Raw genomic sequence first — 46,156 nt, 5'->3', positions numbered from 1 at the left:
CCGCCTGTACCACCGCGTGGACCGGGCGGTGGGCCCGCGGGCGGTTGGGCGCCGGCGCAAGCGCAGGCGCGGCCCCCCGCGGGCGCGGGCGGCCCCGGCCCGTCGGGGCCCGGAGCCGGGCGGGGGCCGGAACGGGCGGGGGGTCCGGCTGCCCGCCCCGTACGGCCGGCCGGCATGGCCCCCGGTCGCCGGGTCAAGGACGGGGAATGCGGGGAGCGGGCCGGCCGGCCGGGGCCGCGGCCACGCCCGGACGCGGGCGCTCGCCGCCCCGCCGGTTCGGACCCGGGCGCTCGGCGCCCCGCCGGCCCGGACCGGCGACGGCGGTCTTCTCCTCCGCGCCCTCCCCGGCCACGGCGGCCTTCTCCGCGTCCGCATCCGCATCCGCGCCCGCATCCGCGCCCGCATCCGCCTCGCCCTCGCGCTCGTCGCGCTCGGCGGCGGGCGGCCGGGAGGCACCGCCCGTCGTGCCCCAGTCGTCCTCGGCGTCCTCGCCGGAGAGCAGGACGGACTCCTCCTCGTCGAGTTCCGCGAAGACCCGGTCCGGCCGGCCGGCGGACGGCGGGACCGGGGGGAGCACCGGCGGCAGGTCCGGGAGGACCCGGGCAACGGCCCGGCTGAGCGCGTTGCCCTCCAGCACGAGGGGCGTGCCCAGCAGCGCGATCCGGCCGTGCCGGTCGGTCGTCAGGGTGCGCCGCTGGCCCCGGCCGGTGCCCCGCAGGACGATCTGCGGACCGGGCGCGGACTCCGGCGGGCCGGTCAGCTCGGGCGGCAGCGGGTCGGGCAGCTCCGCCGCGACCAGCACCGGGGCGATGCCGTGCCGCGTCGGCATCTCGCGAGCGGTCCGGTAGGCGGTGCGGATCTCGGTCCCGGCGTACTGGTGGTGCACCCCCTCGGCGACGACGACCAGTCCGGCGGGCAGGCGCGCGGCGAGCTGGGCGGCGATCGCCTGGTGCAGGGCGGGCACGCACCTCGGGTCGCCCTGCACGGTCAGGATCCTCCGGCCGGCGGCCACGTCGAGGAAGGCGCAGGACCCGTCCCGCGCGCCGACGGCCACCAGGACCGGGTGCGGCAGGTCCGGCACCGGGACCACCGCGGGCAGGTCGGGGCGGGCGGCGGTCCAGTGGTTCGGCGGATCGCCGGGGGCGGTCCACCAGCAGGTCCCGGGGACGGCCTCGTCGGCCTGGGGAAGGTCCCGGCCGGCCAGCAGCACGGTGACGGTCTCGTCGTCCACCAGCACCGCGTACGGGATCCCGCCGAACGGCGCGGCGGCCTCCCGGGCGGCGGCGACGGCCCGCTCGGCGTCCCGCCAGGTGGTCTGCCGCCGCAGTCCCCGCACCAGCAGCGACCGGGTCCGCCGGTACCGTGCCCAGGAACGCACCGGTGCGGCGAAGGCGTGGGCGGAGATGGCCAGTTCTCGTCGTACCCGGCGGGCCGCGGCGCCCCAGCCGCCCTGCCGCATGGCCAGGTGGCGCAGGACCAGGAAGACGATCAGCGCCAGGGCCAGCAGCCCGAGCACCCGGAAGATGGTGTCCCGGTGGCGGTCGATCATCTCGAAGGGGTCGGCGTTTCTCATGCCGCGGGTATCTCCCGTCGCAGGGCTGACAGGGCGTAGTGCACTCGGGACTTGACCGTGCCGTTCGGTATGCCGAGGGCGCGCGCCGCCTCGGGTCCGGACTCCCCGCACAGGTAGATCCGGACGATCACGGCCCGGTGGTCGGGCGTCAGGCGGGACAGCGCGGCGGTCACCACCATGCGGTCGGCGGCGAGGTCGGCCGGGTCGCGGCCGTCCGACGCCTCCTCCAGCAGATGAGGGGGGATCATGCCGATGGGCTGGACACGGTTGCGGTGGTGCACGTCGATGGTGAGGTTACGGGCCACCGTGTGGAGCCACGCGGCCAGGTGGCCGTCGTCGGCGTCCAGCCGGGTGTCGGCGTCCGCGGCCTTGCGGGAGGCGAGCCAGGCCCGCAGCATCGTTTCCTGGACGACGTCCTCCGCGCGGTGTGTGTCTCCGGATGTCAGACGGTTCACGTAACGCAGGAGCCGGAGGCGGTACCGCTCGGCGACCGGCACCTCGGAGGCCGAGGGCGGTCGCGAGGCGGGCGTCCCACGGACGGTGGTCATGTGCGTCTTCTCCAACGGTTTCCGCGGAAACCTTTGCTCAAGGGGACGGGAGGGGAACCGACCGCTGTCCGCGCCGACCGGCCGTCCGTAGCTCACTCACAGAAGTCTTTGCAGGATAACGCCGTGGTAAGCGGTGTCCTGGGCAAGGGACACCGGAGATCAGCACGGTACAAGTCAATGGCTCATGCATACAAACAGATGAGTGAACGGCCGGTTAACACCGGTGCTTTGCCGGCCGGCCGCGGTGAACCACGGTCCCCCGAGGGGGACATGGCTGCGGGAGAGCAGACAACGGCCTTGCCCGGGGAGCCCCCGGGGAGCCCCCGGGGAGCCCTTGTGCCCACCGCCGCCGCACGCCGCCGCCCGGGCCGCAGCGACCACCTCGATGCGGGGCGGATGCGGGGCGGATGCGGCGAGAAATACGGGTCGGAATGCGGGTCGGATGCGGGTCGGCTCCTCCTGCGGGATGATCGGTGGTGAAGGGCTTTTCTGGCAGACTTCATGCCTATGGGTGACGCGACCGCGAGGACTCGGGAGCGCCTGGAGGACGGCGTTCCGCACCCCGTCCCCGAGCGGACGGGGCGGCGCCTCCTGCGTCGCCCGCGCACCCCTCGCCGGCCCCGCCTGTGGTTCGAGATCCTGCTCATCGGGCTCAGCTACTGGACGTACTCACTCGTTCGCAACGCAGTGCCGGAACAGCGTTCGCAGGCGCTGCGCAACGCCGACTGGATCTGGCGCGTCGAGCAGCAACTGGGCCTCGCCGTCGAGGAGTCGGTCAATCACGCGGTGAACTCGGTGACCTGGCTCGTCGTCGGCATGAACTACTACTACGCCACGTTGCACTTCGTGGTGACTCTCGGGGTACTGGTGTGGCTGTACCGCCGTCATCCCGGCCGCTACGCGGCGACCCGGCTGGTCCTCTTCGCGACCACGGGCGTCGCGCTGGCCGGTTACTACCTGTATCCGCTCGCCCCGCCCCGCCTGATGAACGGCGGCAGCTTCATCGACACCGTGATGGTCCACGAGACCTGGGGATCGATGGCGTCCGGCGACCTGAAGAACATGTCCAACCAGTACGCGGCGATGCCGTCGATGCACATCGGGTGGTCGGTGTGGTGCGGGCTGACGGTCTTCGCGCTGGCCTCGGTGCCGTGGGTGCGGGTGCTGGGGCTGGTGTACCCGGCGCTGACGCTGGTGGTCATCGTGGCGACGGCGAACCACTTCTGGCTGGACGCGGTGGGCGGCCTGCTGTGCCTGGCGTTCGGGTACGGGGTGGCCGTGGTGTGGTACGGGCGGATGCCGTACGCACTGCCGCGGGCGGTGCCGGGGGCCGGGCGGCGGAGGCTGTGGGTGCCGGGGCGGGCCTGACGTTGCTGCGGGCGGTCGTGCGGCGAGCAGCGCGCCCACCCCCGGCCCGCCCCTGGCTACGTGCGGTGGCGATGTGCAATGGCGATGTGCAGTGGCTACGTGTGGTGGCTACGTGTAGAAAAGGTCCTCCACCACCGCCCGCGCCCGCCGGGCCGTACGCCGGTACTCGTCCAGCATGTCCCCCGCGTGCCCCGGCCCGTGCCCCAGGTAGCGCCCCACCGCCGCCAGCTCCCGCATGTCGGTCGGGAAGGTGTCCCCGGCCCGTCCGCGGACCAGCATCACCGCGTTGCGCACCCGGCTCGCCAGGACCCACGCCTCGTCGAGGGTGGACGCGTGCTCCTCCGAGACGAACCCGGCGTCCCGCGCGGCGGCCAGCGCCTCCCGCGTCCTGGTGGTCCGCAGCCCCGCCTCCCCGTGGCCGTGCCGCAGCTGGAGCAGTTGCACGGTCCACTCCACGTCGGAGAGCCCGCCCGGCCCCAGTTTGGCGTGCAGCTTGGGATCGGCCCCGCGCGGCAGCCGCTCGGACTCCATCCGGGCCTTCAGCCGCCGGATCTCCCGGGCGTCGTCCTCCTTCAGCCCGGCCGCCGGGTACCGCAGCGGGTCGATCAGCTCGGTGAACCGCCGCCCCAGCTCCGCGTCCCCGGCCACGAACTCGGCCCGCAGCAGCGCGTGCCGCTCCCACACCAGGGACCAGCGCCGGTAGTACGCCTCGTACGACTTCAGGGTGCGCACCAGCGGCCCGGACTTGCCCTCGGGCCGCAGGTCGGCGTCGATCAGCAGCGGCGGGTCGGCGCTCGGCACCTGGAGCAGGCGGCGCAGTTCGGCGACGACCTTGTTCGCGGCGTCCCCCGCCTCCCGCTCGCCGACCCCGTCCCGGGGCTCGTGCACGAAGAGCACGTCCGCGTCCGAGCCGTAGCCCAGCTCGTGCCCGCCGAAGCGGCCCATGCCGATGATCGCGAACCGGGTCGGCAGGGTGTCGCCCCACCCCTCCCGCACGACCGCCCGCAGCGTCCCCGCCAGGGTCGCCGCCGTCAGGTCGGACACCGCGCCGCCGACCAGGTCCACCAGGGCGCCCTGGTCGGCCTCGGCGGGCTGCGCCTCGGTGCCGTAGGAGCCGACGATGTCGGCGGCGGCCGTGCGGAACAGCTCCCGGCGCCTGACCCCGCGCGCCGCGGTGACCGCCTGCACGGCGCCGTCGGCGCGGCGGACCGCGGCGAGCACCTCCTGCTCCAGCTGGGGGCGTCCGCGCGGCGCCAGTCCCCCGGCGGCGCCGTCGCCGAGCAGCGCGACGGCCTCGGGCGCCCGCATCAGCAGGTCGGGGGCGAGCCGCCCGGCGGACAGGACGCGGGCGAGGTTCTCGGCGGCGGCGCCCTCGTCCCGCAGCAGCCTGAGGTACCAGGGCGTCTTGCCGAGCGCGTCGGAGACCTTGCGGAAGTTGAGCAGTCCGGCGTCCGGGTCGGCCGAGTCGGCGAACCAGCCGAGCAGCACGGGCAGCAGGGTGCGCTGGATGGCGGCCTTGCGGGTGACCCCGGACGCCAGCGCCTCCAGGTGCCTGAGGGCGGCGGCCGGGTCGGCGTACCCGAGGGCGACCATGCGCTCGCGCGCGGCCTCGGCGCTGAGCCGGGCCTCCCCGGGCGCGAGCTGGGCGACGGCGTCGAGCAGCGGCCGGTAGAACAGCTTCTCGTGCAGCCGGCGCACGACGGAGGAGTGCCGCCGCCAGGCGCGCAGCAGCCCGTCGACCGGGTCGGTGCGCAGGCCGAGGGAACGGCCGAGGCGGCGCAGGTCGGCCTGGTCCTCGGGCACGAGGTGGGTGCGGCGCAGCCGGTGCAGCTGGATGCGGTGCTCCATGGAGCGCAGGAAGCGGTACGCCTCGTCGAGCTGGGCCGCGTCGGTCCGGCCGACGTAGCCGCCCGCGGCGAGCGCCTCCAGCGCGTCCAGGGTCGTGCCGCTGTGCAGTGAGGTGTCGGAGCGCCCGTGCACGAGCTGGAGCAGCTGCACGGCGAACTCCACGTCCCGGAGGCCGCCAGGACCCAGCTTGAGCTGCCGGTCGACCTCGGCTGCGGGGATGGTCTCCACCACGCGGCGGCGCATCTTCTGCACGTCGGGCACGAAGTTCTCGCGGTCGGCGGCCTGCCACACCAGCGGCTGCAGGGCGGCGACGTACTCGGCGCCGAGGCCGGGGTCGCCGGCCACCGGGCGGGCCTTGAGCAGCGCCTGGAACTCCCAGGTCTTGGCCCAGCGCTGGTAGTAGGCGACGTGGCTGCTGAGGGTGCGCACCAGCGGGCCGTTGCGGCCCTCGGGGCGGAGGTTGGCGTCGACGGGCCAGATCGAGCCCTCGACGGTGGTCTCGGAGCAGATCCGCATCATGTGCGAGGCCAGCGCGGTCGCGGCGCGCAGCGCCCTGGTCTCGTCGGCGTCCGCGTCGCCGTCCGTGCCCGCCGCGGGCTCGCCCACGAAGATCACGTCGACGTCGGAGACGTAGTTCAGCTCGTGTCCGCCGCACTTGCCCATCGCGATCACGGCCAGCCGGCACCGCGCGGCGTCCTCGGGCGCGGCGGCCTCGGCGAGGGCCAGGGCGGCGCGCAGGGTGGCGGTGGCGAGGTCGGCCAGCTCGGCGGCGGTCTCGGCGACGTCGATGGTGCCGCACACGTCGCGGGCGGCGATGGACAGCAGGCAGCGCCGGTAGGCGACGCGCAGGGACACCGGGTCGGTGGCCCCGGCGAGGCCCTGCTCGAACTCCTCGACGCCGCGGTGCAGGTCGCGTGGTTCGTACGTGACGAGGGCCTGCCAGTCGCCGGCGTGCCGGGCGAGGTGGTCGGCGAGCGCCTCGGAGGCGCCGAGCACACCGAGGAGACGGTCGCGCAGCGGCTTGGCCGCTATCAGGGTGTCCAGCAGCTCCTGGCGGGCGGTGGGGCCGGGCTGCGCCTCCAGGAGCCGGACCAGGCCGTGCAGGGCGAGGTCGGGGTCGGCGGTGGCGCCGAGCGCCTCGAGGAGGACGGGGTCGGCCCGGACCTCGGCCAGCTCCGCGCCGTCCAGCAGCCGCTCGGCGGCCGAGGGATCGGTGAAGCCGTGCCGCAGCAGTCGCGTGAAGGTACTGCTTCTGCGTCCCGGCGCCGTCATCTCGGCCTCCTGTCGGGCCTCGGGGATCAAGGGGTACGGCCCGAGCGTAGCCGGGCAGCCGCGCGACGGCGCCGGGACCGGCCGCGCTTTCCGGCGACCCTCCGGTGGAAACCGGTCCCGGTCCCCGGCGGACTCTCCGGTGAAACCGGTCCCGGTCCCCGGCGGACTCTCCGGTGAAACCGGTCCCGGTCCCCGGCGGACCCTCCGGTGGAAACCGGTCCCGGTCCCCGGCGGACCCTCCGGTGAAACCGGTCCCGGTCCCCGGCGGACCCTCCGGTGAAACCGGTCCCGGTCCCCGGCGGACTCTCCGGTGGACCGCCCCGGGACTCGTACGATATCTTGTACCAGCCCAGGAAGGGAGGCTCCGGTATGTCCATCACCGCCAGCGAAGCCCGTCAGAACCTGTTCCCGCTGATAGAGCAGGTCAACGAGGACCATGCCCCGGTACACATCACCTCCCGCAAGGGGAACGCCGTACTCATGTCCGAGGAGGACTTCACGGCGTGGACGGAGACGGTGCATCTCCTGCGCTCACCGAAGAACGCCCGCCGCCTGCTCGACTCCATCGCGGAGGCCGAGGCGGGCGAGGCACGGCACCGCGAGCTGATCGACCCGGACGCGGAGCGGGCGTGAGGATCACTTTCACGTCCCACGGCTGGGAGGACTACGTCCACTGGGCCGAGAGCGACCGGAAGGTGACCAAGCGGATCAACAGACTGATCACCGACATCACCCGTGACCCGTTCAAGGGCATCGGCAAGCCGGAGCCGCTCAAGGGCGACCTGTCGGGCTACTGGTCACGGCGCATCGACGACACGCACCGACTCGTGTACAAGCCCGCCGACGGCGTCCTGGTCATCGTGCAGGCCCGCTACCACTACTGAATCACTGATGACAGCCCGCATCGTGCTCACAACGTGCCCCACCAAGGACGTCGAAGGAGCCACGCCATGGACTTCACCCTCGAAGTGATCCCGCTCCCGGTCACCGACATCGACCGCGCCCGGGACTTCTACCGCGACAAGGTCGGCTTCCACGTCGACATCGACCAGGAGGTCATGCCGGGCATGCGCATCGTCCAGCTGACGCCTCCGGGCTCCGGCTGTTCGATCGCCCTCGGCGACACCATCTGGGACATGGCCCAGGTCGAGACCCGGCCGGGCCCGGGCTCGTACCAGGCGCTCCAGCTGTGCGTCGCCGACATCAAGGCGGCCCACGCGGAGCTGACCGCGCGCGGCCTGGAGGTGTCGGAACCGGTGCAGTACGCGCCGGACGACGGCGCCACCTTCATGTACTTCAAGGACCCGGACGGCAACGGCTGGGCGATCCAGGAGTACCGGCGCCGGGAGGCGGAGCCGCTGCACAAGGTCCTGGCGGACCTCAAGGGCGGGGACGACTGACCGGTCTCTCCCCCGCCGCCCCGGCCGGGCCGCCCCTGCCCGTCCCTTCGGCCGGCCCCCGCCGGTCCCCTCAGCCGGTCTCCCGCCAGCGGTTGGTGACCGGCAGGCGGCGGTCCTTGCCGAAGCCCTTGGCCGAGATCTTGGTGCCCGGCGGGTACTGCCGCCGCTTGTACTCCGCGGTGTCCACCATCCGCAGGGTCCTCGTCACCAGCTCCCGGTCGTAGCCGGCGGCCACGATCTCGTCCGCGCCGCGGTCCCGGTCGACGTACAGGGCGAGGATCGCGTCGAGGACCGGGTAGTCCGGCAGCGAGTCCGTGTCGACCTGGCCCGGCCGCAGCTCCGCGCTCGGCGGCTTGGTGATCGAGTTCTCGGGGATCGGCGGGGTCTCCCCCCGGGCCGCCGCCGCCCGGTTGCGCCACTCGGCGAGACGGAAGACGGACGTCTTGTACACGTCCTTGATGGGCCCGTACGCGCCCACCGAGTCGCCGTACAGCGTCGAGTAACCCACCGCCAGCTCCGACTTGTTGCCGGGGGCGAGGACGAGGTGGCCCTCCTGGTTGGAGAGCGCCATCAGCAGCGTGCCGCGCAGCCGGGACTGCAGGTTCTCCTCGGCCAGTCCGGTCAGGCCCAGCGCCCCCATGTACGCGTCGAACATCGGCTCGATCGGCACGGTGCGGTAGTTGAGGCCGGTGCGCCGGGCCAGCTCGGCCGCGTCGTCCCTGGAGTGCTCGGAGGAGTACCGGGACGGCATCGAGACGCCGTGCACGTGCTGTGCGCCGACCGCGTCGCAGGCGATGGCCGCGACCAGCGCGGAGTCGATGCCGCCGGACAGTCCGACCAGCACCGAGCGGAAGCCGTTCTTCGTGACGTACGCGCGCAGCCCGACGACGAGAGCCGAGTAGACCTCCTCGTCGTCGTCCAGCGGCTCGGCGTGCCCACCGGACAGCGCGGGCCCGTCCCCGGACACCGTCTCCCCGGACACCGGCCGGCCGGGCATCGGCCGCTCGGGCACCGGCCGCTCCGGCACCGGCTGCTCGGACAGCACCACCCGGTCGATGCGCAGCCCGTCGTCCACCACGCCCGTCGGTGCCCCGGCCTCCGCGGCCGCCGGCAGGTCGAGGTCGAGCACCACGCAGCCCTCGGAGAACTGCGGCGCCCGCGCCAGGACCGCCCCGTCCCGGTCGACGACGATCGAGTCGCCGTCGAAGACCAGCTCGTCCTGCCCGCCGGTCATCGCGAGGTAGGCGGTGGTGCACCCGGCCTCCTGGGCGCGCTTGCGGACCAGTTCGAGCCGGGTGTCGTCCTTGTCGCGCTCGTACGGGGAGGCGTTGACGGAGAGCAGCAGCCCGGCCCGCGCCGAGCGCGCCGCCGGCACCCGGCCGCCGTCCTGCCAGAGGTCCTCGCAGACGGCCAGCGCCACGTCCACGCCGCGCACCCGTACGACGGGCATGGTGTCGCCGGGCACGAAGTAGCGGAACTCGTCGAAGACGCCGTAGTTCGGCAGGTGGTGCTTGGCGAAGCTCAGCGCCACCTCGCCGCCGTGCAGCACGGCCACCGCGTTCTGCGGGGCGCCGGCCGGCTGGCCGTACCTCGGCCGGGCGTCCGCCGAGCGGTCGAGGTAGCCGACGACCACCGGCAGCCCGCCCAGGCCCTCGTCCGCGAGGCGCGCGGCGAGGGAGCGCAGGGCGGCGCGGGAGGCCTCCACGAAGGACGACCGGAGGGCCAGGTCCTCGACGGGGTACCCGGTGAGCATCATCTCGGGGAACGCCACCAGGTGGGCCCCCTGCCCGGCCGAGTGCCGGGTCCAGCGGAGGACCGCCTCCGCGTTGCCGGCGAGGTCGCCGACGGTGGAGTCGATCTGGTTCAGGGCGAGTCGTAGGCGTGGCACACGGCCAGTGTAATCGTCAGAACGACGCAATGGGGTGACGCGCCGGTTTCGGCCTCGTGTCCACGGCCTCACGGGCTCCGGCCCGCCAAGGCCCCGCCCGGGCCCGGCCCGTCCTCAACTCCGCGGCTCGGCACCCCGCGCGGCCAGCAGGTCCGCCATCAGCCGGATCTCCGACTCCTGCGACTCCACCATCCCCCGGGCCAGCCGCTTCTCCACCCCCACCGAGCACTTCTCGACGCACCCCTCGGCCATGTGGACGCCGCCCTTGTGGTGCTCGGTCATCAGCTGGAGGTAGTAGACCTCGGCCTGCTCGCCGTCGAGCGTGCCGAGCCTGTCCATCTCGGCGTCGGTGGCCATCCCGGGCATCAGCGAGCCCTCGCCCGCGGAGGGCGCGCCGCCCATGCCCATCCAGGTCATCGGCGGGTCGGACGACACCTTCGGCAGCTCCCACAGGTCGAGCCAGCCGATCATCATGCCGCGCTGGTTGGCCTGGGTCTGCGCGATGTCGTACGCGAGGCGCCGGACCTCCTCGTCGTCGGTGCGGTCGCGCACGACGTACGACATCTCCACGGCCTGCTGGTGGTGGACCGACATGTCGCGCGCGAACCCCGCGTCGGCGGAGTCGGCGGACGGCACCCGGTCCGAGCCGCCCTCGTCCCCGGCGACCGCGTAGGTGATCGCGCCGGCCGCGACGAGCACCGCGGCGGCGCCCGACGCGATCCAGCCGGCCCGTTTCGGGGTCACTGGGAGAGCCCGTTGGTGCACGCGGCCCCCGGCTCGGGGGTCTGCTCGCCCTGGACGAACTTCTCGAAGAACGTGTTCACGTCGGGGTCGTCGGCGCCCGTCACCGTGCGCTGGTGCCCCCAGGCGGTCAGCACGATCGGGTCCTTCTGCTTGTCGTCGGGGCTCATCAGCGAGTACGGCGTCTGCTTGACCTTGGCGGCCAGCTTCTCGACGTCGGCCTTCGGCGCCTTGTCGGTGTACGTCACCCAGACCGCCCCGTGCTCCAGGGAGTGCACGGCGTGCTCGTTCTCCAGGGGCTTGGTGTAGACGTCGCCGTTGCAGTTCATCCAGACCTGGTTGTGGTCGCCGCCGACGGGGGGCTCGACGGGGTAGGACACCTTCTTGGTGACGTGGTTGCGGCCGAGGTCGCCGTCCCAGGTCCGCACCCCGTCCTCGCCGGTGACGAACTTGCCGGAGGCCTTGCCCTCGGCGGCCGCCTCGTCGGAGGAGTCGTCGGACTGCGACCGCACGAGGACGACGCCGCCGGCCACGAGGCCGACGACGACCACGGTGCTGAGCGCGATCGTGAGGATCCGGTTCCGGCGGCCGCGGGCCTCCTCGGCACGCCGCATCTCGGCTATGCGGGCCTGTCGCGCCGTGTTGCTGCTCTTCTTGGCGGAACCCATGGGGTGTTGCCCTTCTGGGAAAACTGCTGGGAACGGACGGAAAGAACAGGGTCGATGGGTCAGCTGATCGTAATGGCGCAGGGCGGCTCGTTCGTAGGGAGGTCACAGGATCCGCCCCGGGAAGACCGTGGGACGGGCGCGGTGCCGGATCGGTGCCGGATCCAGGAATGGCCCGATCGAACAGGTGGCCTCTACGCTGCGGTCACGGGGCAAGCCGGCCGGCCGAGGCCCGCAACGCGTACGAAACGGTCCTGTGGTGTGATGCTCAGGTGCCCGACCGCCTCCCGCCGTACCGGAGACAGGCGGCCTGACCAGCGAGGATGGGGAAGCGGAAGATGGACAAGCAGCAGGAGTTCGTGATCCGGACGCTGGAGGAGCGCGACATCCGGTTCGTACGCCTGTGGTTCACGGACGTGCTGGGCTTCCTGAAGTCCGTCGCCGTGGCCCCGGCCGAGCTGGAGCAGGCCTTCGACGAGGGCATCGGCTTCGACGGCTCGGCGATCGAGGGCTTCGCCCGGGTCTACGAGTCCGACATGATCGCCAAGCCGGACCCGTCGACGTTCCAGGTCCTGCCGTGGCGCGCGGAGGCCCCCGGTACGGCCCGCATGTTCTGCGACATCCTGATGCCCGACGGCTCGCCGTCCTTCGCGGACCCGCGCTACGTCCTCAAGCGCGCCCTGGCCCGCACCTCCGACCTGGGCTTCACCTTCTACACCCACCCGGAGATCGAGTTCTTCCTGCTGAAGGACAAGCCCGTCGACGGTACGGTCCCCACCCCCGCCGACAACTCCGGCTACTTCGACCACACCCCGCAGAACATCGGCATGGACTTCCGCCGCCAGGCGATCACCATGCTGGAGTCGATGGGCATCTCGGTGGAGTTCTCCCACCACGAGGGCGCGCCGGGCCAGCAGGAGATCGACCTGCGCTACGCGGACGCGCTGTCCACGGCCGACAACATCATGACGTTCCGCCTGGTCATGAAGCAGGTGGCCCTCGAACAGGGCCTCCAGGCCACCTTCATGCCGAAGCCGTTCTCGGAGTACCCGGGCTCGGGCATGCACTCCCACCTCTCCCTCTTCGAGGGCGACCGCAACGCGTTCTACGAGTCCGGCGCCGAGTACCAGCTCTCGAAGGTCGGCCGCTCCTTCATCGCGGGCCTGCTGCGCCACGCGGCGGAGATCTCGGCGGTCACCAACCAGTGGGTGAACAGCTACAAGCGCATCTGGGGCGGCACCGAGCGCACGGCCGGCGCGGGCGGCGAGGCCCCGTCGTACATCTGCTGGGGCCACAACAACCGCTCGGCGCTGGTCCGCGTCCCCATGTACAAGCCCGGCAAGACCGGCTCGGCCCGCGTCGAGGTCCGCTCCATCGACTCCGGCGCCAACCCGTACCTGACCTACGCCGTCCTCCTCGCCGCCGGCCTCAAGGGCATCGAGGAGGGCTACGAACTCCCGCCGGGCGCCGAGGACGACGTCTGGGCCCTCTCCGACGCGGAACGCCGCGCCCTGGGCATCGAGCCCCTTCCGCAGAACCTCGGCGAGGCCCTCGGCCTGATGGAACGCAGCGACCTGGTCGCCGAGACCCTGGGCGAGCACGTCTTCGACTTCTTCCTGCGCAACAAACGCCAGGAGTGGGAGGAGTACCGCTCCCAGGTGACGGCGTTCGAGCTGCGCAGGTCGCTGCCGGTGCTGTAGGGCGGGCGGAGTACGGGGCGTCAGTTCGGGCTCGGTGGCGCGCTCATCGCCGCCGTCAGGAACGTGACCGCCCATCGCCGGGCCGCCGCCCCGCCCGCTGCCGGGGGCGCGCAGCCCGGGGTGGGCTGCTGGTGGACCTCGAGGCGGTCGACGGCCGTCACGGCCAGCATTCCCCGCATCCGGAACCGCAGTTCCTCCGGGGAAAGGCCCGGCAGTGCGCGTGTGAAGGCCGCGAGGTAGCGCTCGCCGACCGTGTCCGCACCCGGGCCGCTCCAGCTGCGCGCCTCCTCGGCCGGGTCGCTGAGGATCGTCACGATCAGCCGGGACGTCCGGGCGCCGCCGGCGTCTTCGGCCGACATCTCGTCGAACAGCGGCCCCGCGAACGCCTCCACCAGTTCGCCCACCGACGGTTCGGCGGTCCGTGCGAGCAGCGTGTCGAGCCCTGCGCGCTGGGCGGCGTCGATGGGCTCGATCACGCGGCGGGCGACCGCGGCCATCAGCTCCGCCTTCGACCCGAAGTGGTAGCCGACGGCGGCCAGGTTCGCTCCGGCCAGTTTGGTGATCGCGCGGACCGAGGTGCCGCGGTATCCGTGCTCGGCGAAGAGCTGCTCGGCCGCGTCGAGGAGCTGGGTACGGGTGTCTGGGATCGCCACACGGGGGACTCTACCCATGCCGCGAATTAAACGAACGTATGATTCAATCGAACGTATGAAAGAGGAGAAAGGGGCTCCCATGAAGCTGCTCGTGTACGGCGCCGGGGTGTGCGGCAGCCTGTTCGCGGCCCGCATGCACGAGGCCGGCCACGATGTCTCGCTCCTCGCCCGGGGCGGGCGACTGGCCGCGCTGCGCCGGCACGGGGTGCAGCTCGTCGAGGGGGACGGCACGGCCGTCAGACGGGTACCGGTACCGGTGATCGAGCACCCGGACAGCGCGTACGACCTGATCACCGTCTTCGTCCGCACCCACCAGGTGGACGCGGTGCAGGAAGCACTCGCCGACGTCCGCGGTGACGTGCTGTTCCAGCTCAACTGGGCAGCCGGCCCGGAGCCGCTGGGCGCGGTGATCGGACCCGAACGGGTGCTGCTCGGCTTTCCCATGGCGGGCGGCACGATGGACGGCGACGCGGTCCGCCACCGCAGGAGCGGCTTCCTCACCCGCCGGGTCCCGATGCCGGTCGGCGAGCCCGACGGCCGCACCACCCCGCGGCTGGAACGGATCGTGGAGACGTTCCGTACCGCCGGGATCAACGCCAGGGCCGAGCCGCGGATGGACGCCTGGCTCAGGACGCACGCCGCGTTCGAGGTGCCGCTCGGGCAGGCGGTGCACGCGGCGGGCGGCCCGGTGGCGCTGGCCGGCGACCCGGACGCGGTCCGCGGCATGCTCCACCTCATGCGGGAGAACCTCGCGGCACTGGAGACGCCGCCGGTGCCCCGCGCGTTCGCCGCGTTGCGGACTCTGCCGCAGGGACTCCTCGTGGCCGCGCTCCGGCGCTTCCTGAAGAGCCCGACGGCCGTGCACAGCGGACTCAACGACCGCTCACCTGCCGCGGTGGCCGAACTCGAACGGCTGGCAGAGCAGTTGCGCGCCCGCTCGTGAGTCCCTGAGCAGGCGTCGAGCACCCGGAACATCCCTCGGACCCGCACACCGTTCACTCCGCGGTCTCGCGGACCGGGGACGGAGAGGGCGGATCGGACCTGCCGTCCGGACCGGGGCGGGCAGGGGACCGTACGGTGGGCGGAACGCGTGAAGAGGCAACCCCTTTCCGTGACCGCACTCGCACACACGTGAACGCGGCCGTGCCGCCGGTGCGGCCGTCGACCGCGCTTTCCTGGCCGGCTGTTCACCCGCATGTTTTGATCGGCACACGACATGCCGAAGGAACGGTTCCGGAGTCCCCCAGCTCCGGGTGCCGGGGTGTGTCCACCGCTCCCCATCCCTCTGATCACGAAGGTGAGACCTGCCATGAACCTCGTCCCCCGGGTCGAAACGGCCGAGATCCCCGACACGGACCTGGACCAGCTGTCCGGCGGCAACGCCGGCGCCGCGGCGTCCGTCATCGCGACCGGCGGCACCGCCGCCGCGGGCCTGTACGCCGAGGCCGGTCCCCTCGGCTTCTCGGCCGGTCTCGACGCCTCGCTGGCGTTCGACGGCGTCGCCGCGAACGGCAACGCGCGTACCACCAGCGTCTGATCCGCCGGTCGGGGCACGTGGACGGCGGCCGGGCGTAGGCACCGGGTCGGTGCCGTCCGCAGGCGCCCCCGCGCACGGAATCCCCGCAGCCTGGCCCTGTACGGGCCGGGGTGCGGGGATTTCCTGTCGCCGCGGGTGCGGTGCGGTCAACCGGGTCCGGAGCGGTTGCGGGCCTCGTCGGCGACGCTGCGGCCGGAGTCGCGGGCCTGTTCGGTGACCCTGCCGCCCTGGCCGCGTGCCTCGTCCTGGGTCGTGCGGGCGGCCTGGGCAGCGGTGCCCTTCACGTCCTCGGCCGCCTCCTGGGTGACTTCCTTGGCGCCTTCCTTCAGATGCTGCGCGGACTCGGTCGCGGCCTGCTTCACCGGTTCCAGGGCGTCGCTGTGCATCAGCTCGGCGGTCTTCTGCCGCTCGGTGCGGGAGGCGGGCACCACGGAGGCGGCCAGCATGCCGACCCCGAAGGCGACCAGGCCGGCCGCCAGGGGGTTGCCCTGGGTCTGGCTGCGGGCCATGCCGGGCGTCTGCTGGACGGCATGGCTGGTCTGTTCCGCCACGTCGCGCGCGGTACCGGCCGCGTGTCCGGCCGCGTGTCCGGCCGCGTCGCGGGCCGTGCCGACCGCCTGCCCGGTGCCCTCCTGGACGGAACCGGCCGCCGACTGGGCGGTGTCCCGTACGCCGTGCGCGGTGTCCCGCATGCCGTGCGCGGTGTCCCGCATGCCGTGTGCGGTGTCGTGCGCCGTGCCCATCACACGGTTGCGCATGCCGGACATCGTGCGGCGCATCCGTGCGCGGCGACGCCGCGCCATGCGCCGGGGGCTGGTCCGCTCGGTGAGCCGGCCCATGTCCGTGGCCAGCCTGTCGCGGGTCGCCTCGATCTCGGACCTCATTTGGTCGGGTGACGTGCCCATTGCGCGTTCTCCTTCATGGTCTCGACGGTGTGCTCCGGCTTCGGCGACACGGCCTTCATCCCCGCGCGGCCCTTCAGGTAGAGCAGGGCCCCGGCGATCCCCCAGATCGCGGCGACGACCAGCGCCGCCCAGCCGCCGTCGATGACGTTGGCCAGGCCGAGCATCGCGGCCAGGGACAGGAACAGCAGGACCATGTAGCCCGCGAAGCCTGCGCCGCCGAACATTCCGGCGGCCTTGCCCGCCCGGCTCGCCTCGTCCCTGACCTCGGCCTTGGCCAGCTCGACCTCCTGCCGGAACAGGGTCTGCAGGTCCGTGGTCACCGCGGACAGCAACTGGCCCGCGGACCGGTCCTGCTCCTCCTGGTGTGCTCCCGCGCCTCGGACGGGAGAGATCGTGGCCATCTCACACCCCCGGGCGTCCGCGGTTGGGGGCACCGTCGGAGGAGGGCCCGGCGGTCGGCGGTCCCGGCGGGGGTGTCATCGACGCCCCCTCGGCGGAGATCGCCGGAGGCCCGGTCCGCACGGTCTGCCCCTGTCCCGGCCCTCGTCCCGGCCCCACCGCGCCGCGGTCGGTGTCCACGCCGGTCGCACCGGTCGCACCGGCATCGGCACCGTCCGTCCCGGACGCCTTGGCCGCCTTCGCCAGGCGGCCGACGGCCAGTCCGGCCAGCAGGGCCCCACCCAGGAAGGCGCCGGGCCGCCGCCGGGCGAAGTGCTGCAGATCGCCCACGAGCCCTTCGACGCCCTGTTCCTCCAGGTAGTCGGCGGCCCGGCTGCCCGTGTCCGCCGCCTGCGCCACCAGGCCACGGGCCGGGGAGTCGTCCCGGGCGTGCGCCGCGAGACCCGAGAGGTCGCTCGCCCACTGGCGCAGTTGCCCGGCCGCGCGTTTGGTCTGCCCGTCGGCCTCGCCCATCGCGCGGCTCCGCAGGTCTCCCAGGGCCGAGCCCGCCTGCTGCCTCGCCTCCCCCGCCACGCCGCGAGCCTGTTCCGCGGCCGTTCCCGCCACCTGGCTCGCGGCCTGTCTGGCCTGGTCGGCCGTGGCCGACGTCTCCGCCCTGGCCTTTTGTCTGGTCGCCCCGGTTCCGGTCTGTACGGACTCACTCATCGGCGGTCTCCTCGTCAGACGTCCGCTGCGGTCCCGTGCACCGGTGGGGCGCACGTGACCGCCCGTCTCACTTCGGGTGGCCGCTCAGGGGCTTATGACACGTTTTGCCCGGTATTTATTCGGCCCCTTGGCTCAGAGCGACAGACTGGTCACCGAGGCGACATCCGCACCCTCCGTCGCAGGAGCGGACGGGGCGTCACTCCGACGGGGACGGGAGCCGCTCCGCGAGCAGGACGAAGTGGCCGTCGGTCGGGGCGGCGGAGGGCGGGCGGAGGAGCCAGCCGGTGTCGTGGAGGAGGCGGTGGGCGTCGGACGGGTGGAAGCGGCGGGAGAGGAAGCAGCGGATCTCGTGGCCCGCGGGGAGGCGGGCGCCGGGCAGGGAGACCGGGGCGGTGAGGCGTACCGTGCCGACCACCGCTTCGGCCCTCGTTTCCAGGCGCAGGGCGAGACTGTGCGGGGGCAGGCCCGCCGCGGTCAGGGGGCCGGTGATCATCTCGCGGACGGCCGGTGAGCCGTAGGCGGCGTCGTCCTGGTGGTCCGGCCGGGGCGGTCCGTAGAGGCCGAGGGCCAGGGTGTCGCCGGGGCGTGCGGCGTGGAAGAGGTTGCGGAGCACCTGGGCCGGGTCCTCGACGTTGCCCAGGGTGTTGCCGAAGAGGCAGACGAGGACGGGGCCCGGCTCCCGCCAGCTGTCCACGGGCGCGGGTGCCGTCGACTCCATGTCCCACGTGGCGAAGTGCTGCCCGACCGAGGTGTGGGGGCGGTTCCGTTCCCGGGCCGCCGCCAGGAGTTCGCGGCTGAGGTCCACGCCGAGGTAGCGCGCCGGGCCCCGGTGCTGCCGCGCGAACCAGGCCAGGAACTGGTGGGTGTGCACGCCGTTGCTGGAGCCGATGTCGCACACCTGGGCCGGGAGTCGGGCGCGGCCCAGTCCGCGGGTGAGGACGTCGGTCTCGTGGGCGCACCGGCCGTCGGCGTACTCGTCGGGGTACTGCTCGGCGAACCCGATGTGCAGGGCGGCGCCGCTTCCCGTGTACATGTAGCGGACCGGCAGGACGCCCCGGCGCAGCCAGGCGGCGACCGTCTCGTGCGGGTGCGCTCCCTCTCCCACCGTCCCCCGCCCTCCCCTCGTACCCGGCCCTCCCGTTGGTGTCAGGCGAGCCAGCGGCCGTCGGTCATCACCTGGCGGTCGGCGTGTTCGTTGAGTTCGCGCCAGCACTCGATGTCCCTCGGCTCCAGCCGGAAGAACCGGTAGCCCTTCGACTCGCGCGGGTCCCAGCCGCACTTGGCCGCGTAGGCCTCGGCCTGCCCGGCCGGGAGGTCGGCGTTCTCCACCAGTTCGCCGGTCGCGTCGATGAGCACTACGTCACGGGTGTGGCCCAGCACCAGGCGCGCCCGGCCGGACTCCACGATGTTCACGGCCGTCGGGTTGGTGCGGACCGTGGCGACGTACAGGACGGGGTCGCTCCACACGAAGGAGAGGGGCACCAGGGTGGGGGCGTCACCGGCGGCGGTGGCCACCCACAGGTCCTTGTCCTTCTCCAGCCGGGTCAGGGCGTCGGTCCTGCGCTGCGCGGTGGAACGGGCGGGCTCGGTCATGGGGCGGTCTCTCCCTCGGTGTCCAGCGGGGCGGCACCGACGGCTTCCGGGTCGGCGTCGACGTCGTACACGCACCGGAATCCGACCTCGCTGTGCCGGTCGGTGATCAGGTCGCGCCCACGGTAGTGCGTGGCCAGGCATGGCGGGGGCGAAGTCCAGGAGCCGCCGCGGAGCGCGTGAAAGGCATCTTTTCTGTTCATGAACTCCACCGGGCGCCGCCCCTTGAAGAACGGGTCCATGTCCTGGCGGGTGAAGTAGTTGGTGCGGGTCATCTCCCAGACGTTGCCGGACATCTGCAGCGCGCCGTACGGGCCGGCGCCCCCGGGAAGGCTGTCGGCCGGGAGCACGGGGGCCGGCGGGTGGCTGTCCGGGTCCGCGGTCACCAGTACGGCGTCCAGGTGCGCCAGGTCCGGGACGGGGCGGGAGAAGGCGCGCTCGACGTAGTGGACGCGGTCGGGTTCGAACGTGTCGCCCCAGGGATAGGTGCGGCCGTCCGTGCCGCGCGCCGCCCGCTCCCACTCGTCCTCGCTCGGCAGCCGGCCCCCGGCCCACCCGGCGAAGGCCCAGGCGTCGTACCAGTCGATCCCGACGACCGGCAGTTCCGGCCGGTTGAAGCGGGGGTCGTTCGCGTGGGCCGGCGCGTGACCCTTTCCCGGGGGCTGGTCCGGGTGGTCGAATTCCGGACTGTCACGGACGTCGTCCAGGAACGCGCTGTAGCGGGCGTTGGTGACCGCGGTCCGGTCGATCCGGAACGCCGGGAGGACGACCTCGCGGGGCGGATTGTCGGTGTCGTCCATTCCGTAGGCGTTCGGGGCGGGGGCGGCGCCGTGCCTGCCGGCGCCCTCGGGTACGAGTACGACGTCGTCGTTGTTGCGCGGACGGCGGCGGGCCGCGACGCTGTCCCGCCACGGCGCGAAGAACGCGTCCTCCAGTTCGCGCAGACGGTCCGGATCGCTGGTGCCGAAGATCCGGACGAGCGCCTGCTTGGCGAAGGCGGATCCGCATCCCACGGGTTTGCGCAGGGCGGCGGGACGGGTGAAGTTGCTGGGCCATCCGGAGATCTTGATGAGGTCCGGGACCGCCGCGTCCGTCCGGTGCCGGCCGGCCAGCCGGATGCCGGTGAACGCCACCCAGTCGACCGGGTCGTGTGTCGCGGCGGCCAGGGCGGCCGCGGTACCGGCCCGGGCGAGGAAGTGTTCCGCCAGGATGTGCAGGCAGGCGACCCGGACCGGCCACCGGTCGTCGCGCGAGGACAGGGCGATCAGCCGCTCGTGGATGCCGGGGTCGCGCCGCGCGGCACCGGCCCGCAGATCGGCGACGAGGCGGTCGGTCTCCTCGGGCCGCGCGGTCACGCCACTCGTGCCTGTCCGGCTACCACTTGTGCACGTCGGGCTCTGCGTCACGGCTGTTGAGGAATCGGTCCACCTCCGAGGGGTGGTCGGCGGGAACGCCCGCGTCGGGCCGGTCGGTTCGGCCGGTGTCCTCGTCGCGCACTGCCACGTGCCCCTCCCCGGGTTCCTGCCCGCCGATGTGCTTCACATTCTAGAAGAGTCGTCAACTCGCGTAAAGAAAGCGGCAGTTCACGTCGACGTGCACAACAGGACGTCCGTCACCGGTTCCACCGGGGTCATGGCCGTCCTTTCGGTGCGGACGGTCCAGCGGTAGAGGCCGGGTTCCGGGACGAACACCCGTGCCGTGTACAGCCCGTCGCCGCGTGGTTTCAGCGCGACGGGGGCGACCGGTTCGGCGTCGGGACGCTCGGGGTCCGTCACCGCCAGGGTCAGGACCAGGGCGTCGGAGCGCTCGACCGAGCGGACGGCGACCTGCCAGGGCTCCCCCGGCTCGACCAGCGACTCGGCCGTGACGGAGATGCCGTCCGCGGCGGCCTGCGGTCTCCTCGGGCGGGCGGTGAGGATGCCGGTCAGCTGCACCAGCGTCTCCGGCTGCTGCTGGAGGGCGGCGTGCCGGCCCGCGACGAAGAGGGCGCCCGCGTCGTCGGCGAACTCCGGCGGGACGGCCGAGCAGCGCGGCACCGTGCCGTCGCCGCCGTCGTCGTAACCGGTCGACGGCTGTCCCCGGACCTCGCTGCCGCCGTCGACCAGCGCCCACAGCTCGGTGGCCTGCCAGTGGCTCAGGAGCGCGTGGTAAACGGGCCGTTGGGATCCCCGCGCGGCGACGGCGTCGCCGATCGCCCGGTGGAAGGAGCGGCTGCGGTCGAAGGACTCGGCGGGCAGTCCCGGGACGTCCGACGGTTCCGTCACCGCCGCCAGCCGGTCCGGTGCCGTGCCCACGCAGGGGTAGACGGGCAGGAGTTCGGCCACCGACGGCAGCGAACGGGCCAGGTCGCCGAGGCCGAACCGCACCGGCCCGAGCCGGGAGAAGCCGTTGGCGAGGACGGTCAGCGCCTTCACCGAACCCAGGTACGGCGTACCGATGGTGACGACCCGGCGGACCAGCCCCCGCACGTCCAGGCACTCGGCGTAGTACCGGGCGACGAGGCCGCCCATCGAGTGGCCGACGAGGACGACCCGCGCCCCGGGGACGTCGCGGCGGCGGCGTTCCAGCAGGGGCTCCACGAAGCGGGCGAGCCGCCGGGCCGTGTACTCGTTGGACTGCCGCCAGTCGTAGGGGAAGGCGTGGATGTGGTCCCGGTCCCCGGGGAACCGCTTCCGCAGCCGCTTGAGCAGGTTGTCGTACCCGTCCACGGCGACGAGCCCGGGGAACATCCCGAGGGTGGGGAGCACTCCGGTGACGCGCGTGCCGTCGTCCCAGCCCCGCCCCGGCTGCCGGAAGACTCCCGGGTCGAGCGAGAGGTCCTGGGTGAGACGGTCGCCGAGCCGGTGGACGTTGCGGAAGATCTGGCGGTACCCCCAGGTCTGCCGCCCGTCCCGGGCCAGTGTGCTGCCCAGGATGCCGGGGATCACCACCACGAGGTCCCCGTGCGCGATGCCGGTCATGTGCCCCCTGTCCTCGCTCGGTCGGTGCTGATTCGGTGCCGCCCCCTGTGTCAGGGCGGGGCCAGCAGGTCCACGGCGCACACCCCGAGGTGGGTGGCCGCCAGCAGGGTCGAGTCGTGGACGGCGAGGCCGTAGCAGCCGGTCAGCGGGATCCGCAGGTGCCGGCCGTCGGTGAGGTCCCAGACCCGTACGGTGCCGTCGTTGCCCGCGGTGGCGGCCACCGGCCTGCCCCGCACCCGTCCCGCCGCCGCGGCGAGCACGGCGTCGGTGTGCCCCTCCAGCACGTCCAGCGGCAGTCCCTCGGTCAGGTCCCACGTCCGTACGGTGCCGTCGTCGCCGGCGCTGACGACGACGGGGCGGCCCTCGGCCTCCGCGACCGCGACCTCGCGCACCCACTGCTCGTGCCCGGCCAGCAGGTGGACCGGCTCGCCCCGGACCACGTCCCACACCCGTACGGTCCCGTCGGTGCCGCCCGTGACGGCGACCGGGCGGCCGCCGGCGACGGACGTGGCGACCGTGCGCACCCCGCCGGTGTGGCCGGTCAGCACGTGTCGCGCACGGCCGTCGGCGAGGTCCCACACCCGGACCGTGGCGTCGTTGCCCGCCGTCACCGCGTACGGGCGGCCGGCCGCCGTGCCGGTGGCGACGGCCAGCACGGAGCTGGAGTGGCCCGCCAGGACACGCAGGCAGGTGCCGTCCGCCACGTCCCACACCCGTACCTCGGCGTGCGCGCCGCTGGTGACGACGACCGGCCGCCCGTCGAGGACCGCCCACGCGGCCCTGCCGACCCAGCCGGAGTGCCCGCGCAGTACGGCGAGCGGGCTGCCGTCCGCCAGGTCCCACACGCGGGCGGTACGGTCCGTCCCGCCCGAGACGGCCACCGGGCGGCCGCCGGCCTCGCCCGCGGTCACGGTCAGCACCCACTGGCCGTGCACGGCCGGCGGGTCCGGCTCCTGCGCGCCGCGCAGGTCCCAGACCCGGACGGTCGCGTCGTCACCGGCGGTCAGCGCGACGGGCCAGTGGTCGACGGAGGAGACCGCCACGGACCGGACCTGGCCGGTGTGACCGTCCATCACCTGCGCGCATTCCCCGGTCCGCAGGTCCCAGATGCGCACCGTGCGGTCGGCGCCGCCGGTGAGGACGGCGTGCTCGACCGGCCCGCCGGGGTCGGGCGCGGCGACGGCCACGCAGCGCCCCCACCCGTTGTGCCCGTCGGCGGTCCGGAGCGGGGTGCCGTCCGCGGCGTCCCAGAACTGCACGTCCCAGTCGTCGCCGGTACTCACGACCACCGTCCGCCCCCCGGCCTCGGCGAGCCGGGCGGCCAGCACCCAGCCGCTGTGCCCCGTCAGCACGCGGAGCTGGGTGCCGTCGGAGGGGTCCCAGAGCCGTACCGTGCGGTCGGCACCGCCGGTCAGCAGCACGGTCCGGCCGCCGACCGTGCCCAGCGAGACGGTGCGTACGCCGCCGGTGTGCCCGTGCAGCACGCGTACGGCGTCCTCCGCGGCGGGAGCGCCGTCCGCGCTGTGGGCACCGTGGGCGTCGTGGGCGTCGTGGGCGTCGTGCCCCTCATCCGTGCCCGTATCCGTACCCACATTCGCATCGCGGGCGGCGAGGCGGTCGAGGTCCCAGACGCGGACGGTGCGGTCGGAACCGGCGCTGACTACCACGGGGCGGCCGTCGACCCGGCCGATGTCCACCGAGGCGACCCAGCCGGTGTGGCCGGTCAGGGTCCGCAGCAGCCGCCCGGTGGACAGGTCCCACAGGCGCAGGGTGCCGTCGTCGCCGCCGGACACGGCCACCGCCGCACCGTCCAGGTCTCCGGTGGCGACGGTCTGCACGGCACCGGTGTGGCCCTCCAGGATCCTCAGGGTGCTGCCGGAGGCGAGGTCCCAGACGCGGACGGTGCGGTCGGCTCCGCCGGTCACCGCGGCGGGCCTGCCGTCCACCTCGGCGGCGGCCACGGCCCGTACGCTGCCCCGGTGTCCCTCCAGCACCCTGTGGTAGGGCGTCGGCCGGTAGCGGGCCCAGCGCGGCCACCAGGGGGCGGCGCGGGGGGCGGTGAGGTCGACGCGCCGGCCGTTCTGGGACCCGGTGAGCGTCAGGACGGCCGCGCGTTCCGCGGTGGTCAGGCCGCGCAGCGCGTGCGCGCATCTCAGGTACAGGCGGGCGGCGTCGGGGAGTTCACGGTCCAGGCCGGTGCCCAGTGCGGCGGCCAGGCCGTCGGGTTCGGCGGCGACGAGGTAGCCGAGGTCGCTGCCCAGCTCCGGCAGCCGGTCGGCGGCCCGGGCGTGCGCGGCGAGGTGGTGGGCCGTGTACGGGTTGGCCCGGTCCCAACCGTCCAGCCGGGCCAGCGAACGCAGGCGTTCAACGATCGCCGCCTCGGCGTCGGTGTCCTCCTCCACCGCTCACCTCCCCGCGCAGGTAGTCGCCGATGGACTGGTGGTAGAGGCGGAACACCGCCTGCCCGTCCTCGGTGCCCTCGATCAGGTACCAGCCCGCCTCGCGGATGACCCGGGAGACGTCGGCGGCGCTGTAGGCGCGGCCCGAGCGGTCGGCGGCGAGCGCGCCCGCGAGTTCGGGCCAGATCTGCCGGCGCGGCAGACCCTTGCCCCGGGCGAAGGCCAGGGGGGTGAGGACCTCGCGGACCAGGGTGGGGTCGTCGAAGCGGGTCAGGTCCTCGGCGAAGACCCGGTGCAGACCGGCGTCGCCCACGTCCGCGGGCAGCCGCCGCTCCCAGCCGGGCTCGTCCACGACCGTCTCGCTCACGCCCTCCAGCACGCGCATCGCGAACCGCGCGTACAGGAACACCCGCCGGGCCTGCGCCGCGACCGCGCGGGCCGCCGCCCGGCGCCGCCGCGGGGTCGGCCAGCCGGTGACGCCCCGCCGGCCGAGGCGGTTCTCGACGTACCGCTCGATGTCCCGGTCGGTGTGGTCGTCGGTGCCGAGGTCGAGGACGGTCAGCGGGGCGCGGCGCGGCCGCAGCATGTCGATGAGCGGGCCCAGGTCGCGGGCGTCGGGATCGTGCCGCCCGTCCCGGTCCCGCCGGGTGCCGACGACGACCCGGCAGCCGGGCAGGCCCGCCAGGGCGCGCAGCACGTCCCGGGCGATGTAGACGTCGTCGTCCTGTTCGGCCTCGTCCAGCGCGTCGGCCAGGACGGTCACCGCGCGTCGCTCGTCGCTCAGCAGCGTGATCAGGTCGCGGGGCGGGCTGGTGGACCCGGACAGGTCGAGCCCGAGCTGGTCGCCGATGTCGCGGGCGACCTCCTCCGCACGGCGGTTCCTGAGGTGGACGACCGCGTCGAAGCTGCCCACGGGCGGCCGTGCCCGGTCGTCGTCGAGGAGTCCGAGGACCCGGCAGGCGGGTTGCGAGGCGTGGTCGGCGAGGACGGCCATGCGGCCCAGGAAGGCCGACTTGCCGCAGCCGGGCGGCCCGGTCACCACGAGTACGCCGTGGTCGTCGCCCGACAGCCACTCGGTCACCCGGCGCGTCAGCCGTTCCCGCCCGGTGAAGTACCAGCCGACGTCCCCGGCGTCAGCGCTCGCCGCCCTGCTGAGGAAGTGCTCACGGTCCGCGTCGGGCAGGTCGGCGAGCAGCGCGCCGAGCTCCACCGCCCGGTCGGCCGCGTGGGCGCGGTAGCGGGGGTTGGGGACGATCTTCATCCCGTCGCGTCCGGCGACGTACGCGCACTGGTCGTCGCTGAGCCTCAGCCGGAGTTCGTCGCGGAGTTCGAGCAGGGTGACGAACTCGTCGCCGTCGTTCCAGTGTCCGCCCCGCGAGCCCGCGCGCAGCGCTTCGAGCATGCCCTTGACGAACAGCCCGCTGTACGACCGCTCGTGGTGCAGTGACGGCACGAGGACGGCCAGGTCCATGCCGGGTCCGCCGTGGGCGGCGGCGGCGCGGTCGACGGCCTGCTGCACCTCGTGGGCGGCGAATCCGGCGTAGCAGGTGTCCAGGAGGATGAGGCCGGAGAGCGCGCCGCTGTTGAGGATCGCCTGCACCAGGTCCTCGACGCTTATGGCCTTGCTGCCGAAGTAGGGGGCGCGCTCGGGGCTGGAGGCGACGAGCACGTAGTGGCGGCCGTTGTGCAGTCTGCCGTGGCCCGCGAGGTAGAGGACGACCTTGGCCGCCCGCTTCTCGTCGCGGGCGGTGTCCACCCAGCGTTCCAGCGAGTCGGTGATGGCGCGGGCGGTGGCGTCGGAGAGCAGGCAGCACTCGACGAGCGGGTGGAAGCCCCAGTCGCTGAAGAAGGCTTCCAGGAGGCGCGCGTCGGACGGTGCGTCGGGGAGGTGCGGGTGCGGGCCGTCGGCGTAGTCGATGCCGACCGAGAAGACTGAACCACGCGTCCGTGTCGTCACGGTAGGCGATTATGTCAGTACGGTGGCGGCATGGAACCGGGGTTGCGGACATCCACGCGGGCGGACGCGTGCGGGGCCGTTCTCCCGGTGCTCGACGGGACGGGAGTGCCCTGAGATGGCGCTGAGCGAGTGGGAGATCCTGGACGGCCTGGCCGAGATCCTCAACGAGGAGACGGGGGTGCCGACCGCGTCGGTGGAGCTGGGCACGCGGTTCGCCGGGGACCTCGGGGCCGACGCGGCGACGATGCGGCTGATCGCCGCACACATCGAGCAGAAGTTCCGGGTGCCACGGCCCGACGCCGCGGCCTTCGTACGGGTGGGCGACGCGGTGGCCCACATCCAGGCGGCGCAGGGGTGACGGGCCGGGCGGGCACCTCGTGCGGGCCCCGCCCGTTCCTCCGGGCCCCGCCCGTCAACACCGGTTTCCGGACGGCCCGGTGGGCCGGACGGCACTGGTACGCCCGGCGACTCCGGCACACCGAACGGCACAGGCGGGCGGCTCCGGTACGCCGGACGGCACAGGCGGGCGGCTCCGGTACGCCGGACGGCACAAGCACACCGCACGGCACGGGCAGGCCAGGCGACTCCAGTTACGCCGGACGCGGCACAGGCACACCGCACGACTCCGGCGCGCCGCACGGCGCCCCCGCCCGCCCTCCGGTCACCGCCGCACGGTGACCTCGTCGTCCTGGGGCACGTGCCCCGCGACCACGCGCTCCCGGGTGTGCGCCACAGCGGTGCCGCCCCTGCGGCGGTCGACCGCGTACGCCGTGGCCGCGACCGCCAGGCCGAGGACCGCCAGGGCCGAGCCCGCCGTCGCCGGGGAGGTGGTGCCGAGGCCCGCCGCGAGGGTGAGGCCGCCGATCCAGGCGCCGCCGGCGTTGGCGAGGTTGAAGGCGGCCTGGTTGGCCGAGGAGGCGAGGGACGGGGCCGCGGCGGCCTTCTCCATCACCATCAGCTGGAGCGGGGAACCGGTGGCGAAGGCCGCCATGCCGAGCAGGGCCACGGACACGGCCGCGGTGACCGGTGTGCGCATCAGGAGCGGGAAGAGGGCCAGGACCACGACGAGGGACGCGAGTCCGCCGAAGAGGGTGCCGCGCAGGGAGTGGTCGGCCAGGCGCCCGCCCAGCAGGTTGCCCGCGGTGGCACCGACGCCGAACAGGGCGAGCAGCAGCGTCACACTGGTCCCGGCGAAGCCGGCGGCGTCCGTGAGCATCGGCGTGATGTAGCTGTACGCGGCGAACAGCGCGCCGAACCCGGCGACCGTCGTGCCGAGCGCCAGCCAGACCGGCAGGGAGCGCAGGGCGGCCAGTTCGCCGCGCAGGCCGGTGGCGGGGGCCGGGGCGCCGTCGCGCGGGATCAGGGCGGCAAGGGCCGCTATCGCCGCCACGCCGATCGCGCTCACGCCGAGGAAGGCGGCCCGCCAGCCGAGCTGCTGGCCGACGGCGGTGGCCGCGGGGACGCCCACGATGTTGGCGACCGTGAGGCCCAGGAACATCATGGAGACGGAGCGGGCCTTGCGTTCCGGCGCGACCATGCCGGTGGCGACGACCGCGCCGACACCGAAGAAGGCGCCGTGCGGCAGGCCGCTGACGAAGCGGGCGGCGAGCAGGGAGATCTCGCCGGGGGCGACGGCGGACAGGGCGTTGCCGGCCACGAAGAGCGCCATCAGCGCGATGAGCACGGCGCGGCGGGACATCCGCGTCGTCGCCGCCGCGAGCAGCGGGGCGCCGATCACGACGCCGAGCGCGTAGGCGGAGACGAGGTGGCCGGCGCCGGGGATGGAGATGCCCAGGTCGTCCGCGACGTCGGGCAGCAGGCCCATCATCACGAACTCGGTGGTGCCGATGCCGAAGGCGCCCACGGCAAGGGCGAGCAGGGCCAGGGGCATGAGGGGCGAGCCTTTCGAGAGCGGAGTGCGTACGGGAGGGGACGCGGGGACTGTATGTTCCCGTACGGAACAAAGGCTCTCAGGGCAGGTATTCCGCAGACGAATTCTAGGAAGCCGTTGTGTCCACCTTCACACGCGCCGCGATCGGCAGGTGATCGCTCCCGGTGGCCGGGAGGGTCCAGCTGGCCGTGGGGTCGAGACCGCTGACCAGGATCTGGTCGATGCGGGCCATCGGGAAGGAGGCCGGCCAGCTGAAGCCGAACCCGCCGCCCACGGCGCCCTGCGGGGAACGCATCTGGGAGGTGATCGCGGTGAGCGCGCGGTCGTTCATCGTGCCGTTGAGGTCACCGAGGAGGATCTTGCGCGGCAGCTTCTCGTGCTCGATGGCCGCGCCGAGCGCGGCGGCGCTCCGGTCGCGCTGCCGGGCGGTGAAGCCCGCCTCCAGCTTCACCCGTACGGAGGGCAGGTGGGCGACGTACACCGCGACCGGTCCGGACGGGGTGGTGACGGTGGCCCGCATCGCCCGCTTCCAGCCCATCCGGATGTCGACGGCCCTGACGTCACTGACCGGGTACTTGCTCCACAGCCCGACCGTGCCGACGACCTCGTGGTGGGGGTACTTCTCCTCCAGCGCCTTCTCGTACGTCGGTACGGCGGTCGACTTCAGTTCCTCCAGGGCCAGCACGTCCGCACCGGCGGCGGCCACCGCGCGGGCGGTGCCCGACGGGTCGGCGTTGTCGGCGTTGACGTTGTGCGTGGCCACGGTGAGGTCGCCGCCGGTGCCGGTCTTGTCGAAGAACAGGCCCCCGAAGAGGTTCATCCACACCGTCGCCGGCACCACCAGCGCGATCAGCGCCGTCGCCGACTTGCGGACCAGCGCGATCACCAGCAGGAGGGGGATCAGCAGACCGAACCACGGCAGGAAGGTCTCCGTGAGGCTGCCCAGGTTCCCTATGGCGTTCGGGATGTGCGCGTGGCCCGCCATGACCGCCGACAGGAGCAGGGCCACTACCGCGGTGACCAGGCCCCGGAGCCAGATCCGCCGGTCGCCGCGCCAGCCGCTGACGGCCCGGACGAACAGGCGCCGGATCAGGGACCGCATCCGGGACTCCCGGCGTTCGGGATCCGGGTCACCGCTGTCCGTATCCGTCATGTACGCCTGCTGCGCCATACCGTTGCCTCACAACCTGCTGTGCCACCGTCGCCCCCTGTGACTCAGCACCATAGGGGATGATCGGTCCCGATCCTGCCGCCTTCGGACGGCCGTACGCGCACGACGACGTACGGACCACCCGACGGAGTTCCGGGCGGAACCGCGAAGGTCGATTCCGTAACGGAACGATCATATTTCGCCCGAGATGTACGCCCCCTGGCTCCCCCTAGCCGACGGGCCGTCCGGAGTGCCACCATGGAAGGGATCCGGGGACGCCGTGAGGGCGCCTCGAGATGACATGAAGGAGCCGTTGCCATGACGCAGCTTTCGGCTGCCCAGACGCCGCAGCACACCCCCGGGGACGGGAGCAGGGCGCTGTACGGGGGCAGGATCAACCGTCGCATCACCGTACGGGACATCACCGCCGCCAAGGAGCGCGGCGAGAAGTGGCCCATGCTCACCGCATACGACGCGACGACCGCGTCCGTCTTCGACGAGGCCGGCATCCCGGTCATGCTCGTCGGCGACTCCGCGGGCAACTGCCACCTGGGCTACGAGACCACCGTGCCCGTCACGCTGGACGAGATGACCATGCTCTCGGCCGCCGTCGTCCGGGGCACGAGCCGCGCCCTGATCGTCGGCGACCTGCCCTTCGGCTCCTACCAGGAGGGCCCGGTGCAGGCGCTGCGCTCGGCGACCCGGCTGGTCAAGGAGGCGGGCGTGGGAGCCGTCAAGCTGGAGGGCGGCGAGCGCTCGCACCGGCAGATCGAACTGCTGGTGGAGTCCGGCATCCCGGTCATGGCGCACATCGGCCTCACCCCGCAGTCCGTCAACTCCATGGGGTACCGGGTGCAGGGGCGCGGCGAGGAGGCCGCCCAGCAGCTGCTGCGCGACGCCAAGGCGGTGCAGGACGCGGGCGCCTTCGCGGTCGTCCTGGAGCTGGTGCCGGCCGAGCTGGCCGCCGAGGTGACGCGGACGCTGCACGTTCCGACCGTCGGCATCGGGGCGGGCTCCGGGACCGACGCGCAGGTCCTGGTGTGGACCGACATGCTCGGGCTGACCGGCGGCCGGGTGCCGAAGTTCGTCAAGCAGTACGCCGACCTGCGCAAGGTCATGGGCGACGCGGCGAAGGCGTACGCGGAGGACGTCGTCGGCGGAACGTTCCCGCAGGACGAGCACGCCGTCCACTAGGACACCGCCCCGGGCCCGTACCCGGGGCCGGCCCCGGGCGCCGGCCCCGGGCGCCTCAGGAGACCATCCCGGTAGGACACCGGCCCCGCCGATCTTCCCCCGTCGGCGGGGCCGGTGGTTTTCCCCGGCCTCCGCGTCCGCTCCGCCCCGTCGGCGGGACGTCGGTGTGCCGCCGGTCACCGGTCGCCGGTGCCGACAGGCCGCCGGGCGCCGGTGTCGGCGGGATGTCGGTCGTTTGTCGGTGGCCCCTGCCATCGTCTGGGGCCATGAAGCGAATCGACGACATCCCCCGGGCCGCGGACAGCGCGGTCACCGTGCGGGGGCTGGTCAAGCACTACGGCGAGACCAAGGCGCTGGACGGCGTCGACCTGGATGTGCGCGAGGGCACCGTGATGGGCGTGCTCGGGCCGAACGGCGCCGGCAAGACCACCCTCGTGCGCATCCTGTCCACCCTCATCACCCCCGACTCGGGCCGGGCGCACGTCGCGGGGTACGACGTCGTACGGCAGCCGCGGCAGCTGCGCCGGGTCATAGGGCTGACCGGGCAGTACGCCTCCGTGGACGAGAAGCTCCCCGGCTGGGAGAACCTCTACATGATCGGCCGGCTGCTCGACCTGTCCCGCCGGGACGCCCGCACCCGCGCCGACGAACTGCTGGAGCGGTTCTCGCTCACCGAGGCCGGCAAGCGCCCCGCCGCCACCTACTCCGGCGGCATGCGGCGCCGGCTCGACCTGGCCGCCTCGATGATCGGGCACCCGTCCGTCCTGTACCTGGACGAGCCCACCACCGGCCTGGACCCCCGCACCCGCAACGAGGTGTGGGACGAGGTCAAGCGCATGGTGGGCGACGGCGTCACCGTGCTGCTCACCACCCAGTACATGGAGGAGGCCGAGCAGCTCGCCTCCGAGCTGACCGTCGTGGACCGCGGGAAGGTCATCGCGGGCGGCGGCATCGAGGAGCTGAAGGCCAAGGTCGGTGGCCGCACCCTGCGGGTCCGCCCGGCCGACCCGCTCCAACTGCGGCCGCTCGCCGCCTACCTGGACGAGCTGGGCATCACCGGGCTCGCCAGCACCACGGTGGACCCCGAGCGCGGTGCCGTCCTGGTGCCGATCCTCAGCGACGAGCAGCTGACGGCCGTGGTCGGCGCGGTCACCGCGCGCGGCATCACCGTCTCCTCCGTCACCACCGAACTGCCCAGCCTGGACGAGGTCTTCCTGTCCCTCACGGGCCACCGCGCCAGTGCCCCGCAGGACCCCGCGCCCGCCACCGACGGCGCCCCCGACGACGCCCGCGAGGAGGTCGCCGTATGAGCGCCGCCACCACCACCGCACCCGCTCCCGCCGCCGCCCTCACCCCCGACGCGCGGATCTCGCTGCGCGCGCATGTGCGGCACACCGGCGCCCTGGTCCGACGCAACCTGCTGTGGATCCGGCAGGACCCGGAGTCGATGTTCGACGCGCTGCTGATGCCGATCGTCTTCACCCTGCTGTTCGTGTACGTCTTCGGCGGGTCGATCGGCCAGGCCCTGGGCGGCGGGCAGGACGGCTATGTGCAGTACGTGATCCCCGGCATGATCGCGATGATGAGCATGACCCTCTCGCAGGGCGTCGGCACCGGCTTCAGCCAGGACTTCAACTCCGGTGTCATGGACCGCTTCCGCTCGCTGCCGATCGGGCGCGGCTCGGTGCTCTTCGCGAAGATCGCGGTCGAGATGGCGCGGATGCTGTTCGCCACCGCGGTGCTGATGGTCGTCGCCGTCCTGGTCGGTTTCGACATCGACCACTGGGCCGGGCTGTTCGCGACCGTGGGCCTGTCCGCGGTGTTCGCCTCGTCGATCATGTGGGTGTTCCTCACCCTCGGCGTCGTCCTGAAGAACGCCCAGTCCGTACAGGCGATGGGCTTCATGGTGCTCTTCCCGCTGCAGTTCGGGTCGTCGATCTTCGCGCCGACGCAGTCGATGCCGGGCTGGCTGCAGTCCTTCACCGACTACAACCCGCTGTCCACGCTCGCCGACGCGGCGCGCGGACTGATGGTGGGCGGCCCCGTCGCGCACGACCTGTGGATCACGCTGGGCTGGTCGGTGGCGATCACGGCGGTGATGGCGCCGATCGCCATCCACAAGTTCCGTACGAAGACCTGACCCGGGCCGGACCGGCCGGGCACGGCGTCAGACGAGGGCGACGGCCTCCTGGGGGGAGAGCCGGGCGCCCTCGGCGTACGCGGTGTCGTACGCCTCGGGGCCGAGCGCGTCGCGGGCGCGTCCGGTGGCGCGCGTGCGCGCGTCCCGCTCCAGGCCCATCGGGACGTGCTCCGGCGGCAGCATCGCGTCGGCGGCTCCGATGCAGCGGGCGGCGTCCGCGGCCCGGCGCCCGCCCTCCACGCGGGCCAGCGCCATCGCGGCGATGGTCAGGTACCCGGAGCGCATGTGCGGGGCGATGGCCGCGGACAGCGGGTCGTCGGCCCGCTCCAGCGACCTCCGGATCCGGGTCAGGCACTCCTCGTGCCGGTCCTCCAGTGTGGCGATCCAGGCCTCGGCGGCGAGGATGAAGGCGTCGAAGACGATGAAGTGGGAGATGGCGAAGTCCTCGCGCAGCAGGCGCAGTTGCAGCCGTGCCTCGGCGGTCCGGCCGGTCATGCCGAGCCAGCCGGCGAGGAAGAGCCGGGCGGCCGGCATCGCGCCGTTGTGCCCGGTGCCGGCCGTCCGGTCGATCACGGCGGTCAGGATGCGCTCGCCCTCCTCGCCGTCGCCCGCCTCGAGGAGCACGCTGCCGAGGCGGGCCTCCAGGACGTCCACCTGGGCGTGCGCGCCGAGCCGTTCGGCGTGCTGCGCGGCGGCCCGGTAGTCGGCGGCGGCGAGCCGGAACTCGCCCTTGCGCTCGCGGGCCTCGGCGCGGGCGGAGAGCGCCTCGGCTGCGCCCCAGGCGTCGCCGAGACGGCGGTGGATCTCCAGCGCCTCGTCGGCGTCGCTGGTGGCGTCCCCCGCCCACTCGGCGCGGTTGGCCAGGAAGTTGGCGCGTATCTGGAGGCAGCCGGCCAGCGCCCAGTCGAACCCGGGCGTCTCACGGCAGGTGCGCACGGCGGCGTCCATGATCACGCGCAGCCGCTCCATGTCGCCGGAGAGCATCACGGCGAAGAACCAGAGCAGGCCGGGCGGGGTGCAGGTCTGGGGCATGCCGGGTTCGTACGTGTCGGCGATGAGGCGCAGTTTCCGCCTGGCCGCCGGGTTCTGCCAGGCGTCCAGCTCGGTGTCCATGCAGGCGAGGTGGGCGAGGTGGACACCGCGCCGGGCCTCGGCGAGCACTTCGCCGGTCATCGGCGGCGGGGCGTCCGTGCACCGCTCCCACACCGGCTCGGCGCGACGGCCCGGCTCGGCGAACGGGTCCGGGCCGAGCGCCATGACCTCGCTGAACCAGTTCCGGGCCTCGACCCGCAGGTCGCGCATCTGCCAGTACCAGGTCAGCGACAGGGACAGGCTCAGCGCCTCCTGCTCGTCGCGTTCGGCGACGGCGTGGCGCAGCGCGGTGCGCAGGTTCTCGTACTCGCGCTCCAGCCGCTCGATGGCGGTGAGTTGTCCGGGTCCGCGCAGCAACGGGTCGGTGGTGCGGGCCAGTTCGCGGTAGTACGTCAGGTGGCTGCGGGCCGCGGCGGCCCGGTCGCCGGTTTCGTCGAGGCGCTCGCCGGCGTATTCGGCGACGGTCTCCAGGAGCCGGTAGCGCATGCCGTCGCCGGACGGCGCGGCCACGACCAGGGACTTGTCGACGAGGGAGCCGACGGCGTCGAGGGCGGCGGCCCCGCACACGGCCTCGGCGGCGGCGAGGTCGCAACCGCCCGCGAAGACGGACAGCCGCCCCAGCACCTCGCGTTCGGCCGCGTCGAGCAGGTCCCAGGACCAGTCGACGACCGCGCGCAGCGTCTGCTGGCGGGGCAGGACGGTGCGGCTGCCGGAGGTGAGCAGGCGGAAGCGGTCGTCGAGGCGGTCGGCGATCTGGCGGGGGGTGAGCATCCGGAGCCGGGCGGCGGCCAGTTCGATGGCGAGCGGCAGGCCGTCGAGGCGGCGGCAGATCTCGGCGCAGGCGACGGCGGTCTCCTCGTCGGCGTCGACGCGGAAGCCGGGGAGGGCGGCGGCGCCCCGGTCGGCGAGCAGCCGCAGCGCGGCGGGCTCGGGCAGCGGCTCCACGGGGCGCAGCGTCTCGCCCGGTACGCCGAGGGGTTCGCGGCTGGTGGCGAGGACGGTGAGGTGGGGACAGCGGGCGAGGAGTTCCTCGGTGAGGCGGGCGGCGGCGTCGACGACGTGCTCGCAGTTGTCGAGGACGATCAGCATGCGGCGCCGGCCGCAGTGCTCGACGAGGCGCTCGACGGCGGTGGCCTGCCGGTCGGTGGCGGTGGCCGCCCGCATCTCCTCGGCACCGGCGCCGTACATCACGGTCTCGCGGGCGCCCAGCGCGGTCAGCAGGGCCTCCGGTACGGCGCCGGGGTCGTCGACGGGGGCGAGTTCCGCCAGCCAGGCCCCGTCCCGGGCCGGTTCGCCGGCGCCCTCGGCGACCTCCTGCGACAGCCGGGTCTTGCCGGCGCCGCCGGGGCCGAGCAGGGTCACGAGCCGGGTGGCCGCCAGGTCGTCGCGCAGCGCCCGGAGGTCGGCGTCCCGGCCGACGAAGGAGGTCAGCCGGGCGCGGAGGTTGCCGCGGGGGCGGGGGGCGGGTGCGGACGCGGGGAGCTGCCCCGCGGGCACGGAGGACGTTTCGCCGGACACGGAGAACGCCCCGCCGGGCACGGCGGACGTCCTTGCGGGCGTGGACGCCGTCTCCCCGGGCGCGGCCGCGGGGGACCGCCCGGCGGCACCGGCCGCGTCCGGCCGCCCGCCGGGAGGAGCCTCGGACGACGCCGGCGCGGGGGACGGCCCGGCGGGACGGGCGGCTCCGGGCTCCGCCGGCGCGGATGCCCGGGCCCGCCCGGCTGAACCCGCCCTCTCCCCGGCCGCCCTCTCCCCGGCCGCCCCTGGCTCCGCCCGCTCCACCGAGGGGGCGGGCGTCCCGGGCCCGGACGCCGCCCCGGGACGTACGGGCGTACCGCCGGGCTCGGCCGCGGGGTCCGGGTGCGTACCGGACGGCGTCGCCGGCCCCCGGGCCCCGGGACCCGCCGGCGAGCCCGGCCGCCCGGGCGCCGGCAGCTCCGCCGGCGCGAGCAACTCGGCGTGCAGTGCGCGCAGTTCGGGCCCCGGGTCGGCGCCGAGCCGGTCGGCGAGCAGGTGGCGTACGGCCTCGTAGGCGGCCAGTGCCTCGGCGGTGCGGCCGGTGTCGCGCAGGGCACGCAGTCGCAGCGCCTGGAGGGACTCGTCCAGCGGACGGCCGTCGCACAGCGCGGTCAGCTCGGGCAGCGAGTGCTCGGCCCGGCCGAGGTCCAGGGCGGCGGTGTGGCGGGCGCGCAGGACGTCCAGGTGCCGGGTCTCCCAGCGGGCGGCCTCGGCGGTGCGGTCGGGCAGGTCGGCGAGGGCGGGCGCGCGCCACAGGGCGAGGGCGTCGTCGAGCACGTCGGCGGCCTTGGCGGGGTCGCCGTCGGCGAGGGCGCGGGTGCCCTCACCGGCGAGCCGGTCGAAGCGGTGCAGGTCGACGTCGTCGGGGGCGGCGGCGAGCCGGTAGCCGCCGTCCGCCGAGACCACCGCCGGGGCCCCCACCGCCCGGCGCAGCCGCCCGACCAGCGCCTGCAGGGCACCCGGCGCGTCGGCGGGCGGGTCGCCGTCCCACACCTCCTCCACCAGCAGCCCGGCCGGGACGGCGCGGCCGGCGCGGAGGGCCAGCACGGTCAGCAGCGCGCGCAGCCGCGCCCCGCCGAGCGGGACGGCCGTGCCGTCGGGACGGAGTACCTGTGTGGTGCCGAGAATGCGGTAGCGCACGGCACCATTGTCCCCGCTGCCGTCGGAGCCGGTCACGCGGCTCCGACGGCACGGCGCGCCGCCCGCGAGACGTTCTCCCCGTGCGCCTGCGCCCGGTACGGTCGGGCAGTCCCGCGTCGCGCGTTCCGCAGGTGCCGCGCCTCCGACAGCCGGTCCGACAGCCAGGGAGTTCCATGTCCACCGCCACCGCCCGCCCCAGCGACCGGCGGATCAGTCCGGTCTTCCTCGGGATCGTCGCCGTCGCCGCGGTCACGGGCTGGGCCGCCTGGACCGGCTTCGCCGAGCAGCCGGGACTCGCGGTGTTCCTGTTCGTGACGGCCGCGTGGGTCGTGTCCCTGTGCCTGCACGAGTACGCGCACGCCCGCACCGCGCTGCACAGCGGTGACATCTCGGTCGGCGCGAAGGGCTACCTCACGCTGAACCCGGTGAAGTACACCCATGCCCTGCTGAGCATCGTGCTCCCCGTACTCTTCGTGATCATGGGCGGGATCGGGCTGCCGGGCGGTGCCGTCTTCATCGAGCGCGGGCGGATCCGGGGGCGGTGGCGGCACAGTCTGATCTCGGCGGCGGGCCCGCTGACGAACGTGCTGTTCGCCGTGGTGTGCACGGCGCCGTTCTGGCTGGACGCGCTGGACGGCGTACCCCGCGACTTCCGGCTCGCCCTGGCGTTCCTCGCGCTGCTCCAGGTCACGGCGGCGATCCTGAACTTCCTGCCGGTGCCTGGCCTGGACGGCTACGGCGTGATCGAGCCGTGGCTGTCGTACAACGTGCGGCGGCAGGTGGAGCCGCTCGCGCCGTTCGGGCTGCTGATCGTGTTCGCGCTGCTGTGGATCCCGGCGCTCAACGGAGTGTTCTTCGACGCGGTCGACGCGCTCCTGCGCGGGCTCGGCATCGGCGAGATCGACACGTACTGCGGCTTCGAGCTGTACCGCTTCTGGCAGACCGACGAACTGTGCACCGTCGGCGGGTGACGCTGCACGCCGTCGGCGTGGTCACGCTGTATGCCCTCGGCAGGTCACGGACTCGGCGCGTGACGCCGCTCAGCCAGTGGCCGCTCAGCCGGTGACGGACGTGGACGTCGACGCGGACGCGGCGCGCCGGGCGTCCCGGCCGCGCTTGACGTAGTACCAGCACATGTTGGACGACAGCCCCGACAGCAGCACCCACACGACACCGATCAGCACGCTGCCCTGCACGAAGGAGACGACGGCGGCGGCGACGGCGAGGACGCAGACGACCAGGGCGTAGAGGGCGAGGCGGGGCATGGTGCGGGCTCCTGTCGGGGGACACTGCTGGCTGCCCACCAGTGTCCCCCATCGCCTCACACGTCCGTGACGCGGAGCCCGGCGTGCGCCTTGTAGCGGCGGTTGACGGAGATGATGTTGGCGACCAGGGACTCGACCTGGTGGGCGTTGCGCAGCCGTCCGGCGAAGATGCCGCGCATGCCGGGGATGCGTCCGGCCAGTGCCTGCACGATCTCGACGTCGGCGCGGACCTCGCCGAGCACCATCACGTCGGTGTCGATCTCGGCGACCTCCGGGTCCTGGAGGAGGACCGCGGAGAGGTGGTGGAAGGCGGCGGTGACCCGGCTGTCCGGGAGCAGCGCGGCGGCCTGCTCGGCGGCGCTGCCCTCCTCGGGCTTGAGCGCGTAGGCGCCCTTCTTGTCGAAGCCGAGCGGGTTGACGCAGTCGACGACGAGCTTGCCCGCCAGCTCCTCGCGCAGCGACTCCAGGGTCCCGCCGTGGCCCTCCCACGGCACGGCGACGATCACGACGTCGCTGCGGCGGGCGGTCCCGGCGTTGTCGGCGCCCTCGACGCCGTGCCCGAGCTCCGCCGCGGCGGCCTCGGCGCGCTCGGCGGCGCGCGAGCCGACGATCACCTTCTGGCCGGCCTTGGCGAGGCGGTACGCGAGGCCCTTGCCCTGGGGGCCGGTGCCGCCGAGGACGCCGACGACCAGGCCGGAGACGTCGGGCAGGTCCCAGGGGTCCTTGGCGGGAGCCTTCTGTGCAGCACTGTCACTAGAGGTCATGGGCCCGACCCTACGTCCGCCCGGGCCGCCCCAGGAGTACGGGTCCGTCCCGCGCCGGGGTGTCCCCGGGTCGGGGGAATCCGGGCCGAAAGCCGGACCGCGCGGGACCGGTTGCGGCAGGATGCGGCGGCATGGACGCCGTACGGGTCGCACTGCTGCGGGAAGTGCTCGCCGGGACCGAGTGGCTGGGCTCCACCCGGAGGTTCGCGGGGGCGCTGCGGGGATCGGTGGTGCCGCACGGGGGCGGGCTGCTCCTCGTGGGGACCGCCGAGCACGAGCCGTGGCATCTCGCGGCGCACCTGGTGGACGAGGCCGCCTGGTCGGGGACGCCGGAGCTGGCGCCGACGCTGGTGCGGCACGGCGCGCGCCCCTCGGACCCCGCGCACCTGGCGGTCGGGCTCGGGCGGCTTGCGGCGGCCCGGCGCGGGGAGACGCTGCTCGTGGTGACGCCGGAGGACCCCGGCGCCCTGCTCCTCGAACGGGTCCACGACGCCCGCCGGGCCGGCGCGACGGTGCTGTCCCTGGGCACGGACCGCGACCCGGGTGAGCGGGAGCTGGCCGCCATGGCGCACGAGACGCTGACCGTGCCGGACGGCGCGGAGCTGGACCTGGACACGGTGCAGCACCTGGTGAGCGCGGCGGCCGGGGAGAACGCGGTGCCGCCGCCCCGGGGCCGCCGCCGCTTCCGGGACCGCCTCTCCCGCCTGGCGGACCACCTGACGGCCCCACCGCCGCCGGGCTGGTGAGAACGCCGCTCACGGCGGGCGGCCCCGGTATTCGCCGTCGGCTCCCAGTCCGGGGCGTCGGCTCTCAGTCCTCGTCGGTGCGCCCCGCGGAGGGGGCGTCGTGCCACTTGGGGTCGTTCTCCCACTTGAGGTTGCGCTCGCGGGCCGTCTGCATCGCGTGCTCGGCCTCCGTACGGGAGGCGTACGGCCCGAAGCGGTCCTTGCCCGGGCAGTCCGGGCCCTCCTCGACCTTCTGGTGCTCCAGGCAGTAGTACCACTCGCCCGGCTTCCCGACCGTGCGCTTCTTGAACAGGGCCATGGGCAGCTCCTCTCGCCACCCACATGTTCCCCCACGCGTGCTGGTTAGACTCGCCTGCATGTCTGGCCAGTCGCTGCTTGAACCGGGGAAGCTGTCCCCCACCCGTTCCGTGCCCGGGAACATCCGCCGGCCCGAGTACGTCGGGAAGCCCGCACCCACGCCGTACACCGGTCCCGAGGTGCAGACGCCCGAGACGATCGAGGCGATGCGCGTGGCGGGGCGGATCGCGGCGCGGGCCATGGAGGAGGCCGCGCGGCACATCGCGCCCGGTGTGACGACGGACGAGCTCGACCGGGTCGCGCATGCGTACATGTGCGACCACGGCGCCTATCCGTCGACGCTCGGCTACCGCGGTTTCCCCAAGTCCCTGTGCAGCTCGGTCAACGAGGTGATCTGCCACGGCATCCCCGACTCCACGGTGCTGCGCGACGGCGACATCGTGAACCTCGACGTGACGGCGTACATCGGCGGCGTGCACGGCGACAACAACGCGACCTACCTGGTCGGCGACGTGGACGAGGAGAGCCGGCTGCTGGTCGAGCGCACCCGGGAGTCGCTGGCCCGGGCGATCAAGGCGGTCAAGCCGGGGCGGCAGGTCAACATCATCGGCCGGGTCATCGAGTCGTACGCGAAGCGGTTCGGGTACGGGGTGGTGCGGGACTTCACGGGTCACGGCGTCAACGCGGCGTTCCACTCGGGTCTGATCATCCCGCACTACGACAGCCCGCACGCGACGACGGTCATCCAGCCCGGGATGACGTTCACGATCGAGCCGATGCTGACGCTGGGGACGCACGAGTACGACATGTGGGACGACGGCTGGACGGTCGTGACGAAGGACCGCAGGCGGACGGCCCAGTTCGAGCACACGCTGGTGGTGACGGACTCGGGCGCGGAAATCCTGACGCTGCCCTGAACCCATCCGCACACCCCACCCGGCACAGACCCCACCCGGCACACCCCACCCGCACACCCCATGGGCCCGCTCTCCCCGGAGGGCGGGCTTTTTTCACGCCGGACTGGGTACTGTCTTACCGACAACGCGTCGGAAAGTTGCCGACAGGACGTCGGAAAGACCCTTGACTTAGGTAAGCCTAACCATAGAAAATCGGGCCCATGGACTCCTTCTCGACCCTCATCCGCACCGCGTCGCACGAGCAGCACGTGGAGGCCGAGACCTCCACGTTCATGAGCGACCTGCTCGGCGGCCGGCTCGGCGTCGACGCGTACGCGCGCTACACCGAGCAGCTGTGGTTCGTCTACGAAGCCCTGGAAACCGCCGCCGGACACCTGGCGTCGGACCCGGTCGCGGGCCCCTTCGTCCGCCCGGAGCTGCTGCGGCTCCCCTCCCTGGAGCGGGACCTGGCACACCTGCGCGGCCCCGGCTGGCGCGCGGGGCTGACCCCCCTCCCCGCGACGGAGGCGTACGCCGCCCGGGTCCGCGAGTGCGCCGAGGAGTGGCCGGCGGGGTATGTCGCGCACCACTACACGCGCTACCTCGGCGACCTGTCGGGCGGCCAGATCATCCGCGGCAAGGCCGAGAAGACCTGGGGCTTCGAGCGCAAGGGCGACGGGGTCCGCTTCTACGTCTTCGAGGAGATCGGCAACCCGGCCGCCTTCAAGCGCGAGTACCGCGAACTGCTGGACGCCGTCCGGGCCGACGACCTGGAGAAGCAGCGGATCGTCGCCGAGTGCAAGCGCGCCTTCGCCCTCAACACGGCGGTCTTCCAGGGGCTCGGCGAGGAGTTCCCGCTCTCGGCGGCCTGAGCGGCGGGTCCGTGCGGAGCGGTGCCGGGCGGCGGCGCCGTCACCGCTCCAGGCGCACCCGGCCGCCGATCTCCACCCAGCCCCCGGGCTGCGGGGCCGTGAGGATCTGCGAGCCGACGCCCTGGGTGATGTTGAGGGCGCGGCCCAGCTGTTCGGTCAACAACAGCGCCGCCGCGCCGGTCGCCTCGTCCTCGTCGATGCCGTCGTCCCGCCCCGGAAAGGCCCGGGCCCGCACCCGGCCGGCCGGCTCGTCCAGCCAGGCCCACGCGTACACCCACTCCCCCTTCGGCGGCACCGCCAGGTCGTCGACCTCGGCGGCAGTGGCGTACTGGCGCAGGGTGCGCGCCGGCGCCCACTCCGCGCGGGCCTCGATCCAGGTGAACTCCCCGTCGAGCCGGGTGCCCACCACCCCGGCCGGGGTGACGAGTTCGGGCACGTCGAGGAGCCAGGCGGTGCCGACGCAGGGGTGTCCGGCGAAGGGCAGGCGCAGGGTGGGCGTGTAGATGTCGACGACGCCGCGCTCGGGGTCGTCGACGAACACCGTCTCGCTGAAGCCGAGTTTCGCGGCGAGCTCCTGCCGCTGCGCGGGCTCGGGCAGCACGGACCCGTCCCGGACGACACCCAGTTCGTTCCCGTATCCGCCGTTCGGCGCACAGAAGACGCGCAGTACGTCGTAGTCAGTCACGGGGGCATTCAAACATCGCTCGCGCGCTGCGGGCCGACTGTCTCCCCGGCACGCGACCGGTTGCTCGACCGACCAGTGCGGCGCCGGCTGTGGTGGGTCACTGTCGGTAGAGGCTGTCACGGGTGCGCCGGGCGAAGGCGGCCATCCGTCGGGCGTAACCGTCCGGGTCGCCGAAGTGCACCGCGAGGTGCTCGGCTCCGGCGGCCCGGAAGGCCTCGGCGGTGCGGACGGCCTCACCGACGGTGCTGTCCGGGCCATGCCAGTCGATCCGGGTGCCGGGGGACACAGCACGGCCGTCCGTACGCGCCCGCAGGTACGCCAGCCGTTCGGCGAACGCGGCCGGGTCCAGGCCCACCCCCTGCCAGGCGTCGGCGCACCGGGCCGCCCTGCGCAGGGCGGCGTCGGAGACACCGCCGGTCATCACCGGCACCGGACCGTCGGGGCGAGGCTCGAAGACGCCCGTCTCGAAGCCGTACCAGCGGCCCTCGAAGGGCCCCCGGCCGGCCCGGAACAGGTGCCGGAGCAGTGCCACAGCTTCGTCCGTGCGGGCCGCCCGGCTCCTGAAGTCGGCGCCGACGGCGGTGAACTCGCGTTCGTCCCAGCCGATCCCCACGCCCAGGGCGATCCGTCCGCCGGACAGCCCGTGGAGGGTCGCGACCTGTTTGGCCACCACGAAGGGACTGCGCAGGGGCAGGACGAGCACCGAGGTGCCGAACCGGATCCGGGTGGTCGCGGCTGCCAGCCAGCCCATGGTCACCAGCGGTTCGAGGACCCCTCCGTACACCGGGCCGTACTCGCCGGGCGGCAGGATGTGGTCGGGGAGCCATGCCGTGTCGTAGCCGAGGGCCTCGGCCTGCCGTGCCAGGTCGGCGAGTCGGCGCGGGTCGGCCCCCGCGGCCTCGTTCGGAAGGACGACCTGCAGTTTCACTCCGCTTCACCGTCCTTCCCCTCCGGAAGCGAAAGGGAGCGGAGGAAGCCGAGGACGGGCTTCAGCCACTCCTCCGGTCGCTCGGCCATGACCACATGGTCGCTGTCGATCTCCGTGTACCGCGCGTCCCGGATCCCGGCCGCCAAGGCGCGGGAGCCGGCCGGCAGGACCATGCTGTCGGCGGCCGTCGCGACGACCAGCGTCGGGACGGCGACTTCGGCCAGGTCACCGGTGGTGTCCAGGGAGGGGATCAGGTCGATGTGCGGGTGGAGTGCGGGCGGCACCTCGGCCCGCCAGCCCGGGAGGAGGCCGAGCACATGGTCGTCGGGCCGCGCGAACCCGGCGGTCAGGACGAGCGCGGTCACCCGCTCGGGATGGCGTACGGCGGCGCGCACCGCCACCAGCGTGCCGAGCGAGAAGCCGAGCACCGCGAACCGCCCGACGCCACGCCGTACGGCGGAGTCGACGACCGCGTCCGTGAGCCCGTCGAGGTCCAGTGGGGCGGCGGCGACCGGAGTGCCGCCCGAGCCGGGGTAGTCCGGGGCGACGACGGTGTGGGCGGCGGCGAGGGCGGGCAGGACCGGGGCGAAGTTGTCCTCGATGCTGCCGGTGGCTCCGTGGGCGAGCAGCAGTCCCGGGCCGGTTCCGGTGACGGTGGTGACGAGGGCGGGGAATGAATCGCGCATGCCTCGTACGTTGACCCATCACACCGGTGTGAAGGTCAAGTACCAGGCATGGTGAGGAGAATCGGTGCTGATAGGCGAGCTGTCACGGCGGACTGGAGTGGTGGCCCGGCTGCTGCGGTACTACGAGGAGCAGGGCCTGCTGTGCCCCGGCCGCGACAGCAGCGGATACCGCGTGTACGCGCCCGACGCCCCGTACGTCGTCGCCCGCATCCGGGGCATGCTGGCGGCCGGGCTGACCACCGACGCCATCCGCGGGATGCTGCCGTGCGCCACCGACGCCGGGCCGGGTATCGAGCCCTGCCCGGAGGTACTGCGCACGATGACCGCGCACCTGGAGCGGATGGACGCGGACATCGCGGACCTGCACCGCCGCCGGGCCGCGCTGGCCGCGTTCCGCGACGCGACCGAGGCGCGGCAGGGGCAGGGGCAGGCTCACTGAAGGGAGCCGCCCGCCGTGATGCGGATGGACCAGCGGGTGAGGGGCCGACCGAGTTGGTGGGGCGGATGGTGGCCGTCTGAAGTCCCCGTCGTCAGGTCTGAGCAGGCGGAACGGCCTTCCGCCCCCCTGAGGGACACGGAAAGGCCCGGCCACCGCACGTCCAACCGCCACGAACACCAACCTGGCCGGCCTGTGCGGTCAGAGCGCTACTCGGCCGACTGCGCCTGCGTCCGTCGCCTGCGGGCCGCCCAGACCGCGCCCGCGCCGGCCGCGACCGCGATGCCGGCCGCCGTGCCGAGCGCCGGGGCCGGGAGGTCCGTGCCGGTGGAGGCGAGGCTGCCGCCGCCGATCGAGCCGCCCGTGCCCGTGCCGCCGATGGTCGACGCGGTGCCGCCCGTGCCGCCGGTGGTGCCCGTGCCGCCCGCACTGCCGCCGGAGGAGCCGCCCGTGCCGTTGCCGCCGGTGCTGCCGCCGGGGAGTTGGGCGTCGTCGCTCAGGGCCACCGCCAGGTCGACGGTGTCCAGCGCGGTGCCGGCCGTGTAGAAGTCGCCGAAGGCCTTGGCGCCGGCCTCGGTGAGGGTGGCGGCGATGTCGTCGACCGTGACGACGTTCTCGGCGGCCTTCAGGTCGCCCGACGCGGCCTTGAGGTCGGCCAGGACCACGCCCTTGGTCTGCGCACCCAGGCTGGTGACGTCGGCGCTCAGCTTGCCGGTGCCGCCGTCGAGGGTGGCCTTGAGGTTGGTCAGGGTCAGGTCGAGGCCGTACGTGCCGCCCGACTCGTGGCCCTTGAAGTTGACGGCGCCCTGGAAGGAGGCGGTGAGCTTGCCGGCGTCCGTGTCGTAGGTGCCGGTGGCGTCCTTGAAGGTGAACGCCCCGTTGCCGGCGGCCTGCGTGGCGCCGCCGGAGACGGTGATCCCGCCCTTGGCTATCGGGCCGACGACGTAGGAGCGGAAGGACTCCTTGACGCCCCAGCCGAGGGTGCCGTCGGCGATCTCGCCCTGGGCGGGCGCGGCGGACGAGGGCGGGGTGCTCGTGCTCGCCGAGGGGTTCCGGACGTCGGTGCCGGGCTTGGTGCCCTCCTCGGGCTCCTCCCCGGGCTGCTCCTCGTTCCCCGGGCCGGCCGGCTGCTCGTCGGTCGGGTCGGTGGACGGCTCGGTGGACGGCTCGTCCGTGGGGTCGTCCGTGGGCTCGGTGGCCGGGGGTGTCGTGTCGACCACCGTGAGCGGGTCCCCGGCGGCGCCCGCGTAGCCCGCGCTGCCCAGGTACTCGCCCGCCTCCTCGGTGAGGGTGGTGGCCATGTCCGTCATCTCGCGGGTCACGTCGACCGTGGCGAGCGGCACGTCGTCGCCCTTCTTGGTGGGCGTGCCGCCCAGGTTGTCGACCGTCGTCACATCCGCGGTGATCTCGCCGGCTCCGCTGTCGAACCGCACGTCGGTGAGGGTGACCTCGAAGCCGTGCGCGGTGGACGCGGCCAGCACCGTGCCCTGGAAGCCGAGTTCGACGGCGTGGGTCGTGTCGTCGTAGGTGCCGGTGCCGTCGGTGAAGGTGAACGCGCCGTTCCCGGTGGCCTGGGTGGCGCCCTCGGAGGCGGTGAAGCTGCCGAACATGCCGACGTAGGTGCGGTACGACTGCTTGATGCCCCAGGTGAGTTCGTAGTTCTGGAGGGGGGTCTCGGCCGCCGCGGCGGGGGCGGCGGCGCCCAGCGTGGCGAGGGCGGTGGCGCCGAGTGCGGCGGCCGTGGCCACGGCGGCGGCGAGTGCGGTGGAACGGCGTCCTCTGACGGGCATGCTCGGTTCTCCTTGGGTGTGGCGGGAGTTGGCTCGGGCTGGTTCTCAGCCCTGGTCCGCGTCCGGTGCGGATCCGGCGGGCCGGGCGCGGCGCCTGCACAGGGCGACGGCCACGAGGGCCGCGGCCACCAGGAGCAGGGCACCGGCCCCGAGGGAGACGGGAAGGGCGGGGAAGTCGTCGTCGGCGGTGCTCGCGACGGGGGCGGTGGACCCGGTCCCCGCGTCACTCTGCTCGCCACTCCGCGGGCTCGCGCTCGCCGTGGCGGTGCTGCCGAGGTCGGGCAGGGCGGGCAGTTCGGCGTCGGCGGTGAGGGCGACGGCCAGGGACACCGGGTCCATCTCGGTGCCCGCCTGGTACATGCCGCCGAAGGCCTTCGCGCCGCGCTCGGTGAGTTTCGCGGGGGCCTCGGCGACCTGCACCAGACCGTCGGCCGGCTTCAGGTCCCCGGCGGCGAAGGTGACCAGCGGCACCTTCGCCTCCTCGACGTCCGGGCTCTTCACGTCGGCGTACAGGGTGCCCTTGCCGTCCTTCACGGCGGCCCGTACGCCGCTCAGGCT

At 73.8% G+C, this 46,156-nt stretch carries 44 protein-coding genes (1 of these 44 only partly in view); 16 read left to right on the top strand and 28 right to left on the bottom strand.

Annotated elements, in window-relative coordinates:
* Positions 1-193: 193 nt before the first annotated feature.
* Both HZS56_RS09140 and HZS56_RS09135 read right to left on the bottom strand, forming a co-directional pair.
* Positions 194-1,573 (bottom strand): hypothetical protein, encoded by a 1,380-nt coding sequence (locus HZS56_RS09140; protein WP_216720202.1) that lies wholly within the window; start codon positions 1,571-1,573, stop codon positions 194-196.
* Entirely contained in the window at positions 1,570-2,121 is a 552-nt protein-coding gene (locus HZS56_RS09135; protein ID WP_216720201.1) for a sigma-70 family RNA polymerase sigma factor, read from the bottom strand. The genes HZS56_RS09140 and HZS56_RS09135 overlap by 4 nt, the downstream gene beginning before the upstream one ends.
* A 501-nt stretch (positions 2,122-2,622) precedes the next feature.
* On the opposite strand from HZS56_RS09135, the gene HZS56_RS09130 reads away from it, so the two are divergent.
* Positions 2,623-3,489: a phosphatase PAP2 family protein gene (locus tag HZS56_RS09130; protein WP_374201108.1), complete on the top strand. Its 867-nt coding sequence runs from the start codon at positions 2,623-2,625 to the stop codon at positions 3,487-3,489.
* Between the two features lie 108 nt (positions 3,490-3,597).
* Here HZS56_RS09130 and HZS56_RS09125 read toward each other — a convergent pair whose 3' ends face one another.
* The gene (locus HZS56_RS09125) at positions 3,598-6,609 is read right to left on the bottom strand and encodes a bifunctional [glutamine synthetase] adenylyltransferase/[glutamine synthetase]-adenylyl-L-tyrosine phosphorylase (protein ID WP_216720199.1); all 3,012 of its coding nucleotides are present in this window, start codon (positions 6,607-6,609) and stop codon (positions 3,598-3,600) included.
* 369 nt (positions 6,610-6,978) lie between these two features.
* Here HZS56_RS09125 and HZS56_RS09120 point away from each other — a divergent pair, with 369 nt between their 5' ends.
* From HZS56_RS09120 to HZS56_RS09110, 3 genes are all read left to right on the top strand, one after another.
* Complete coding sequence (locus HZS56_RS09120; protein WP_019326160.1) at positions 6,979-7,242, top strand: type II toxin-antitoxin system Phd/YefM family antitoxin; 264 nt, start codon at positions 6,979-6,981, stop codon at positions 7,240-7,242.
* Positions 7,239-7,493 carry a Txe/YoeB family addiction module toxin gene (locus HZS56_RS09115; protein ID WP_216720198.1) on the top strand — a complete coding sequence of 85 codons (255 nt, stop codon included), beginning with the start codon at positions 7,239-7,241 and terminating at the stop codon, positions 7,491-7,493. The genes HZS56_RS09120 and HZS56_RS09115 overlap by 4 nt, the downstream gene beginning before the upstream one ends.
* Positions 7,494-7,559: 66 nt before the next feature.
* Complete coding sequence (locus HZS56_RS09110; RefSeq protein ID WP_216720197.1) at positions 7,560-8,009, top strand: VOC family protein; 450 nt, start codon at positions 7,560-7,562, stop codon at positions 8,007-8,009.
* A 70-nt stretch (positions 8,010-8,079) separates the two neighbouring features.
* Here HZS56_RS09110 and HZS56_RS09105 read toward each other — a convergent pair whose 3' ends face one another.
* From HZS56_RS09105 to HZS56_RS09095, 3 genes are all read right to left on the bottom strand, one after another.
* Positions 8,080-9,897: an NAD+ synthase gene (locus HZS56_RS09105; RefSeq protein WP_216720196.1), complete on the bottom strand. Its 1,818-nt coding sequence runs from the start codon at positions 9,895-9,897 to the stop codon at positions 8,080-8,082.
* A 114-nt stretch (positions 9,898-10,011) separates the two neighbouring features.
* Positions 10,012-10,641 (bottom strand): DUF305 domain-containing protein, encoded by a 630-nt coding sequence (locus HZS56_RS09100; protein WP_216720195.1) that lies wholly within the window; start codon positions 10,639-10,641, stop codon positions 10,012-10,014.
* Positions 10,638-11,306 (bottom strand): thioredoxin-like domain-containing protein, encoded by a 669-nt coding sequence (locus HZS56_RS09095; RefSeq protein WP_216720194.1) that lies wholly within the window; start codon positions 11,304-11,306, stop codon positions 10,638-10,640. Before HZS56_RS09095 ends, HZS56_RS09100 begins: the two co-directional genes overlap by 4 nt.
* 335 nt (positions 11,307-11,641) lie before the next feature.
* Here HZS56_RS09095 and glnA2 point away from each other — a divergent pair, with 335 nt between their 5' ends.
* Positions 11,642-13,003: a gamma-glutamylpolyamine synthetase GlnA2 gene (glnA2, locus tag HZS56_RS09090; protein ID WP_216720193.1), complete on the top strand. Its 1,362-nt coding sequence runs from the start codon at positions 11,642-11,644 to the stop codon at positions 13,001-13,003.
* A gap of 20 nt (positions 13,004-13,023) precedes the next feature.
* Here glnA2 and HZS56_RS09085 read toward each other — a convergent pair whose 3' ends face one another.
* A complete protein-coding gene (locus HZS56_RS09085) occupies positions 13,024-13,656 on the bottom strand; it encodes a TetR/AcrR family transcriptional regulator (RefSeq protein WP_216720192.1) in 633 nt (210 codons plus the stop codon).
* Positions 13,657-13,735: 79 nt separating this feature from the next.
* Between HZS56_RS09085 and HZS56_RS09080 the strand changes: the two genes are divergently transcribed.
* Both HZS56_RS09080 and HZS56_RS09075 read left to right on the top strand, forming a co-directional pair.
* A complete protein-coding gene (locus HZS56_RS09080) occupies positions 13,736-14,599 on the top strand; it encodes a ketopantoate reductase family protein (protein ID WP_216720191.1) in 864 nt (287 codons plus the stop codon).
* A 366-nt stretch (positions 14,600-14,965) separates the two neighbouring features.
* Positions 14,966-15,193 (top strand): hypothetical protein, encoded by a 228-nt coding sequence (locus HZS56_RS09075; RefSeq protein WP_216720190.1) that lies wholly within the window; start codon positions 14,966-14,968, stop codon positions 15,191-15,193.
* A 146-nt stretch (positions 15,194-15,339) separates the two neighbouring features.
* Here HZS56_RS09075 and HZS56_RS09070 read toward each other — a convergent pair whose 3' ends face one another.
* From HZS56_RS09070 to HZS56_RS09030, 10 genes are all read right to left on the bottom strand, one after another.
* Positions 15,340-16,098, bottom strand: a complete 759-nt coding sequence (locus tag HZS56_RS09070) for a DUF3618 domain-containing protein (RefSeq protein ID WP_216720189.1) — start codon at positions 16,096-16,098, stop codon at positions 15,340-15,342.
* Positions 16,074-16,499, bottom strand: a complete 426-nt coding sequence (locus HZS56_RS09065) for a phage holin family protein (protein WP_216720188.1) — start codon at positions 16,497-16,499, stop codon at positions 16,074-16,076. The genes HZS56_RS09070 and HZS56_RS09065 overlap by 25 nt, the downstream gene beginning before the upstream one ends.
* Position 16,500: 1 nt before the next feature.
* The gene (locus tag HZS56_RS09060; protein WP_216720187.1) at positions 16,501-17,202 is read right to left on the bottom strand and encodes a hypothetical protein; all 702 of its coding nucleotides are present in this window, start codon (positions 17,200-17,202) and stop codon (positions 16,501-16,503) included.
* A gap of 196 nt (positions 17,203-17,398) precedes the next feature.
* Complete coding sequence (locus tag HZS56_RS09055) at positions 17,399-18,307, bottom strand: class I SAM-dependent methyltransferase (RefSeq protein ID WP_216720186.1); 909 nt, start codon at positions 18,305-18,307, stop codon at positions 17,399-17,401.
* 41 nt (positions 18,308-18,348) lie between these two features.
* Positions 18,349-18,795 (bottom strand): pyridoxamine 5'-phosphate oxidase, encoded by a 447-nt coding sequence (locus HZS56_RS09050; protein WP_216720185.1) that lies wholly within the window; start codon positions 18,793-18,795, stop codon positions 18,349-18,351.
* Entirely contained in the window at positions 18,792-20,147 is a 1,356-nt protein-coding gene (locus tag HZS56_RS09045; protein WP_216720184.1) for a formylglycine-generating enzyme family protein, read from the bottom strand. The genes HZS56_RS09050 and HZS56_RS09045 overlap by 4 nt, the downstream gene beginning before the upstream one ends.
* 19 nt (positions 20,148-20,166) lie before the next feature.
* Positions 20,167-20,295 (bottom strand): hypothetical protein, encoded by a 129-nt coding sequence (locus HZS56_RS38700; protein WP_301542997.1) that lies wholly within the window; start codon positions 20,293-20,295, stop codon positions 20,167-20,169.
* An 80-nt stretch (positions 20,296-20,375) separates the two neighbouring features.
* Positions 20,376-21,752: an alpha/beta fold hydrolase gene (locus HZS56_RS09040; protein WP_216720183.1), complete on the bottom strand. Its 1,377-nt coding sequence runs from the start codon at positions 21,750-21,752 to the stop codon at positions 20,376-20,378.
* Positions 21,753-21,802: 50 nt separating this feature from the next.
* Complete coding sequence (locus HZS56_RS09035; protein WP_216720182.1) at positions 21,803-24,154, bottom strand: WD40 repeat domain-containing protein; 2,352 nt, start codon at positions 24,152-24,154, stop codon at positions 21,803-21,805.
* Positions 24,117-26,108, bottom strand: a complete 1,992-nt coding sequence (locus tag HZS56_RS09030) for a P-loop domain-containing protein (RefSeq protein ID WP_216720181.1) — start codon at positions 26,106-26,108, stop codon at positions 24,117-24,119. Before HZS56_RS09030 ends, HZS56_RS09035 begins: the two co-directional genes overlap by 38 nt.
* A 115-nt stretch (positions 26,109-26,223) precedes the next feature.
* On the opposite strand from HZS56_RS09030, the gene HZS56_RS09025 reads away from it, so the two are divergent.
* Positions 26,224-26,466, top strand: coding sequence for an acyl carrier protein (locus tag HZS56_RS09025; protein ID WP_216720180.1), 243 nt, complete (start codon positions 26,224-26,226; stop codon positions 26,464-26,466).
* Between the two features lie 303 nt (positions 26,467-26,769).
* Here the strand turns inward: HZS56_RS09025 and HZS56_RS09020 are convergent, their stop codons facing one another.
* Both HZS56_RS09020 and HZS56_RS09015 read right to left on the bottom strand, forming a co-directional pair.
* Positions 26,770-27,999 carry an MFS transporter gene (locus HZS56_RS09020; RefSeq protein ID WP_216720179.1) on the bottom strand — a complete coding sequence of 410 codons (1,230 nt, stop codon included), beginning with the start codon at positions 27,997-27,999 and terminating at the stop codon, positions 26,770-26,772.
* A 106-nt stretch (positions 28,000-28,105) separates the two neighbouring features.
* Entirely contained in the window at positions 28,106-29,170 is a 1,065-nt protein-coding gene (locus HZS56_RS09015; protein ID WP_216720178.1) for an endonuclease/exonuclease/phosphatase family protein, read from the bottom strand.
* A gap of 297 nt (positions 29,171-29,467) precedes the next feature.
* Here HZS56_RS09015 and panB point away from each other — a divergent pair, with 297 nt between their 5' ends.
* From panB to HZS56_RS09000, 3 genes are all read left to right on the top strand, one after another.
* Complete coding sequence (panB, locus tag HZS56_RS09010) at positions 29,468-30,343, top strand: 3-methyl-2-oxobutanoate hydroxymethyltransferase (RefSeq protein WP_216720177.1); 876 nt, start codon at positions 29,468-29,470, stop codon at positions 30,341-30,343.
* A 266-nt stretch (positions 30,344-30,609) separates the two neighbouring features.
* The gene (locus HZS56_RS09005) at positions 30,610-31,653 is read left to right on the top strand and encodes an ATP-binding cassette domain-containing protein (protein ID WP_216720176.1); all 1,044 of its coding nucleotides are present in this window, start codon (positions 30,610-30,612) and stop codon (positions 31,651-31,653) included.
* Positions 31,650-32,483, top strand: coding sequence for an ABC transporter permease (locus tag HZS56_RS09000; protein WP_216720175.1), 834 nt, complete (start codon positions 31,650-31,652; stop codon positions 32,481-32,483). The genes HZS56_RS09005 and HZS56_RS09000 overlap by 4 nt, the downstream gene beginning before the upstream one ends.
* Before the next feature lie 27 nt (positions 32,484-32,510).
* Here the strand turns inward: HZS56_RS09000 and HZS56_RS08995 are convergent, their stop codons facing one another.
* Entirely contained in the window at positions 32,511-36,233 is a 3,723-nt protein-coding gene (locus HZS56_RS08995; protein ID WP_216720174.1) for an AfsR/SARP family transcriptional regulator, read from the bottom strand.
* A 173-nt stretch (positions 36,234-36,406) separates the two neighbouring features.
* Here HZS56_RS08995 and HZS56_RS08990 point away from each other — a divergent pair, with 173 nt between their 5' ends.
* A complete protein-coding gene (locus HZS56_RS08990; protein ID WP_216720173.1) occupies positions 36,407-37,204 on the top strand; it encodes a site-2 protease family protein in 798 nt (265 codons plus the stop codon).
* An 84-nt stretch (positions 37,205-37,288) separates the two neighbouring features.
* Here HZS56_RS08990 and HZS56_RS08985 read toward each other — a convergent pair whose 3' ends face one another.
* Together HZS56_RS08985 and npdG are read right to left on the bottom strand one after the other, a co-directional pair.
* Positions 37,289-37,498, bottom strand: coding sequence for a hypothetical protein (locus HZS56_RS08985; RefSeq protein WP_216720172.1), 210 nt, complete (start codon positions 37,496-37,498; stop codon positions 37,289-37,291).
* A 56-nt stretch (positions 37,499-37,554) separates the two neighbouring features.
* Complete coding sequence (gene npdG / locus HZS56_RS08980; RefSeq protein ID WP_216720171.1) at positions 37,555-38,262, bottom strand: NADPH-dependent F420 reductase; 708 nt, start codon at positions 38,260-38,262, stop codon at positions 37,555-37,557.
* 131 nt (positions 38,263-38,393) lie between these two features.
* On the opposite strand from npdG, the gene HZS56_RS08975 reads away from it, so the two are divergent.
* Positions 38,394-39,008 (top strand): hypothetical protein, encoded by a 615-nt coding sequence (locus tag HZS56_RS08975; protein WP_216720170.1) that lies wholly within the window; start codon positions 38,394-38,396, stop codon positions 39,006-39,008.
* 64 nt (positions 39,009-39,072) lie between these two features.
* Here the strand turns inward: HZS56_RS08975 and HZS56_RS08970 are convergent, their stop codons facing one another.
* Complete coding sequence (locus tag HZS56_RS08970; protein ID WP_216720169.1) at positions 39,073-39,306, bottom strand: hypothetical protein; 234 nt, start codon at positions 39,304-39,306, stop codon at positions 39,073-39,075.
* Between the two features lie 58 nt (positions 39,307-39,364).
* On the opposite strand from HZS56_RS08970, the gene map reads away from it, so the two are divergent.
* Positions 39,365-40,222: a type I methionyl aminopeptidase gene (map, locus tag HZS56_RS08965; protein ID WP_216720168.1), complete on the top strand. Its 858-nt coding sequence runs from the start codon at positions 39,365-39,367 to the stop codon at positions 40,220-40,222.
* Between the two features lie 200 nt (positions 40,223-40,422).
* Positions 40,423-41,073, top strand: a complete 651-nt coding sequence (locus HZS56_RS08960; RefSeq protein ID WP_216720167.1) for a biliverdin-producing heme oxygenase — start codon at positions 40,423-40,425, stop codon at positions 41,071-41,073.
* Positions 41,074-41,113: 40 nt separating this feature from the next.
* Here the strand turns inward: HZS56_RS08960 and HZS56_RS08955 are convergent, their stop codons facing one another.
* From HZS56_RS08955 to HZS56_RS08945, 3 genes are all read right to left on the bottom strand, one after another.
* Positions 41,114-41,758 (bottom strand): PhzF family phenazine biosynthesis protein, encoded by a 645-nt coding sequence (locus tag HZS56_RS08955; RefSeq protein ID WP_216720166.1) that lies wholly within the window; start codon positions 41,756-41,758, stop codon positions 41,114-41,116.
* Between the two features lie 97 nt (positions 41,759-41,855).
* A complete protein-coding gene (locus HZS56_RS08950; protein ID WP_216720165.1) occupies positions 41,856-42,686 on the bottom strand; it encodes a TIGR03619 family F420-dependent LLM class oxidoreductase in 831 nt (276 codons plus the stop codon).
* Positions 42,683-43,372 carry an alpha/beta fold hydrolase gene (locus HZS56_RS08945; RefSeq protein ID WP_216720164.1) on the bottom strand — a complete coding sequence of 230 codons (690 nt, stop codon included), beginning with the start codon at positions 43,370-43,372 and terminating at the stop codon, positions 42,683-42,685. The genes HZS56_RS08950 and HZS56_RS08945 overlap by 4 nt, the downstream gene beginning before the upstream one ends.
* Positions 43,373-43,436: 64 nt before the next feature.
* On the opposite strand from HZS56_RS08945, the gene HZS56_RS08940 reads away from it, so the two are divergent.
* On the top strand, positions 43,437-43,811 hold the full coding sequence (locus tag HZS56_RS08940; protein WP_216720163.1) for a MerR family transcriptional regulator: 375 nt from the start codon (positions 43,437-43,439) through the stop codon (positions 43,809-43,811).
* Positions 43,812-44,017: 206 nt separating this feature from the next.
* Here the strand turns inward: HZS56_RS08940 and HZS56_RS08935 are convergent, their stop codons facing one another.
* Together HZS56_RS08935 and HZS56_RS08930 are read right to left on the bottom strand one after the other, a co-directional pair.
* Entirely contained in the window at positions 44,018-45,598 is a 1,581-nt protein-coding gene (locus HZS56_RS08935) for an HtaA domain-containing protein (RefSeq protein WP_216720162.1), read from the bottom strand.
* Positions 45,599-45,643: 45 nt separating this feature from the next.
* Positions 45,644-46,156: the final stretch of an HtaA domain-containing protein gene (locus HZS56_RS08930; protein ID WP_216720161.1), read on the bottom strand. The gene runs 918 nt beyond the window's last position; the window shows 513 of its 1,431 coding nt (coding positions 919-1,431); the start codon falls outside the window, past its right edge; its stop codon occupies positions 45,644-45,646.

Origin of the sequence: Streptomyces mayonensis, from assembly GCF_018982965.1 — a bacterium.
Classification (GTDB): domain Bacteria; phylum Actinomycetota; class Actinomycetes; order Streptomycetales; family Streptomycetaceae; genus Streptomyces; species Streptomyces mayonensis.
The sequence above is the reverse complement of the archived record's forward strand: the minus strand, read 5'-3'. Positions and strand labels throughout refer to the sequence as shown.

What these genes read in the sequence shown, in the direction of transcription:
- HZS56_RS09140 (WP_216720202.1), bottom strand. Translation starts at nt 1,573, where the DNA reads ATGAGAAACGCCGACCCCTTCGAGATGATCGACCGCCACCGGGACACC.
- HZS56_RS09135 (WP_216720201.1), bottom strand. Translation starts at nt 2,121, where the DNA reads ATGACCACCGTCCGTGGGACGCCCGCCTCGCGACCGCCCTCGGCCTCC.
- HZS56_RS09130 (WP_374201108.1), top strand. Translation starts at nt 2,623, where the DNA reads ATGCCTATGGGTGACGCGACCGCGAGGACTCGGGAGCGCCTGGAGGAC.
- HZS56_RS09125 (WP_216720199.1), bottom strand. Translation starts at nt 6,609, where the DNA reads ATGACGGCGCCGGGACGCAGAAGCAGTACCTTCACGCGACTGCTGCGG.
- HZS56_RS09120 (WP_019326160.1), top strand. Translation starts at nt 6,979, where the DNA reads ATGTCCATCACCGCCAGCGAAGCCCGTCAGAACCTGTTCCCGCTGATA.
- HZS56_RS09110 (WP_216720197.1), top strand. Translation starts at nt 7,560, where the DNA reads ATGGACTTCACCCTCGAAGTGATCCCGCTCCCGGTCACCGACATCGAC.
- HZS56_RS09095 (WP_216720194.1), bottom strand. Translation starts at nt 11,306, where the DNA reads ATGGGTTCCGCCAAGAAGAGCAGCAACACGGCGCGACAGGCCCGCATA.
- glnA2 (WP_216720193.1), top strand. Translation starts at nt 11,642, where the DNA reads ATGGACAAGCAGCAGGAGTTCGTGATCCGGACGCTGGAGGAGCGCGAC.
- HZS56_RS09080 (WP_216720191.1), top strand. Translation starts at nt 13,736, where the DNA reads ATGAAGCTGCTCGTGTACGGCGCCGGGGTGTGCGGCAGCCTGTTCGCG.
- HZS56_RS09075 (WP_216720190.1), top strand. Translation starts at nt 14,966, where the DNA reads ATGAACCTCGTCCCCCGGGTCGAAACGGCCGAGATCCCCGACACGGAC.
- HZS56_RS09070 (WP_216720189.1), bottom strand. Translation starts at nt 16,098, where the DNA reads ATGGGCACGTCACCCGACCAAATGAGGTCCGAGATCGAGGCGACCCGC.
- HZS56_RS09065 (WP_216720188.1), bottom strand. Translation starts at nt 16,499, where the DNA reads ATGGCCACGATCTCTCCCGTCCGAGGCGCGGGAGCACACCAGGAGGAG.
- HZS56_RS09060 (WP_216720187.1), bottom strand. Translation starts at nt 17,202, where the DNA reads ATGAGTGAGTCCGTACAGACCGGAACCGGGGCGACCAGACAAAAGGCC.
- HZS56_RS09050 (WP_216720185.1), bottom strand. Translation starts at nt 18,795, where the DNA reads ATGACCGAGCCCGCCCGTTCCACCGCGCAGCGCAGGACCGACGCCCTG.
- HZS56_RS09040 (WP_216720183.1), bottom strand. Translation starts at nt 21,752, where the DNA reads ATGACCGGCATCGCGCACGGGGACCTCGTGGTGGTGATCCCCGGCATC.
- HZS56_RS09025 (WP_216720180.1), top strand. Translation starts at nt 26,224, where the DNA reads ATGGCGCTGAGCGAGTGGGAGATCCTGGACGGCCTGGCCGAGATCCTC.
- HZS56_RS09020 (WP_216720179.1), bottom strand. Translation starts at nt 27,999, where the DNA reads ATGCCCCTGGCCCTGCTCGCCCTTGCCGTGGGCGCCTTCGGCATCGGC.
- HZS56_RS09015 (WP_216720178.1), bottom strand. Translation starts at nt 29,170, where the DNA reads ATGGCGCAGCAGGCGTACATGACGGATACGGACAGCGGTGACCCGGAT.
- panB (WP_216720177.1), top strand. Translation starts at nt 29,468, where the DNA reads ATGACGCAGCTTTCGGCTGCCCAGACGCCGCAGCACACCCCCGGGGAC.
- HZS56_RS09005 (WP_216720176.1), top strand. Translation starts at nt 30,610, where the DNA reads ATGAAGCGAATCGACGACATCCCCCGGGCCGCGGACAGCGCGGTCACC.
- HZS56_RS09000 (WP_216720175.1), top strand. Translation starts at nt 31,650, where the DNA reads ATGAGCGCCGCCACCACCACCGCACCCGCTCCCGCCGCCGCCCTCACC.
- HZS56_RS08990 (WP_216720173.1), top strand. Translation starts at nt 36,407, where the DNA reads ATGTCCACCGCCACCGCCCGCCCCAGCGACCGGCGGATCAGTCCGGTC.
- HZS56_RS08985 (WP_216720172.1), bottom strand. Translation starts at nt 37,498, where the DNA reads ATGCCCCGCCTCGCCCTCTACGCCCTGGTCGTCTGCGTCCTCGCCGTC.
- npdG (WP_216720171.1), bottom strand. Translation starts at nt 38,262, where the DNA reads ATGACCTCTAGTGACAGTGCTGCACAGAAGGCTCCCGCCAAGGACCCC.
- HZS56_RS08975 (WP_216720170.1), top strand. Translation starts at nt 38,394, where the DNA reads ATGGACGCCGTACGGGTCGCACTGCTGCGGGAAGTGCTCGCCGGGACC.
- HZS56_RS08970 (WP_216720169.1), bottom strand. Translation starts at nt 39,306, where the DNA reads ATGGCCCTGTTCAAGAAGCGCACGGTCGGGAAGCCGGGCGAGTGGTAC.
- map (WP_216720168.1), top strand. Translation starts at nt 39,365, where the DNA reads ATGTCTGGCCAGTCGCTGCTTGAACCGGGGAAGCTGTCCCCCACCCGT.
- HZS56_RS08960 (WP_216720167.1), top strand. Translation starts at nt 40,423, where the DNA reads ATGGACTCCTTCTCGACCCTCATCCGCACCGCGTCGCACGAGCAGCAC.
- HZS56_RS08945 (WP_216720164.1), bottom strand. Translation starts at nt 43,372, where the DNA reads ATGCGCGATTCATTCCCCGCCCTCGTCACCACCGTCACCGGAACCGGC.
- HZS56_RS08935 (WP_216720162.1), bottom strand. Translation starts at nt 45,598, where the DNA reads ATGCCCGTCAGAGGACGCCGTTCCACCGCACTCGCCGCCGCCGTGGCC.